The organism is Pseudomonas sp. P4_C3 (assembly GCF_056402075.1).
Window position 1 is genome coordinate 1 of sequence record NZ_JBFUIC010000019.1, and the last position, 43,936, is coordinate 43,936.

General features: G+C 60.1%; 39 protein-coding genes, 1 other RNA gene and 1 pseudogene. 29 read left to right on the top strand and 12 right to left on the bottom strand.

What is annotated here, in order from left to right; translation table 11 throughout:
- The 3 genes and pseudogenes from AC1DVH_RS06130 to zapE all read left to right on the top strand — a co-directional run.
- Positions 1-184, top strand: a pseudogene (locus tag AC1DVH_RS06130) (alpha/beta hydrolase); the annotation flags it as partial.
- A gap of 24 nt (positions 185-208) precedes the next feature.
- Positions 209-1,564 (top strand): tryptophan--tRNA ligase, encoded by a 1,356-nt coding sequence (locus AC1DVH_RS06135; RefSeq protein ID WP_477753042.1) that lies wholly within the window; start codon positions 209-211, stop codon positions 1,562-1,564.
- 90 nt (positions 1,565-1,654) lie between these two features.
- Positions 1,655-2,749 (top strand): cell division protein ZapE, encoded by a 1,095-nt coding sequence (gene zapE / locus AC1DVH_RS06140; protein ID WP_095943473.1) that lies wholly within the window; start codon positions 1,655-1,657, stop codon positions 2,747-2,749.
- Between the two features lie 133 nt (positions 2,750-2,882).
- On the opposite strand, the gene AC1DVH_RS06145 is transcribed toward zapE, so the two are convergent.
- Positions 2,883-3,803 carry a GlxA family transcriptional regulator gene (locus AC1DVH_RS06145; protein ID WP_477753065.1) on the bottom strand — a complete coding sequence of 307 codons (921 nt, stop codon included), beginning with the start codon at positions 3,801-3,803 and terminating at the stop codon, positions 2,883-2,885.
- A gap of 221 nt (positions 3,804-4,024) precedes the next feature.
- Here AC1DVH_RS06145 and AC1DVH_RS06150 point away from each other — a divergent pair, with 221 nt between their 5' ends.
- Positions 4,025-5,161, top strand: coding sequence for an acyl-CoA dehydrogenase family protein (locus tag AC1DVH_RS06150; RefSeq protein WP_477753043.1), 1,137 nt, complete (start codon positions 4,025-4,027; stop codon positions 5,159-5,161).
- A 103-nt stretch (positions 5,162-5,264) separates the two neighbouring features.
- Here the strand turns inward: AC1DVH_RS06150 and AC1DVH_RS06155 are convergent, their stop codons facing one another.
- Positions 5,265-6,305 carry an NADP(H)-dependent aldo-keto reductase gene (locus tag AC1DVH_RS06155; RefSeq protein ID WP_477753044.1) on the bottom strand — a complete coding sequence of 347 codons (1,041 nt, stop codon included), beginning with the start codon at positions 6,303-6,305 and terminating at the stop codon, positions 5,265-5,267.
- 245 nt (positions 6,306-6,550) lie between these two features.
- Between AC1DVH_RS06155 and rplM the strand changes: the two genes are divergently transcribed.
- The 7 genes from rplM to AC1DVH_RS06190 all read left to right on the top strand — a co-directional run bounded on the left by rplM (position 6,551) and on the right by AC1DVH_RS06190 (position 11,438).
- A complete protein-coding gene (gene rplM / locus AC1DVH_RS06160; RefSeq protein WP_007917032.1) occupies positions 6,551-6,979 on the top strand; it encodes a 50S ribosomal protein L13 in 429 nt (142 codons plus the stop codon).
- Positions 6,980-6,993: 14 nt separating this feature from the next.
- On the top strand, positions 6,994-7,386 hold the full coding sequence (gene rpsI, locus AC1DVH_RS06165; RefSeq protein ID WP_003228056.1) for a 30S ribosomal protein S9: 393 nt from the start codon (positions 6,994-6,996) through the stop codon (positions 7,384-7,386).
- Between the two features lie 267 nt (positions 7,387-7,653).
- The gene (gene petA / locus AC1DVH_RS06170) at positions 7,654-8,247 is read left to right on the top strand and encodes a ubiquinol-cytochrome c reductase iron-sulfur subunit (protein WP_477753045.1); all 594 of its coding nucleotides are present in this window, start codon (positions 7,654-7,656) and stop codon (positions 8,245-8,247) included.
- The gene (locus tag AC1DVH_RS06175; protein ID WP_310053977.1) at positions 8,247-9,458 is read left to right on the top strand and encodes a cytochrome b; all 1,212 of its coding nucleotides are present in this window, start codon (positions 8,247-8,249) and stop codon (positions 9,456-9,458) included. Before petA ends, AC1DVH_RS06175 begins: the two co-directional genes overlap by 1 nt.
- On the top strand, positions 9,458-10,240 hold the full coding sequence (locus AC1DVH_RS06180; protein WP_477753046.1) for a cytochrome c1: 783 nt from the start codon (positions 9,458-9,460) through the stop codon (positions 10,238-10,240). Before AC1DVH_RS06175 ends, AC1DVH_RS06180 begins: the two co-directional genes overlap by 1 nt.
- 150 nt (positions 10,241-10,390) lie before the next feature.
- On the top strand, positions 10,391-11,008 hold the full coding sequence (locus AC1DVH_RS06185; protein WP_060539471.1) for a glutathione S-transferase N-terminal domain-containing protein: 618 nt from the start codon (positions 10,391-10,393) through the stop codon (positions 11,006-11,008).
- Positions 11,009-11,024: 16 nt separating this feature from the next.
- On the top strand, positions 11,025-11,438 hold the full coding sequence (locus AC1DVH_RS06190; protein ID WP_007998247.1) for a ClpXP protease specificity-enhancing factor: 414 nt from the start codon (positions 11,025-11,027) through the stop codon (positions 11,436-11,438).
- 164 nt (positions 11,439-11,602) lie between these two features.
- On the opposite strand, the gene AC1DVH_RS06195 is transcribed toward AC1DVH_RS06190, so the two are convergent.
- The 4 genes from AC1DVH_RS06195 to AC1DVH_RS06210 form a co-directional block, all read right to left on the bottom strand.
- Positions 11,603-12,181 (bottom strand): BON domain-containing protein, encoded by a 579-nt coding sequence (locus tag AC1DVH_RS06195; RefSeq protein ID WP_477753047.1) that lies wholly within the window; start codon positions 12,179-12,181, stop codon positions 11,603-11,605.
- Positions 12,178-12,771 (bottom strand): phosphoheptose isomerase, encoded by a 594-nt coding sequence (locus AC1DVH_RS06200; protein ID WP_477753048.1) that lies wholly within the window; start codon positions 12,769-12,771, stop codon positions 12,178-12,180. The genes AC1DVH_RS06195 and AC1DVH_RS06200 overlap by 4 nt, the downstream gene beginning before the upstream one ends.
- 104 nt (positions 12,772-12,875) lie before the next feature.
- Entirely contained in the window at positions 12,876-13,238 is a 363-nt protein-coding gene (locus AC1DVH_RS06205) for a YraN family protein (protein WP_477753049.1), read from the bottom strand.
- Positions 13,238-15,049 (bottom strand): penicillin-binding protein activator, encoded by a 1,812-nt coding sequence (locus AC1DVH_RS06210; protein WP_477753050.1) that lies wholly within the window; start codon positions 15,047-15,049, stop codon positions 13,238-13,240. The genes AC1DVH_RS06205 and AC1DVH_RS06210 overlap by 1 nt, the downstream gene beginning before the upstream one ends.
- Positions 15,050-15,226: 177 nt before the next feature.
- Between AC1DVH_RS06210 and rsmI the strand changes: the two genes are divergently transcribed.
- From rsmI to lpxC, 18 genes are all read left to right on the top strand, one after another.
- Complete coding sequence (gene rsmI / locus AC1DVH_RS06215) at positions 15,227-16,132, top strand: 16S rRNA (cytidine(1402)-2'-O)-methyltransferase (protein WP_162130270.1); 906 nt, start codon at positions 15,227-15,229, stop codon at positions 16,130-16,132.
- Between the two features lie 75 nt (positions 16,133-16,207).
- Positions 16,208-16,561, top strand: an RNA gene (gene rnpB, locus AC1DVH_RS06220) — RNase P RNA component class A.
- Positions 16,562-16,916: 355 nt separating this feature from the next.
- Positions 16,917-17,372 carry a division/cell wall cluster transcriptional repressor MraZ gene (gene mraZ, locus AC1DVH_RS06225; protein WP_221731512.1) on the top strand — a complete coding sequence of 152 codons (456 nt, stop codon included), beginning with the start codon at positions 16,917-16,919 and terminating at the stop codon, positions 17,370-17,372.
- Complete coding sequence (rsmH, locus tag AC1DVH_RS06230; protein WP_477753051.1) at positions 17,369-18,316, top strand: 16S rRNA (cytosine(1402)-N(4))-methyltransferase RsmH; 948 nt, start codon at positions 17,369-17,371, stop codon at positions 18,314-18,316. The genes mraZ and rsmH overlap by 4 nt, the downstream gene beginning before the upstream one ends.
- Positions 18,313-18,606, top strand: coding sequence for a cell division protein FtsL (gene ftsL, locus AC1DVH_RS06235; RefSeq protein WP_007998257.1), 294 nt, complete (start codon positions 18,313-18,315; stop codon positions 18,604-18,606). The genes rsmH and ftsL overlap by 4 nt, the downstream gene beginning before the upstream one ends.
- A complete protein-coding gene (locus tag AC1DVH_RS06240; protein ID WP_223459011.1) occupies positions 18,606-20,345 on the top strand; it encodes a peptidoglycan D,D-transpeptidase FtsI family protein in 1,740 nt (579 codons plus the stop codon). Before ftsL ends, AC1DVH_RS06240 begins: the two co-directional genes overlap by 1 nt.
- Positions 20,345-21,808, top strand: coding sequence for a UDP-N-acetylmuramoyl-L-alanyl-D-glutamate--2,6-diaminopimelate ligase (locus tag AC1DVH_RS06245; RefSeq protein WP_477753052.1), 1,464 nt, complete (start codon positions 20,345-20,347; stop codon positions 21,806-21,808). The genes AC1DVH_RS06240 and AC1DVH_RS06245 overlap by 1 nt, the downstream gene beginning before the upstream one ends.
- Positions 21,801-23,168 (top strand): UDP-N-acetylmuramoyl-tripeptide--D-alanyl-D-alanine ligase, encoded by a 1,368-nt coding sequence (locus AC1DVH_RS06250; protein WP_477753053.1) that lies wholly within the window; start codon positions 21,801-21,803, stop codon positions 23,166-23,168. Before AC1DVH_RS06245 ends, AC1DVH_RS06250 begins: the two co-directional genes overlap by 8 nt.
- A complete protein-coding gene (gene mraY / locus AC1DVH_RS06255) occupies positions 23,168-24,250 on the top strand; it encodes a phospho-N-acetylmuramoyl-pentapeptide-transferase (RefSeq protein ID WP_016773275.1) in 1,083 nt (360 codons plus the stop codon). The genes AC1DVH_RS06250 and mraY overlap by 1 nt, the downstream gene beginning before the upstream one ends.
- Positions 24,251-24,256: 6 nt before the next feature.
- Positions 24,257-25,603 (top strand): UDP-N-acetylmuramoyl-L-alanine--D-glutamate ligase, encoded by a 1,347-nt coding sequence (gene murD / locus AC1DVH_RS06260; protein ID WP_477753054.1) that lies wholly within the window; start codon positions 24,257-24,259, stop codon positions 25,601-25,603.
- Entirely contained in the window at positions 25,600-26,817 is a 1,218-nt protein-coding gene (gene ftsW / locus AC1DVH_RS06265; RefSeq protein ID WP_477753055.1) for a putative lipid II flippase FtsW, read from the top strand. The genes murD and ftsW overlap by 4 nt, the downstream gene beginning before the upstream one ends.
- Positions 26,807-27,877 carry an undecaprenyldiphospho-muramoylpentapeptide beta-N-acetylglucosaminyltransferase gene (gene murG / locus AC1DVH_RS06270; protein ID WP_477753056.1) on the top strand — a complete coding sequence of 357 codons (1,071 nt, stop codon included), beginning with the start codon at positions 26,807-26,809 and terminating at the stop codon, positions 27,875-27,877. Before ftsW ends, murG begins: the two co-directional genes overlap by 11 nt.
- The gene (gene murC, locus AC1DVH_RS06275; protein ID WP_150727953.1) at positions 27,870-29,330 is read left to right on the top strand and encodes a UDP-N-acetylmuramate--L-alanine ligase; all 1,461 of its coding nucleotides are present in this window, start codon (positions 27,870-27,872) and stop codon (positions 29,328-29,330) included. The genes murG and murC overlap by 8 nt, the downstream gene beginning before the upstream one ends.
- A complete protein-coding gene (locus AC1DVH_RS06280; protein WP_477753057.1) occupies positions 29,327-30,310 on the top strand; it encodes a D-alanine--D-alanine ligase in 984 nt (327 codons plus the stop codon). The genes murC and AC1DVH_RS06280 overlap by 4 nt, the downstream gene beginning before the upstream one ends.
- Positions 30,311-30,314: 4 nt before the next feature.
- The gene (locus tag AC1DVH_RS06285) at positions 30,315-31,184 is read left to right on the top strand and encodes a cell division protein FtsQ/DivIB (protein ID WP_477753058.1); all 870 of its coding nucleotides are present in this window, start codon (positions 30,315-30,317) and stop codon (positions 31,182-31,184) included.
- Positions 31,185-31,199: 15 nt separating this feature from the next.
- Positions 31,200-32,459 carry a cell division protein FtsA gene (gene ftsA, locus AC1DVH_RS06290; protein ID WP_007989901.1) on the top strand — a complete coding sequence of 420 codons (1,260 nt, stop codon included), beginning with the start codon at positions 31,200-31,202 and terminating at the stop codon, positions 32,457-32,459.
- A gap of 73 nt (positions 32,460-32,532) precedes the next feature.
- A complete protein-coding gene (gene ftsZ, locus AC1DVH_RS06295) occupies positions 32,533-33,726 on the top strand; it encodes a cell division protein FtsZ (protein ID WP_477753059.1) in 1,194 nt (397 codons plus the stop codon).
- 112 nt (positions 33,727-33,838) lie between these two features.
- Positions 33,839-34,750: a UDP-3-O-acyl-N-acetylglucosamine deacetylase gene (gene lpxC, locus AC1DVH_RS06300; RefSeq protein ID WP_007939852.1), complete on the top strand. Its 912-nt coding sequence runs from the start codon at positions 33,839-33,841 to the stop codon at positions 34,748-34,750.
- 173 nt (positions 34,751-34,923) lie between these two features.
- Here the strand turns inward: lpxC and AC1DVH_RS06305 are convergent, their stop codons facing one another.
- From AC1DVH_RS06305 to AC1DVH_RS06330, 6 genes are all read right to left on the bottom strand, one after another.
- The gene (locus AC1DVH_RS06305; protein WP_477753060.1) at positions 34,924-36,426 is read right to left on the bottom strand and encodes a diguanylate cyclase; all 1,503 of its coding nucleotides are present in this window, start codon (positions 36,424-36,426) and stop codon (positions 34,924-34,926) included.
- A 247-nt stretch (positions 36,427-36,673) separates the two neighbouring features.
- The gene (locus AC1DVH_RS06310) at positions 36,674-36,898 is read right to left on the bottom strand and encodes a hypothetical protein (RefSeq protein WP_477753066.1); all 225 of its coding nucleotides are present in this window, start codon (positions 36,896-36,898) and stop codon (positions 36,674-36,676) included.
- Between the two features lie 248 nt (positions 36,899-37,146).
- Positions 37,147-38,511: a heavy metal sensor histidine kinase gene (locus AC1DVH_RS06315; RefSeq protein WP_477753061.1), complete on the bottom strand. Its 1,365-nt coding sequence runs from the start codon at positions 38,509-38,511 to the stop codon at positions 37,147-37,149.
- Positions 38,501-39,178, bottom strand: coding sequence for a heavy metal response regulator transcription factor (locus tag AC1DVH_RS06320; RefSeq protein WP_477753062.1), 678 nt, complete (start codon positions 39,176-39,178; stop codon positions 38,501-38,503). The genes AC1DVH_RS06315 and AC1DVH_RS06320 overlap by 11 nt, the downstream gene beginning before the upstream one ends.
- A gap of 9 nt (positions 39,179-39,187) precedes the next feature.
- Positions 39,188-42,301: a multidrug efflux RND transporter permease subunit gene (locus AC1DVH_RS06325; protein WP_477753063.1), complete on the bottom strand. Its 3,114-nt coding sequence runs from the start codon at positions 42,299-42,301 to the stop codon at positions 39,188-39,190.
- The gene (locus AC1DVH_RS06330) at positions 42,298-43,458 is read right to left on the bottom strand and encodes an efflux RND transporter periplasmic adaptor subunit (RefSeq protein WP_477753064.1); all 1,161 of its coding nucleotides are present in this window, start codon (positions 43,456-43,458) and stop codon (positions 42,298-42,300) included. Before AC1DVH_RS06330 ends, AC1DVH_RS06325 begins: the two co-directional genes overlap by 4 nt.
- Positions 43,459-43,936 lie beyond the last annotated feature (478 nt).

Here is a 43,936-nt window from a genome sequence, read left to right on the forward strand (position 1 = left end):
GCAGGGCGAACTGACCCTGATCCAGCCGGAAACCGATGAAGTGATCGATCCGCAGCTGGTTTACGAATGGTCCGACAAGCTCGAACGCCCCCATGAGCTGCTGAAAGTGGCAGAATGCGGACACTTTTTTCATGGCAAGCTGACCGATCTCAAGGATCTGATCCTGCCGCGTCTCTCGAATTGATTGCAGTCTGACAAGCGATTACCCATGACGACTCGTACCCGTATCCTCACCGGCATCACCACCACCGGCACGCCGCACCTGGGCAACTACGCTGGCGCCATCCGCCCGGCGATCGTCGCCAGCCGTGACAGCAATGCCGATTCGTTCTACTTCCTGGCCGACTACCACGCCCTGATCAAGTGCGATGACCCGCTGCGCATCCAGCGCTCGCGTCTGGAAATCGCCGCGACCTGGCTGGCCGGTGGCCTGGATGTCGATCGCGTGACCTTCTACCGCCAGTCCGACATCCCGGAAATCCCCGAACTGACCTGGCTGCTGACCTGYGTTGCCGCCAAGGGCCTGCTCAATCGCGCCCACGCCTACAAGGCTTCGGTGGACAAGAACGTCGAGACCGGTGAAGACCCGGACGCCGGCATCACCATGGGCCTGTACAGCTACCCGGTGCTGATGGCCGCGGACATCCTGATGTTCAATGCGCACAAGGTGCCGGTCGGTCGTGACCAGATCCAGCACGTGGAAATGGCGCGGGACATCGGTCAGCGCTTCAACCATCTTTTTGGCCAGGGCAAAGAGTTCTTCACCATGCCCGAGGCGTTGATCGAAGAGAGCGTCGCCACCTTGCCGGGCCTGGATGGCCGCAAGATGTCGAAGAGCTACGACAACACCATTCCGCTGTTCAGCAGCGCCAAAGAAATGAAGGATGCGATTTCACGGATCGTCACCGACTCCCGCGCGCCGGGCGAAGCCAAGGATCCGGACAATTCACACCTGTTCACCTTGTTCCAGGCGTTCGCCACCCCGGCGCAGTCCGACGAGTTCCGCAGCGAACTGTTGCAGGGTCTGGGTTGGGGCGAGGCGAAGAGTCGTCTGTTCCAGCTACTGGACAACGAATTGGGCGAGTCCCGCGAGCGTTATAACCTGTTGATCGAGCGCCCGGCGGATCTGGAAGACATCCTGCAACACGGCGCGAAAAAGGCCCGCGCGGTGGCGACACCCTTCCTCAACGAACTGCGTGAAGCGGTAGGCCTGCGCTCCTTCGTTGCCCAGACTCAAGTGGCTGCGACCACCAAGAAGAAAGTCGTGAAGGCTGCGCGGTTTGTCAGCTTCCGTGAAGACGACGGCAGTTTCCGCTTCCGTCTGCTGGCGGCCGATGGCGAACAACTGCTGCTGTCGCGCAACTTCGCCGACGGTAAAACCGCGGGGCAGGTGACCAAGCAACTGCAAGCGGGCCAGGATCTGGACGTGCGCAGTGAAGATCTGGGCTTCAGCGTCTGGCTCGAAGGTCAATGCGTTGCCGACAGCCCGACCTTCGCCGACAGCGCCGCACGCGACGCGGCTATCGAGGCCTTGCGCATTGCCCTGACGCCGATTCAGGAATAATCAACGGCTCGGCCCGACCAAGGGCCGATTGCCATTCCTGCGGGCCGTCGCTACAGTGTCGGCCCGTTTTTGTTGCCTTGCTAACGAATTATGACGCCCCTAGAACGATATCAAGCTGATCTGAAACGCCCGGAATTCTTCCATGACGCCGCGCAGGAAACCGCCGTGCGTCATTTGCAGCGCCTGTACGACGATCTGGTCGCGGCCGAGCAAAACAAGCCGGGCCTGCTGGGCAAGTTGTTTGGCAAGAAGGATCAGACCCCGGTCAAGGGCCTGTATTTCTGGGGCGGCGTAGGTCGCGGCAAGACTTACCTGGTGGACACCTTCTTCGAAGCGTTGCCCTTCAAGGAAAAGACCCGTACGCACTTCCACCGCTTCATGAAGCGCGTGCACGAAGAGATGAAGACCCTGGGCGGCGAGAAAAACCCGCTGACCATCATTGCCAAGCGCTTCGCCACCGAAGCCCGGGTCATCTGCTTCGATGAATTCTTCGTCTCCGACATCACCGACGCCATGATCCTCGGCACGCTGATGGAAGAACTGTTCAAGAACGGTGTGACCCTGGTCGCCACCTCGAACATCGTGCCGGACGGCCTGTACAAGGACGGCCTGCAGCGCGCGCGCTTCCTGCCGGCCATTGCGCTGATCAAGCAGAACACCGAGATCGTCAACGTCGACAGCGGCGTCGACTATCGTCTGCGTCACCTCGAACAAGCCGAGCTGTTCCACTATCCACTCGACGAAGCTGCCAACGAAAGCCTGCGCAAGAGCTTCCGTGCGCTGACACCGGAATGCACGGCGGCGGTCGAAAATGACGTGCTGATGATCGAGAACCGTGAAATCCGTGCCCTGCGCACCTGCGATGACGTGGCCTGGTTCAACTTCCGCGAACTATGCGACGGCCCACGCAGCCAGAACGACTACATCGAGCTGGGCAAGATCTTCCACGCCGTGTTGCTCAGCGATGTCGAGCAGATGAGCGTCACCACCGACGACATCGCCCGACGCTTCATCAACATGGTCGACGAGTTCTACGACCGCAACGTGAAGCTGATCATTTCTGCCGAGGTCGAGCTTAAGGATCTGTACACCGGCGGTCGCTTGAATTTCGAATTCCAGCGAACCTTGAGTCGTCTGCTGGAAATGCAGTCCCACGAATTCCTGGCCCGGGCGCACAAGCCGTAGGACAGTTTGGAAAATAAAAAGGAGGCCTGCGATTGCAGGCCTTTTTTGTACGCCGAAGATCAAAAGATCGCAGGCTTCGCCAGCTCCTACAGGTACACACCATTCTGTAGGAGCTGGCGAAGCCTGCGATCTTTTAAGCTGCCTGCTGAAACTGCTGCCGATACTGGTTCGGCGACAACTCCGTGTGTTGGCGGAACAGCCGCGCAAAGAAGCTCGCATCGTCGTAGCCGACTTCGTAACTGATGGTCTTGATGCTCTTGCGGCTGCCGGACAGCAAGCCCTTGGCGGTTTCGATGCGCAGGCGTTGCAGGTAATGCAGTGGCTTGTCGCCGGTGGCGGTCTGGAAGCGGCGCATGAAGTTGCGGATGCTCATGCCGTGTTCGCGGGCGACGTCTTCGAAGCGGAACTTGTCGGCGAAGTGTTCTTCGAGCCAGTGCTGGATCTGCAGGATGATCACGTCCTGGTGCAGCTTCTGGCCACCAAACCCGATGCGTCCAGGCGCGTAGCTGCGTTGCACCTCATACAGAATGTCCCGCGCTACGGCCTGGGACACATTGGCGCCGCAGAAGCGCTCGATCAGGTAGATGTACAAATCGCACGCCGAGGTGGTGCCGCCAGCGCAGTACAGGTTATCGGCGTCGGTCAGGTGCTTGTCCTGATTGAGCTGGACCTGGGGGAAGCGTTCGGCGAAGGCATTGAAGAAGCGCCAGTAGGTGGTCGCTTCCTTGCCATTGAGCAGCCCGGCTTCGGCCAGCCAGAAAACACCGGTGGCCTCGCCGCACAGTACGGCACCGCGCGCATGTTGCTGGCGCAACCAGGGCAGGACTTGCGGGTAACGTTTGCAGAGACTGTCGAAATCGTCCCAGAACGCGGGAAGAACGATGATGTCGGCGTTTTCCAGCCCGCCATCCACTGGAATCAGCACATCGCTGAAGGTGTTGACCGGTTTGCCATCGGGGCTGACCAGGCGGGTTTCGAACGCCGGTGTCAGGCCATGGCCCAGCTGTTTGCCGTAGCGCAGGCTGGCGAGGTGGAAGAAATCCTTGGCTTGCATGAGGGTGGAAGCGAAAACCCGGTCAATGGCCAGGATGCTGACGCGCCGCAGGGGCGTGGAGGCTTGGTTAGACATAATTCAACTTTATTTTTATAGGGGGAAGTGGTCACCAGACGGCTGGATCGTCTTATTTTTTGTCGGATGTGTCCAGTGTCCTGTATCGGAAGCGAGGCTTAGGCTCTGACGGTCAATTCCTTCTAATAACAAAGAAAAGGTGTCGCATGATCCCCAGAACCCTGTTCAGTTCCGAGCACGAGCTTTTCCGCGACAGTGTGCGAACGTTCCTCGAAAAAGAGGCGGTGCCGTTCCATGGGCAATGGGAAAAACAGGGCTATATCGACCGCAAACTGTGGAACAAGGCAGGGGAGGCGGGGATGCTGTGCTCACACTTGCCGGAGGAGTACGGCGGTCTGGGGGCGGACTTTCTCTACAGTGCGGTGGTGATCGAAGAAGTGGGGCGACTTGGCCTGACCGGCATCGGTTTTTCCCTGCATTCGGACATCGTGGCGCCGTACATCCTGCATTACGGCAGTGAAGCGCTGAAGCACAAATACCTGCCGAAGCTGGTGTCCGGCGAGATGGTTACCGCGATCGCCATGACTGAACCGGGCGCCGGTTCCGATCTGCAAGGGGTGAAAACCACGGCCGTGCTCGATGGCGATGAGTATGTGATCAACGGCTCCAAGACTTTTATCACCAACGGCTACCTGGCCGATCTGGTGATCGTCGTCGCCAAGACCGATCCGAAGGCCGGCGCGAAGGGCACCAGTTTGTTTCTGGTGGAAGCCAATACGCCAGGCTTCGACAAGGGCAAGCGCCTGGAAAAGGTCGGGATGAAAGCCCAGGACACCTCGGAGCTGTTCTTCCAGGACGTACGTGTACCCAAGGAAAACCTGCTGGGCCAGGCCGGGATGGGCTTTGCCTACCTGATGCAGGAATTGCCCCAAGAGCGCCTGACGGTGGCCATTGGCGGGCTGGCTTCAGCTGAAGCGGCGCTGCAATGGACGCTGGACTACACCCGCGAGCGCAAGGCGTTCGGCMAGTCGATCGCGGATTTCCAGAATACCCGGTTCAAACTGGCGGAAATGGCCACGGAAATCCAGATCGGCCGGGTCTTCGTCGACCGCTGCCTGGAACTGCACCTGCAAGGCAAGCTCGACGTGCCAACGGCAGCGATGGCCAAGTACTGGGGCACCGACCTGCAATGCAAGGTGCTCGACGAGTGTGTGCAGTTGCACGGTGGTTACGGGTTCATGTGGGAGTACCCGATCGCGCGGGCATGGGCGGATGCGCGGGTGCAGCGGATCTATGCCGGGACGAACGAGATCATGAAGGAGATCATCGCCAGGTCATTGTAGGAGCGAGCTTGCTCGCGATGGTCGTCAACGATAACGTTGAAAACCTGACACCCAACGGTGTGCTCAGGTTTTTCGCGAGCAGGCTCGCTCCTACAGGTGGGGGTTATGGAGCAGGATTCGGGTGATCCTTGTGAATCGCCTCAATCCCTTCCATTACCTCCTCCGACAATTTCAGATCAAAACTGGCGATGTTGCTCTCCAGTTGCTCCATCGTGGTCGCGCCGATGATGTTGCTGGTCACGAACGGCTGCTGCGTCACGAATGCCAGGGCCATTTGCGCCGGGTCCAGGCCGTGCTCGCGAGCCAGCGCCACGTAACGGCTGCAGGCTGCTTGCGACTGCGCGTTGAAATAGCGGCTGAAGCGGCTGTAGAGGCTCAGGCGACCTTTTGGCGGGCGGGYGCCACCTTCGTACTTGCCTGAAAGGAAGCCGAACGCCAGCGGCGAATAGGCGAGCAGGCCGCACTGCTCGCGGATGGCGATTTCCGCCAGGCCGACTTCAAAGCAGCGGTTGAGCAGGTTGAACGGGTTCTGGATCGACACGGCACGCGRCCAGCCTCGGGCTTCGGCCAGGGCCAGAAAGCGCATGGTGCCCCATGGCGTCTCGTTGGACAGGCCGATGTGGCGAATCTTGCCGGCGCGGACCTGTTCGTCCAGCGCTTCGAGGGTGTCCTCCAGCGGGGTCAGGTTGGCCTCGATCTTGTGCTTGTAGCCGAGTTGACCGAAGAAGTTGGTGCTGCGCTCCGGCCAGTGCAACTGGTACAGGTCGATGTAGTCGGTTTGCAGGCGCTTGAGGCTGGCATCAACCGCCTCAGTAATGTGTTGGCGATTGTGGCGCAGGTTTTTATCGCGGATGTAGTCGATAGTGTTGCCGGGGCCGGCGATCTTGCTGGCCAGGATCCAGTCGGCGCGGTCGCCGCGGCTCTTGAAGTAATTGCCGATGTAGCGTTCGGTGGTGGCGTAGGTTTCAGCCTTGGGTGGCACCGGGTACATCTCGGCGGTGTCGATGAAGTTGATTCCGGCGCTCTTGGCCCGCTCGATCTGGGCGAAGGCGTCTGCCTCGCTGTTTTGCTCGCCCCAGGTCATGGTTCCGAGGCAGAGGGCACTCACGTTCAGATTGGTTCGGCCTAGCTGGCGATAGTCCATCGGGTGCTCCTTGGGCAAAACAATCATAAAAGCAGGTTGAATTATTTTTCGCAATCTGCATAATTGCGCACCTCTTTCTGCAGTGGAAGTGATGCGCCGCCGCCGAAGAATCTTGCCGTTGAACGGACGCGCCGACCCGAGCCCCCGAAAGCGTCTGTATCCGGCTGCCTTTGACTTGTCAAAGTACGCACTATTCAGTAAGATCCGCCGTCTAATTTACAGGGCGGCCCCTGAGGCTATAAAGAATGAAAACTTTTACTGCTAAACCGGAAACAGTAAAGCGCGACTGGTTTGTCGTCGACGCTGCTGGTCAGACCCTGGGTCGTCTGGCCACCGAAATCGCGAGCCGTCTGCGTGGCAAGCACAAGCCTGAGTACACTCCTCACGTTGACACCGGCGACTACATCGTCGTAATCAACGCTGAGCAGATCCGTGTTACCGGTGCTAAAACCACTGACAAAATGTACTACTCCCACTCCGGTTTCCCGGGCGGCATCAAGTCGATCAACTTTGAAAAGCTGATCGCCAAGGCCCCTGAGCGCGTGATCGAGACCGCGGTCAAAGGCATGCTGCCTAAGAACCCGCTGGGTCGCGACATGTACCGTAAGCTGAAAGTCTATGCGGGCGCTGCACACCCACATACTGCTCAGCAGCCCCAAGAACTGAAGTTTTAACGGAATAGTACATTATGTCGGCGACTCAAAATTACGGCACTGGCCGTCGCAAGACCGCAACCGCACGCGTTTTCCTGCGTCCGGGTACTGGTAACATCTCCATCAACAACCGTTCGCTGGATAATTTCTTCGGCCGCGAAACTGCCCGCATGGTAGTTCGTCAGCCGCTGGAATTGACTGAGACTGTCGAGAAGTTCGACATCTACGTCACCGTGATCGGCGGTGGTGTAAGTGGTCAAGCTGGCGCAATCCGCCACGGCATCACTCGCGCTCTGATGGACTACGACGAGACTCTGCGCAGCGCCCTGCGTAAAGCCGGCTTCGTAACCCGCGATGCTCGTGAAGTTGAACGTAAGAAAGTCGGTCTGCGTAAAGCGCGTAAGCGTCCGCAGTACTCGAAGCGTTAATTCGCTTTCACGTTCAAAAAAGAACGCCCAGTTTCCTCACGGAGCTGGGCGTTTTTTTGTGTCTGCGATTTATCAAAGAATTGCGCTGTGACAACTTGCCACATCCGCAGGCGCCCTATACTACAAGGCTTGGGGATGATGGGCTCCGGTAATTACCTTGTCAGAATTGGGGCTTTTCATTACCATTCGGCAAAATTTTTATAAGTACATAGATTTACTTAGTAGACGCCTGATTTAACAGGCCACAAAGCTGATGGAGAGGACTGAATGAGCAATGACGGCGTGAATGCAGGCCGGCGTCGCTTCTTGGTAGCAGCCACATCCGTGGTGGGTGCTGCAGGAGCGRTGGGGGCTGCGGTCCCGTTCGTGGGGTCATGGTTTCCCAGTGCCAAGGCGAAAGCCGCAGGTGCACCGGTGAAAGTGAATGTCAGCAAAGTCGAGCCAGGCCAGCAGATGATTGCTGAGTGGCGCGGCCAGCCGGTGTTCATCGTCCGCCGTACGCCGGAAATCCTGGGGAATCTGAAGAAGATCGAGGGTCAGCTTGTTGACCCGACCTCCAAGAACTCGACACAACCGACTTACGTTGATCCGGAAACCCGTTCGATCAAACCTGAGGTTCTGCTGCTGATCGGTATCTGCACGCACCTGGGTTGCTCGCCGACCTTCCGTCCCGAAGTGGCACCTGCGGATCTGGGGAAAGACTGGGTAGGCGGTTATTTCTGCCCTTGCCACGGTTCCCACTACGATCTGGCTGGTCGCGTCTACAAGTCGCAACCTGCGCCTTTGAACCTGCCAGTTCCCCCGCATTCCTATGAGACCGACGACATCATTGTCATTGGCGTCGATACGGAGAAGGCGTGATGAGCAAATTCATGGATTGGGTTGATGCACGCTTTCCCGCAACCAAGATGTGGGAAGACCATCTCAGCAAGTATTACGCTCCGAAGAACTTCAACTTCTTCTATTTCTTTGGCTCCCTGGCGCTGCTCGTTCTGGTCAATCAGATCGTTACCGGCGTCTGGCTGACCATGAGCTATAACCCGTCGGCGGAAGAGGCGTTTGCCTCCGTCGAATACATCATGCGCGACGTCGAGTACGGCTCGATCCTGCGTCTGCTGCACTCCACCGGCGCCTCTGCGTTCTTTATCGTGGTCTATCTGCACATGTTCCGTGGCCTGCTCTACGGTTCGTACCAGAAACCGCGTGAGCTGGTGTGGGTCTTCGGCATGCTGATCTATCTGGCGCTGATGGCCGAAGCCTTCATGGGTTACCTGCTGCCGTGGGGGCAGATGTCCTACTGGGGTGCCCAGGTGATCATCTCGCTGTTCGGTGCGATCCCGGTCATCGGTAACGACCTGACCCAGTGGATTCGTGGTGACTACCTGATTTCCGGTATTACCCTGAACCGCTTCTTCGCCTTGCACGTGGTTGCCCTGCCGATCGTTATCCTGGGTCTGGTGGTGCTGCACATCCTGGCGTTGCACGAAGTCGGTTCGAACAACCCGGACGGCGTGGACATCAAGAAACACAAGGACGAAAACGGCATACCGCTGGATGGCATTGCCTTCCACCCGTACTACACCGTGAAAGATATCGTCGGTGTGGTGGTGTTCCTGTTCATCTTCTGCTCGATCGTGTTCTTCTTCCCGGAAATGGGCGGTTACTTCCTCGAAAAGCCGAACTTTGAAGTGGCGAACGCCTTCAAGACCCCAGAGCACATTGCTCCGGTCTGGTACTTCACCCCGTTCTACGCCATCTTGCGCGCGATTCCGGACAAGCTCTTCGGTGTGATCGCCATGGGCGCGGCCATTGCTGTGCTGTTCGTCCTGCCATGGCTCGACCGCAGTCCGGTCAAGTCGATGCGCTACAAAGGCTGGCTGAGCAAGATCTGGCTCTGGGTGTTCTGCATCGCGTTCGTGATCCTGGGTGTGCTGGGCGTATTGGCTCCAACCCCTGAGCGTACGTTGCTGTCGCAGGTATGTACCTTCCTGTACTTCGCCTACTTCATTCTGATGCCGTTCTACACCCGGCTCGAGAAGACCAAACCGGTTCCGGAAAGGGTGACTGGCTGATGAAAAAACTATTTGCTGTATTGATGCTTGCTGCGTTGCCAGTGTTCGCTTTCGCAGCTGAGCACGGTGGCCCCGAGCTGGAAAAAGTCGACGTTGACGTTTCCGATAAAGCAGCCATGCAGGATGGTGCACGTACGTTCGCCAACTACTGCATGGGTTGCCACAGTGCCAAGTTCCAACGCTATGAGCGAGTTGCCGACGACCTGGGCATTCCCCATGAGTTGATGCTGGAGAAGCTGATGTTCACTGGCGCCAAGATCGGCGACCACATGAGCATCGGCATGCAGCCAGCGGACGCCAAGGCCTGGTTTGGCGCCGCTCCGCCGGACCTGACCCTGGTTGCTCGTGTTCGCGGTACCGACTGGCTCTACGGTTACCTGAAGTCGTTCTACGAAGATCCGTCGCGTCCATGGGGTGTGAACAACAAGGTCTTCCCGAACGTGGGCATGCCAAACGTCCTGGCCGGCCTGCAAGGTCGCCAGGTGGTTGGTTGCAAACAGGTTCAGATCGTCGAAGGCGGCAAAAAGCAATTTGATCCGCTGACCGGTACGCCATTGACTCATGAAGCGTGCGATCAACTGACCATCGTGCCGAAAAGCGGTGCTCTGACTGAAGAGCAGTTCGATGAGAAGGTCAAGAATCTGGTAACCTTCCTGGCTTACTCGGCTAACCCGGTTAAGCTGCAACATCAGCGCATCGGTACGTACGTATTGTTGTACCTGGCGTTCTTCTTCGTCTTCGCTTACCTGCTCAAGCGCGAATACTGGAAAGACGTGCACTGATAAAGCTTCAAGCTATTGCTGTTAATCGCGCGCGCCCAAGGGCGCCTCTGAAGATGTAGCGAGCCTGGTTATCCAGTCGTTACGGGAGGCGTCCTCTGGGCGCGCTCGTTTTTCCGCGTTCGATAATTTCTACAAGCGAGGAGGATCGCCATGGGCGTGACCAATCGGTTGGCCTGTTACTCCGACCCCGCCGACCACTATTCCCACCGAGTGCGCATCGTACTGGCAGAGAAGGGTGTCAGCGCCGAGATCATTTACGTGGAAGCTGGGCGTCAGCCACCTAAACTGATTGAGGTGAACCCTTACGGCAGCTTGCCCACCCTGGTCGATCGCGACCTGGCGTTGTGGGAGTCGACTGTGGTGATGGAATATCTGGATGAGCGTTACCCGCACCCGCCCTTGCTGCCGGTTTATCCTGTGGCGCGTGCCAACAGTCGTCTGCTGATTCATCGTATTCAGCGTGACTGGTGTGGCCTGGTGGATCTGATTCTGGATTCGCGGACCAAGGAGGCGGCCCGTGCCGTGGCTCGGAAAGAGTTGCGCGAAAGCCTGACGGGTGTGTCGCCACTGTTTGCCGACAAGCCGTTTTTCCTCAGTGAGGAACAAAGTCTGGTGGACTGCTGCCTACTGCCAATACTCTGGCGATTGCCGATTTTGGGTATAGAACTGCCGCGGCCTGCCAAGCCGCTGCTTGATTACATGGAGCGCTCGTTTGCGCGTGAGGCTTTCCAGGCGAGTCTGTCTGGTGTCGAACGCGATATGCGCTAAGGCTTAAGGAGCCGCTATGAACTCCAGTCGACCTTATCTGGTCCGCGCGCTCTACGAGTGGATTGTGGACAACGATTGCACCCCGCACATGCTGGTCAATTCCGAGTATCCGTCGGTCCAGGTGCCTCAGGGTTTTGCCAGTGACGGACAAATTGTCCTGAATGTGTCGCCACAGGCTGTGCGTCATCTGCACATGGACAACGAGGCGGTCAGTTTCGAGGGGCGCTTTGGTGGCGTGCCGCACACCTTGTACGTGCCAATTGCTTCGATCCTGGGTATCTACGCCCGGGAGAATGGCCAGGGCATGGTGTTCGATCTGGAATCGCCGATGGGCGAGGATGACGAGATCGAGCCCGATGACGATCTTCCACCACCCGACAGCGAGCCGCCGCGTCCAAGCGGTCGACCCAGTTTGAAGGTGGTGAAGTAATAAAAAAGGCGATCCGAWCGGATCGCCTTTTTTATTACTTCACCACCTTCAAACGGGTAGGAGCTGCCGAAGGCTGCGATCTTTTGATTTGGCTTTTTAAGATCAAAAGATMGCAGCCTTCGGCAGCTCCTACACCGCGTGCAGATAGGTAAGCGGTGTGCGGATCAGTCGATGTACTCAAACAGCTTCACAATCTTCTGTACGCCGGAAACGCCTTGCACCAGGTTGGTCGCCTGCGCAGCTTCCTGTTTGGTCAGCAGGCCTAGCATGTAGACAATGCCGTTTTCAGTGACGATCTTGATGCGCGAACCGGGGATGTTGGCGTCGGCGAGCATCTGGGCTTTGATCTTGGAGGTCAGCCAGGTGTCGTTCTGACGGGCCAGGAAGCTGGAGGGTGGCAGGACCTGCAGCTCGTTGTGCACCTGCTTCACGCGCTGGACCGCGGCGGCGGCCTGTTCGGCCTTGGCCTTGAGGTCTGCGCGTGGCGTTTGCCCGGCGAGCAGCACGACGCCGTTGAAGCTGGTGACGACGATGTGCGAGTCCTTATCCAGGGCTGGGTCGGCCTTGGCGACGTTCACGCCAACCTTGGTGTCGATCAGGGAGTCGTCGATCTTGCTGCCCAGTGTGCGGGTGCCACGGTCATCTTCAATCGGTGCTTCACGGCTGGCAGTCACCACCGAGGTGCAGCCACTGATGCCGAGGCACAGGGTCAAGGCCAGAAGGCCCAGGCGATTAGGGGTCATTCTTCACTCCCGAATATTTGGCTGTCGATCAAATCGCAAAGGCAATGGATCGCCAGCAGGTGGACTTCCTGAATGCGTGCAGTGACGTTGGCCGGTACGCGAATCTCGACGTCCTCGGGCAATAGCAGTGACGCCATGCCGCCGCCATCACGACCGGTCAATGCTACGACAATCATTTCGCGATCATGTGCGGCCTGGATCGCTTGAATTATGTTGGCCGAGTTACCGCTGGTGGAGATAGCCAGCAACACATCGCCCGGTTGGCCGAGTGCGCGGATCTGCTTGGAGAAGATTTCGTTGTAGCTGTAGTCATTGGCGATCGAGGTGATCGTCGAGCTGTCGGTCGTCAAGGCGATGGCTGGCAGGCTCGGGCGCTCGCGCTCAAAGCGATTGAGCAGCTCGGACGAGAAGTGCTGGGCGTCGCCGGCAGAGCCGCCGTTACCACAGGAAAGCATTTTTCCTTCGTTGAGCAGGGCGTTGACCATGACCTGGCTGGCTTGCTCGATGTGCGGTGCAAGTACTTCCATCGCCTGTTGCTTGGTGTCGATACTGGCCTGAAAAAGCTGGCGAATTCGGGATTGCATGTCCATCTGTGTGACCTTAAGTGGCGCGGCTGTTCGGCACATGAATGTGCAGCCCGCAAAGCAAAGAGCAAAAGTGTTCGGTGATAGTGTCCGGTTCGCACTGCCGGCGATCAGCCGTCGAAGGCATTCTGTAGCCAGTTCAACTGATCGAGGTTGCTGTCGATGGCAATCACGTCGAAGCGGCAAGGGAAATTGGCCCAGCGCGACTCGCGCTGAAGAAAATATTGCGCGGCGAAAATCAGTTTTTGCCGTTTGCGCTCATCGATGCTGTCGAGCGCGCCACCCCATTGAGTGTTTTTTCTGTAGCGGACTTCAACGAATACTACTGTATCGCCATCTAGCATGACCAGATCAAGCTCGCCGCGTTTACACAACCAGTTCTGCGCCAGCAGGCGCAGACCCTGTTGTTGAAGATGCTCGAGCGCATGGCGCTCGGCATCCTTGCCGCTTTGCTGGCGTGACCTGTCGGGCATCAGCGAGCGGTGTCCGGCAGGCGCTGGACCTGGCCATTGGCGAACTGGGCCCATGGCAACTGGCGCACGACCCGCTGGCTCTGAGACATGCCAAGGCTGCCCGATTCACCGTCGATGCGGCTGTCTGGCAGTGACTTGAGCTGGCCCAGGCGTGGCGCCAGGCGATAAGCGTCCACACCCATGGCATACAGGCGCCCCAGGCTGCCGGCGGCTTGTGGCCACTGGGCGGTGACCTGGCGGCGCAGTGGATCATTGGCGTCCAGCAACCATGGCGTCTCGCAGAAGCGAATGCCATTCATGTCGTTGTACTGGTTGACGTCACCGCTGGCGCTGAACACGTGGGAGGTGGCGTAGACCGGAACATCGCCTGCGTACTGGAAGTTCAGGGTCGGTTTGATCTGCTGGGCCTGTTGCGGTGTTGCGGCGAGGAAAATGAACTCGATGTCCTGGCGGCGCGATGGCTGGGCAGCTACTTGCGAGCCAACGGTGCTTTGCAGGCTCTTGGCGCGACCTTCGCTCTGACGCAGCTGGAACATGTCGGCAATCTGCTGGGCCAACTGGACCGGTTGATCGACGCGTTCGGTGGCGACGATGGTGCCGCCATTGGCTTGCCAATCCTGGCTGAATGCCTTGAGCACGCGGTCGCCCCATTCACCTTTCGGCACCATGATGGCTGCGCGATGCAGGCCGTCGGCGCGAGCGCGGCGCGACACTTCGCGGGCTTCGTCTTCAGCGGCAAGACCGAACTGGAACAACTGCGCCGGACCCTGATCGCCTTCGCTATAGTTCAGCGCGAGTGTGGTGATTGGCAATTGCGGGCGAGCGCTCAGCTGTTTGACCAGCGGCTTCTCCAACGGGCCGACGACCAGTTGCACGCCATCGGCCTGGGCCTTGCGGTAGAACTCGTCCATGGAGGTCAGGCGCGAGCTGTCATAGAACTCGATGGCGGGTGGTTTCTGCCCGGCCTGTTGGGCCTGGTAGTGAGCAGCCATGAAGCCGTCGCGCAGTGCTTTGCCGACCGAGGCCAGCGGGCCGTCCTGAGGCAGCAGCAGGGCGATCTTGCTCAGGGGCTGGCTGGCCAGTTCCTTGAGTTGGGTCAGTGGCTGCGGCAATTGAATGGCTGCCGGGTGTTTCGGGTTCTGCGCGCGCCATTTGTCGATGGCGGCTTGTTGCTGCTCCAGGGTGCCGGCGGATTTCACGGCCAGCGCGAGGGCCATCCAGCCGCCGAGATCGTCGGTGGTGTTCGGTTGCAATTGCTCGGTCGGCAGCGAAGCGATCAGGGTCCAGATGGCTTCGTGGTTTTTGCTCGCGGCCTCACCTTTTAGCATCGGGGCGATGAAAATGCGCTCGCGAGCGGCGGCGAGGGTCTGGCCATCGGCTTCAAGTGCACGGGCGTGAACGGTGCCGGTGCGGACCTGTTGTTCGATGGGCAGTTCGCTCAAGCGTTGCATGCTCGGATGGCTCAAGGCCGTCAGCGCGGCCTTGGGCTGGTTGCGGGTCATGGCCAGTTCAGCCGCCAGGGTGCTGGCGAAAACCTGTGGGCCCGGCTTGAGCTGTTCGATCGGAACCTGTTGCAGGATTTGCGCGGACTGGCCGGCATTGCCCTGGCGATAGGCCAGGTCGGCAGCGCTCAGGCGCAGCAGGGCGGCATCTTCCGGTGATTTGCTTTGGGAGGCCTTCTCAAGCAGTTGCTCGATACTGGCATCCGGTGTCCGTGGAAGTTCGCCAAGGCTGGAGGAGGGCGAGCTGGCGCAAGCCGCCAGCAAGGCAGCGAGGCAGAGGGCAGATAACAGCCGCAGGCAAGCGATCATGTAAGCGTTCCTGATACTCGATCAAATTAGCGTGGAATTGTACCCAAGCACTGGCCGGGGCGCGATGTTACTGGTGTGAATCGATCAATTTAGCTGGTGTAAATGTTGCGCCAGCGCACAAACAGTCGCCGAGACCTCCATTGGTTGCGCGTATCGTGAACCTCGCTACGCGCTACAATGGCGACTTTTACCGATCATGAGGTGTGCGCTTTGACTGCTCCAGGTGCTTTGAATTCCGCTGCTGGCTCGCTTTATGTGGTGGCGACGCCCATCGGCAACCTGGATGACATCAGTGCGCGGGCGCTGAAGATTCTCCGTGAAGTGGCCTTGATCGCCGCGGAAGACACCCGTCATTCCCAGCGTTTGATGCAGCACTTCGGCATCTCGACGCCATTGGCGGCCTGCCATGAGCACAACGAGCGGGATGAAGGTAGCCGCTTTATCACTCGCCTGCTTGCCGGTGACAACGTGGCGTTGATCTCGGATGCCGGGACGCCGCTGATTTCCGATCCGGGTTATCACCTGGTGCGGCAGGCCCGGGCGGCGGGCATCAATGTGGTGCCGGTTCCGGGTGCCTGCGCGTTGATTGCCGCRCTGTCGGCAGCAGGGCTGCCTTCCGATCGATTCATTTTCGAAGGTTTTCTGCCGGCCAAGGCGGTGGGGCGGCGTGCGCGTCTCGAACAGGTAAAGGAAGAACCTCGCACCTTGATCTTCTATGAGGCCCCACATCGCATCCTGGAGTGCCTGCAAGACATGGAACTGGTGTTCGGTCCCGAGCGCCCGGCGCTGCTTGCCCGTGAGCTGACCAAGACGTTTGAGACTCTCAAGGGGCTGCCGCTGGCTGAGCTGCGCGAGTTTGTCGAGTCGGACAGCAATCAGCAGCGCGGCGAGTGCGTGGTGCTGGTGGCGGGCTGGTCTGCGCCCGAGGAGGAGGGCGCCGTCAGCAGTGAGGCGATGCGCATCCTCAACCTGTTGCTCGAAGAAATGCCGCTCAAGCGAGCGGCGGCTTTGGCGGCGCAAATCACCGGCGAACGAAAGAATGTGCTGTACCAGATCGCGCTGGATCAGCAGAAGGGCGAGTAAAACCCGACGCACAGGCGTGCTCAATGGCGCTTGGCGCTTGTTCTTCGGGCGCTGTGCCGGTAACCTTCGCGGCGGAGAGTCGATCGGACAGTCGCTGCCCTCTATGAAAATTAGGGGGGGGAGGAAAGTCCGGGCTCCATAGGGCGAAGTGCCAGGTAATGCCTGGGAGGCGTGAGCCTACGGAAAGTGCCACAGAAAATAACCGCCTAAGCGCTTCGGCGCCGGTAAGGGTGAAAAGGTGCGGTAAGAGCGCACCGCACGTCTGGCAACAGTTCGTGGCTAGGTAAACCCCACTTGGAGCAAGACCAAATAGGGTCCCAAGGCGTGGCCCGCGCTGGGACCGGGTAGGTTGCTAAAGATGTCCAGTGATGGCCATCGTAGACGAATGACTGTTCAAGACAGAACCCGGCTTACAGATCGACTCTCCACCTTTTTCTTTCCTCTGCTTGAATCATTGAGCAGGGGGCAAGTGATAGCAATTTCCCTCCTTACACAATCATCAGCAGAACCTCTTTTGTAATACCAAAAAAATCTTACTCTTAATAAATCACTTTAACTTTCGAACGCAGCCTTCTGTGCTGGTTCAAGTTATCGATCAGTTTCATCTGCCGGATTCTCGTTGCCTCTCCGTTAATGCTCCTAAATCTCAGTTCTGTAAGGGTTTTCCTTTGCTCCGCGCCTTGACGGTGTGGTGGGCGCATTCCTATAGTGTGCGCAAGTGGCGGAAAGTGGCATGAAGTGGGTTTTTTGAACTCAAAACGCTAGAATTTGGAGAAACGCTGACGTGTTTCGCGGAGCCAACGCTATCAGTCTCGATGCAAAGGGCCGTCTCGCAATGCCGAGCCGGTACCGTGACGAGCTCGAATCGCGCAGTTCCGGTCAATTGATCGTGACAATTGATGCCGTTGATCCTTGTTTGTGTGTTTACCCCCTCGATGAGTGGGAAATTATTGAAACCAAACTGCGCGCACTGCCTTCGCTTCGCGAAGAGAACCGCCGCCTGCAACGTTTATTGATTGGTAATGCCGTCGACCTCGAGCTTGATGGCAGTGGTCGTTTTCTGGTTCCGCCGCGTCTTCGTGAATATGCCAAGTTGGATAAGCGCGCGATGTTGGTAGGCCAACTGAACAAGTTCCAATTGTGGGACGAGGATGCCTGGAACGCGGTTTCTGCCGCTGACCTGGCTGCCATTCAACAACCGGGCGCGATGCCTGATGAACTGCGTGATTTGATCCTGTGACTATTGATAGCGGCTTTAACCACATCACCGTACTGCTTGACGAAGCCGTCGAGGCTCTCGCCGTACGTCCTGATGGCTGCTATCTGGACGGCACGTTCGGGCGCGGCGGACACAGCCGGTTGATCCTCAGCCAGCTCGGTCCCGATGGTCAGTTGCTCGGATTCGATAAAGATCCACAAGCGATTGCCACCGGGCAGACGCTAGCGGCCGAAGACGGCCGCTTTGTCGTTGTGCAGCGCAGCTTTGCCGAGCTCGGTTCGGAAGTCGCCGAACGCGGGATGAACGGCAAGGTCAGCGGCGTATTGCTGGATCTGGGCGTGTCTTCGCCACAGCTCGACGACCCTGAGCGCGGCTTCAGCTTCCTCAACGACGGCCCGCTGGACATGCGCATGGATCCGTCCCGTGGCATCAGCGCCGCCGAATTCGTCAACACCGCGCCCGTGGAAGAAATCGCACGGGTGTTCAAGGAATACGGCGAAGAGCGTTTCTCCGGCCGCATGGCCCGTGCCGTGGCCGAGCGCCGAGACATCAAGCCATTCGAGCGCACCGGTGACCTGGCAGAAGTCCTGAAGGTCGCCAACCCAGCGTGGGAAAAGGGCAAAAACCCTGCAACCCGTGCGTTCCAGGGTTTGCGCATTCACGTAAACAACGAACTGGGTGATCTGCAGACCGGCCTCGAAGCCGCGCTGGAATGCCTGGAAGTGGGCGGTCGCCTGGTGGTGATCAGCTTCCATTCGCTGGAAGACCGTATCGTCAAACTGTTCATGCGCAAGCTGGTGAAAGGCGAAGCCGACAACCTGCCGCGCAACCTGCCGGTTCGGCATGTCGCCTTCGAACCGAAAATCAAAGTCCATGGCAAAGCGCAGACGGCCTCCGACGCCGAACTCAAAGCCAACCCACGTTCCCGTAGTGCTGTCATGCGTGTGGCGGAGAAGCTGCGGTGAGCAAGCTTTTCGCCAAGCCATTGCCCGGCGGAAGCTTCTTCATGCTGCTGTTGTTTGTCGGCGTGCTCGTGTCGGCCATCGGCGTGTCCTACAGCGCGCACTGGAACCGTCAGCTATTGAATTCGCTGTACAACGAATTGAGCGTGCGCGACAAGGCGCAAGCCGAGTGGGGCCGGTTGATTCTGGAGCAGAGCACCTGGACCGCCCACAGCCGTATCGAAGTGCTGGCCACCGAACAATTGAAAATGCACATCCCCGGTGCCGCTGACGTGAAGATGGTGGCGCCATGATGAAACTCGAAGGTGCACTCTTTCCTTGGCGGTTCCGCGTGGTGCTGGGTTTGCTTGGCGTCATGGTGGCCGCGATTGCCTGGCGCATCATTGACCTGCAAGTGGTCGATCGTGCCTTCCTTAAAGGTCAGGGCGATGCGCGCAGCGTTCGTCATATTCCGATTCCGGCTCACCGTGGTCTGATAACCGACCGTAACGGCGAGCCTTTGGCCGTCAGTACCCCGGTGACCACACTGTGGGCCAACGCCAAGGAAATGCAGCTGGAAAAAGACAAGTGGCCAGCACTGGCCGCAGCGCTGGGACAAGATCCCAAAGCCCTGACTGAGCGTCTTGAAGCCCAGGCCAACAAAGAATTCATTTACCTGGTGCGCGGGCTGACGCCTGAGCAGGGTCAGGCCGTGCTCGACCTGAAGGTGCCGGGTGTCTATGGCATCGAAGAGTTTCGGCGGTTTTATCCTGCCGGCGAAGTCACTGCTCATATGGTCGGGTTTACCGACATCGACGATCACGGTCGTGAAGGCGTCGAACTGGCCTACGACGAATGGCTGGCCGGGGTCCCTGGCAAGCGTCAGGTGATCAAGGACCGGCGCGGCCGGCTGATCAAGGATGTCCAGGTCACCAAAAACGCCAAGGCCGGCAAGCCCTTGGCGTTGTCCATTGACCTGCGCCTGCAATACCTGGCCAACCGCGAATTGCGCAACGCGATCATCGAGAACGGCGCCAAGGCCGGCAGCCTGGTGATCATGGACGTGAAGACCGGCGAGATTCTCGCGATGGTCAACCAGCCGACCTACAACCCGAACAACCGTCGCAACCTGCAACCGGCGATGATGCGTAACCGCGCGATGATCGACGTGTTCGAGCCGGGTTCGACCATGAAAGCGATTTCGATGAGCGCTGCGATCGAAACCGGCCGCTGGAAACCGAGCGACACCGTCGAGGTGTATCCGGGATCCTTGCAGATTGGTAAGTACACCATCAAGGACGTATCCAAGACCGAAGGCCCGGTACTCGACCTGACCGGCATCCTGATCAACTCCAGTAACGTCGGCATGAGCAAGGTTGCCTTCGACATTGGCGGCGAAACCATTTTCCGTCTCGCGCAGAAAGTCGGCCTCGGCCAGGACACCGGCCTGGGCTTCCCGGGCGAGCGCGTCGGCAACCTGCCGAATTACCGCGAATGGCGCAAGGCAGAAACCGCCACGCTGTCCTACGGCTACGGTATCTCCGTGACCGCAATCCAGCTTGTCCACGCTTTCTCGGCCCTGGCCAACAACGGTCGCCTCGCACCGCTGACCCTGATCAAGACCGACAAGGCACCGCAAACCACCCAGGTGTTGCCGGAGGCCGTCGCGAAAACCATGCAAGGCATGCTGCAACAAGTGATCGAGGCCCCGCGCGGTGTGTTCCGTGCGCAGGTGCCGGCGTATCACGTGGGCGGCAAGTCGGGTACTGCGCGTAAAACCTCGGTTGGCACCAAGGGCTACGCCGAGAACTCCTACCGTTCGCTGTTCGCCGGCTTCGGCCCGATGAGCGATCCGCGTTACGCCATCGTGGTGGTGATCGACGAGCCGACCAAGGCCGGTTACTTCGGTGGCCTGGTTTCCGCGCCGGTGTTCAGCCGTGTGATGTCGGGCACTCTGCGCCTGATGAACATTACGCCGGACAACCTGCCACCTACTCAACAAGCGAACGCAACACCGGTCGTTCCGCTGAAAGCCAATGGAGGGCGCGGCTGATGTCTCTGAGCCTGAACAAGATTTTCCCTCACGCCGGCCACGATCTGCTGATTCGCGAACTCGCCCTGGACAGCCGCAATGTGCGCGCGGGTGATCTGTTCCTCGCCGTGCCGGGCGGGAAATTCGATGGGCGCGCGCATATTGCCGACGCCTTGCAGCGCGGTGCTGCTGCGGTGGCCTATGAAGTAGAAGGCGCCACGATCCTGCCGATCACTGAAGTGCCGCTGATTCCGGTCAAGGGCCTGGCGGCTCAACTGTCGGACATCGCCGGGCGTTTTTATGGCGAGCCGAGTCATCACCTGAACCTGGTGGGCGTAACCGGCACCAACGGCAAGACCAGCGTGACGCAATTGGTCGCCCAGGCACTGGACCTGCTCGGCCAGCACTGCGGCCTGGTCGGCACACTCGGTTGCGGTTTCTACGGCGCGCTGGAAAGCGGCCTGCACACCACACCAAACCCGATTGCCGTGCAAGCGACCTTGGCGGACCTGAAAAAGGCCGGGGCCAAAGCCGTGGCGATGGAGGTTTCCTCCCATGGCCTGGACCAGGGCCGCGTGACCGCATTGGCCTTCGATGTGGCGGTGATGACCAACCTGTCCCGCGATCACCTGGACTACCACGGCACCATGCAGGCTTACGGCGAAGCCAAGTCCAGGCTGTTTGCCTGGAATGACTTGAAATGCCGCGTGGTCAACCTCGACGACGAGTTCGGCCGGCAACTGGCTGCCGACAAGTGCGAATCGCGGCTGATCACCTATAGCCTGGAAAATTCCAGCGCTTACCTGTATTGCCGCCAGGCGCAATTCGACGACGAAGGCGTGCGCGCCACACTGGTCACGCCGCAGGGCGAGCACCTCTTGCGCAGCACCTTGCTCGGTCGCTTCAACCTGAGCAATGTCCTGGCGGCGGTCGGCGCGTTGCTCGGTCTTGATTACGCCCTGGACGAAATCCTCAAGGTGCTGCCGCAGCTTGAAGGCCCTGCCGGTCGCATGCAGCGTTTGGGCGGTGGTTCGCAGCCGCTGGTGGTGGTCGATTACGCCCACACCCCGGATGCCCTGGAAAAAGTATTGCTGGCCTTGCGTCCACACGCCAAGGGTCGGTTGCTGTGCCTGTTCGGCTGTGGCGGCGACCGCGATCGCGGCAAGCGCCCGTTGATGGCCGAAGTGGTCGAGCGCTTGGCTGATGGCGTGCTGGTGACCGATGACAACCCGCGTACTGAAGACCCGGCAGTGATTTTCGATGACATCCGCGCCGGTTTCACGGCTGTGGATAAAGTGGAGTTCGTTGCCGGTCGTGGCCAGGCGATTGCCCAACTGATCGCCAGCGCTTCGGTGGATGACGTGATTGTCCTGGCCGGTAAAGGTCACGAGGACTATCAGGAAATCAACGGCGAGCGTCATGCCTTTTCCGATCTGGTCGAGGCCGATCATGCCTTGACCGCGTGGGAGGTGGCCCATGCTTAAGGCCTTGAAACTGAGCGAACTGACCGGTGCGCTGAATGCTCGCCTGGTGTCCTCCGATGCCAGTTTCGACGGTGTCAGCATCGACAGCCGCRCAATCAAGCCTGGTCAACTGTTTATCGCGCTGGCCGGTCCGCGCTTCGATGGTCATGATTATCTGAATGAAGTCGCCGCCAAGGGTGCCGTGGCCGCGCTGGTCGAGCGTGAAGTCGCCGACAGCACGCTGCCACAATTGCTGGTCAGCGACACTCGCCAGGCCCTGGGCCAGTTGGGCGCGCTGAATCGCGCCGCCTACACCCATCCGGTCGCGGCCATCACCGGTTCCAGCGGCAAGACCACGGTCAAGGAAATGCTTGCGAGCATCCTGCGCACCCGTGGTCCGGTGCTGGCCACCCGTGGCAACCTGAACAACGACCTCGGCGTGCCGCTGACCTTGCTTGAACTGGCGCCGGAACACGCTGCCGCAGTGATCGAGCTGGGTGCCTCGCGCCTGGGCGAAATTGCCTACACCGTGAGCATGACCAAGCCGCACGTGGCCATTCTCAATAACGCCGGGACCGCCCACGTCGGCGAGTTCGGCGGTCCGGAAAAAATCGTCGAAGCCAAGGGCGAGATTATCGAAGGGCTGGATGCCGATGGCGTCGCCGTTCTCAATCTCGACGACAAGGCATTCGGTATCTGGAAGGCGCGCGCCGGTGACCGCAAAGTGCTGACGTTTGCGTTGAGCAACGCCAGCGCCGATTTCCATGCCAGTGACCTGGCCACCGATGCTCGCGGCTGCCCGGCGTTCAACCTGCACGGCCCTGAAGGTGTGGCGCGCGTTCAACTGAACCTGCTCGGCACCCACAACGTCACCAATGCCATGGCCGCCGCCGCTGCCGCCCATGCCCTGGGTGTGTCGCTGTCCGGTATCGCCGCTGGCCTTGGCGCGGTGCAACCGGTCAAGGGTCGCACCGTTGCGCAATTGGCCAGCAATGGCATGCGCGTGATCGATGACACTTACAACGCCAATCCCACCTCCATGTGCGCTGCCGTTGATATACTGGCCGGCTTTTCCGGTCGCACCGTCCTGGTGCTCGGGGATATCGGCGAGTTGGGCGAATGGGCGGAGCAGGGGCACCGCGATGTGGGCGAGTACGCCCGTGGCAAGGTTTCTGCGCTGTACGCCGTCGGGCCAATGATGGCTCACGCCGTGAACGCATTCGGTCCACAGGCTTTTCACTTCAGCACACAGGCTGAGCTGATCAAGGCCCTGGACGCCGAACAAGACACAAACACCACCATTTTGATCAAGGGGTCGCGCAGCGCTGCGATGGAAAACGTCGTCGCCGCCTTGTGCGGGTCCAGTCTGGAGAAACATTAATGCTGCTGCTGCTAGCGGAGTATCTGCAACAGTTCTACAAAGGCTTCGCGGTCTTCCAGTACCTGACCCTGCGCGGGATTCTCGGTGTACTGACCGCGCTGGTTTTGTCGCTGTGCTATGGCCCGTGGATGATCCGCACCCTGCAGAACCGTCAGATCGGTCAGTCCGTTCGCAATGACGGCCCGCAGTCGCACCTGTCCAAATCGGGTACACCGACCATGGGCGGCGCACTGATTCTGTCGTCCATCGGTGTCAGCACCCTGCTTTGGGCTGACCTGAGCAACCGTTACGTCTGGGTCGTACTGTTGGTGACCCTGCTGTTCGGCGCCATCGGCTGGGTCGACGACTACCGCAAGGTCATCGAGAAAAACTCCCGTGGCTTGCCGAGCCGCTGGAAATATTTCTGGCAATCGGTGTTCGGCCTGGGCGCGGCGATCTTCCTGTATATGACCGCCGCCACGCCGGTGGAAACCACACTGATCCTGCCGATGCTCAAGGACTACAGCATTCCACTGGGTGCCGGCTTCATCGTCCTGACCTACTTCGTGATTGTCGGTTCGAGCAACGCGGTCAACCTGACCGACGGCCTCGACGGCCTGGCGATCATGCCGACGGTGATGGTGGGCGGCGGCCTGGGCATTTTCTGCTACCTGTCGGGTAACGTGAAATTCGCCGAATACCTGCTGATTCCTTATGTGCCGGGCGCAGGCGAGCTGATCGTGTTCTGTGGCGCGTTGATCGGAGCAGGCCTGGGCTTTCTGTGGTTCAACACCTATCCGGCACAAGTCTTCATGGGCGACGTCGGCGCACTGGCGCTGGGCGCGGCCCTGGGCACCATCGCAGTGATCGTCCGTCAGGAAATCGTCCTGTTCATCATGGGCGGCGTGTTCGTGATGGAAACCCTGTCCGTGGTCATTCAGGTTGCCTCTTTCAAACTGACCGGTCGCCGCGTATTCCGCATGGCGCCGATCCACCACCACTTTGAACTCAAGGGCTGGCCCGAGCCGCGTGTGATCGTCCGTTTCTGGATCATCACCGTGATTCTCGTGCTGGTCGGCCTTGCCACCCTGAAGCTGAGGTAGAAACTCGTGTCTCTGATCGCTTCTGACCACTTCCGCATCGTTGTCGGCCTCGGCAAGAGCGGCATGTCCCTGGTTCGCTTCCTGGCGAACCGGGGCGTGGCGTTTGCCGTGGCCGATACGCGGGAAAATCCACCGGAACTGGCCACGCTCAAGCGTGACTATCCGCACGTGGAAGTGCGTTGTGGCGAGCTGGACGTCGAATTCCTGTGCCGTGCCGACGAGCTCTACGTCAGCCCCGGTCTGGCGCTGGCGACCCCGGCCCTGCAGGCCGCCGCCGCCCGTGGCGTGAAATTGTCCGGTGACATCGAACTGTTCGCGCGTAACGCGAAGGCGCCGATCGTGGCCATCAGCGGCTCCAACGCGAAAAGCACCGTCACCACGCTGGTCGGCGAAATGGCGGCGGCGGCGGGCAAGCGTGTTGCCGTCGGTGGCAACCTCGGTACCCCGGCGTTGGACTTGCTCAGCGACGACATCGAGTTGTACGTGATGGAACTGTCGAGTTTCCAGCTGGAAACCACCGACCAACTCAACGCCGAAGTGGCGACCGTGCTCAACATCAGCGAAGACCACATGGACCGTTACAGCGGTCTGCCAGCCTATCACCTGGCCAAGCACCGGATCTTCCGCGGTGCCAGACAGTTCGTGGTCAACCGTCAGGATGCCCTGAGTCGTCCGTTGATGGGCGAAGGGCAGCCATGCTGGACCTTCGGCCTGAGCAAACCCGATTTCAAGGCGTTTGGTATCCGTGAAGAAGACGGCGAGAAATACCTGGCCTTCGAATTCCAGAACCTGATGCCGGTGCGCGAATTGAAGATTCGTGGCGCCCACAATCAGTCCAACGCCCTGGCAGCCCTGGCCCTGGGTCATGCGGTTGGCCTGCCGTTCGATGCCATGCTGTCGAGCCTGCGCACCTTCGCCGGTCTCGAACATCGCTGCCAGTGGGTCCGTGACCTCGACGGCGTGGGCTATTACAACGATTCCAAGGCCACCAACGTCGGCGCCGCACTGGCGGCCATCGAAGGTTTGGGCGCAGACATCGACGGCAAAGTCGTGTTGATCGCCGGTGGCGATGGCAAAGGTGCCGAGTTCAAGGACCTGCACGATCCGGTGGCGGCCAACTGCCGCGCCGTGGTGCTGATGGGGCGCGACTCCGACAGGATCGGCGAGGCTATCGGCGACGCCGTACCGCTGATCCGCGCCGGCTCCCTGGCCGAGGCCGTCGAGCAATGCCGCGCCGCCGCCCAGCCGGGCGACGTGGTGCTGCTGTCGCCAGCCTGCGCCAGTTTCGACATGTTCAAGAACTACGAAGACCGTGGTCACCAGTTCGTCCAAGCCGTGGAGGATCTGGCATGAGCCTGAGAGACATCATCAAGCCATACCCTTCGCCGATCATCACCGGGCGCGGTATCGACCTCGACTTCCCGATGCTCGCCGGTTGCCTGACGTTGCTCGGCCTGGGGTTGATCATGATTGCCTCGGCATCGACCGAAGTGGCGGCCGTGCAGTCGGGCAGCGCCCTGTATTACATGATTCGCCACCTTATTTACGTGGTGCTGGGCCTGGGTGCCTGCATCGTCACCATGATGATCCCGATCGCTACTTGGCAACGGCTGGGCTGGCTGATGCTGCTCGGTGCGTTCGGCTTGCTGGTGATGGTGATCATTCCGGGGATCGGCCGTGAGGTTAACGGCTCGATGCGCTGGATCGGCTTCAGTTTCTTCAACGTTCAGCCTTCCGAGATCGCCAAGGTGTTCGTGGTGATCTACCTCGCCGGTTATCTGGTGCGCCGCCAGAAAGAAGTGCGCGAAAGCTGGATGGGCTTCTTCAAGCCGTTCATCGTGCTGCTGCCAATGGCGGGCCTGCTGCTGATGGAACCGGACTTCGGTGCCACCGTCGTGATGATGGGGGCGGCGGCGGCGATGCTGTTCCTTGGCGGCGTCGGGCTGTTCCGCTTTTCCCTGATGGTGGTGCTGGCTGTCGGTGCGGTGGTGCTGTTGATTCAAATGCAGCCGTATCGAATGGCGCGCCTGACCAACTTTGCCGACCCATGGGCCGACCAGTTCGGCGCCGGCTATCAGTTGTCCCAGGCGTTGATCGCCTTCGGTCGCGGTGAATGGCTGGGCGTCGGCCTGGGCAACAGCGTGCAGAAACAGTTCTACCTGCCGGAAGCCCACACTGACTTCGTGTTCTCGGTCCTGGCCGAAGAGCTGGGGGCGGTGGGTTCGTTGTGCACCGTGGCACTGTTCGTCTTCGTGTGCATTCGTGGCATGTACATCGGTTTGTGGGCTGAAAAGGCCAAGCAGTTTTTCGCGGCTTACGTGGCCTACGGTCTGTCGTTCCTGTGGATTGGTCAGTTCCTGATCAACATTGGTGTAAACGTCGGTCTGCTGCCGACCAAGGGTCTGACCTTGCCGTTCCTCAGTTATGGCGGTAGTTCGTTGGTGATCTGCTGTGCCTGTCTCGGCTTGTTGCTGCGCATCGAGTGGGAAAGTCGAACCCACCTGGGCAGTGAAGAGATGGAGTTCCATGAGAGCGACTTCGCCGAGGAGCCGAACCATGGGCGCTAACGTCATGATCATGGCTGGCGGCACCGGTGGCCACGTGTTCCCGGCACTGGCCTGTGCCCGCGAATTCCAGGCACGCGGCTATACCGTGCACTGGCTCGGCACTCCGCGTGGCATCGAGAACGATCTGGTGCCGGCGGCCGGAATCGAGTTGCACCGGATCAATGCCAGCGGTCTGCGCGGCAAGGGCAAGCTGTCCCTGTTCAAGGCGCCGTTCATGTTGCTCAAGTCGGTCTGGCAGGCGCGGGCGATCATTCGTCGGCTGCGGCCGGTCTGCGTGGTTGGCTTTGGTGGTTATGTGACCGGTCCTGGTGGCGTTGCCGCCAAACTGGCCGGCGTGCCGGTGATCGTTCACGAACAGAACGCCGTGGCCGGTACCGCCAATCGGTTGCTGGTGCCGTTGGCCGCCCGAGTCTGTGAAGCGTTCCCCGACACCTTTACCCTGTCGGACAGCCGCCGGACCACCGGTAATCCGGTGCGCACCGAGCTGTTCCTCGAGACATCGCGACCTGCCCTGGCCGGTCGCAAGGCGCGTTTGCTGATCCTGGGCGGAAGCCTGGGCGCAGAACCGTTGAACAAGTTGCTGCCTGAAGCCCTGTCGCAAGTCGCTGCCGATTTGCGTCCGGAAGTGTTCCATCAGGCCGGCAAAAACCACGATGAAGTGACTGCAGAGCGCTATCGCGCGGCTGGCGTCGAGGCGCAGGTGCAGCCCTTCATCAAAGACATGGCCCAAGCCTACAGCTGGGCCGACCTGGTGGTTTGTCGCGCAGGCGCGCTGACCATCAGTGAACTGGCCGCCGCCGGTCTGCCCTCGATGCTGGTGCCTTTGCCTCATGCCATCGACGATCACCAGACCCGCAACGCCGAATATTTGGCCCGTGAAGGCGCAGCCTTCCTGATGCCGCAAAGAACGACTGGTGCAGCGGATCTTGCCGCTCGCCTGACAGAGGTCCTGATGCAACCACAACGACTCAACGAAATGGCTACTGCGGCACGCCGCCTGGCCAAACCCGATGCCACCCGTAACGTGGTCGATAGCTGCCTGGAGGTGGCCCATGGTTGAGAATCAGAAAGCCATGCCGCAACCGGAAATGCGCCGCATCCGTCGCATCCACTTCGTTGGTATCGGCGGTGTGGGCATGTGCGGGATTGCTGAAGTGTTGTTGAACCTGGGCTATGAAGTGTCCGGTTCCGACCTGAAGGCTTCGCCGGTCACCGAGCGCCTGGAGTCCTTCGGCGCGCAGATCTTCATCGGCCACCGTGCCGAGAACGCCGCTGCCGCCGACGTGCTGGTGGTGTCGAGTGCCGTGAACACGTCCAACCCGGAAGTCGCTACCGCGCTGGAACGTCGTATTCCGGTGGTGCCGCGTGCAGAGATGCTGGCTGAGCTGATGCGCTATCGCCACGGCATCGCCGTTGCCGGTACCCACGGCAAAACCACGACCACCAGCCTGATCGCGTCGGTGTTCGCCGCCGGTGGCCTGGACCCGACGTTCGTAATCGGTGGCCGTCTGAATGCCGCGGGTACCAATGCCCAGCTCGGCACCAGCCGTTACCTGATTGCCGAAGCCGACGAAAGCGACGCCAGCTTCCTGCACTTGCAGCCGCTGGTGGCCGTGGTCACCAACATCGACGCCGATCACATGGCGACCTACGACGGTGACTTCAACAAGCTGAAGAAAACCTTCGTCGAATTCCTCCACAACCTGCCGTTCTACGGTCTGGCGGTGGTGTGCCTGGACGATCCGGTAGTGCGTGAAATCCTCCCGCAGGTCAAACGTCCGACGGTCACCTATGGCTTCGGCGAAGACTGCGACGTACGTGCGATCAACGTGCGCCAGCAAGGCATGCAGACCTTCTTCACCGTACTGCGTCCCGACCGCGAGCCACTGGATGTTTCGGTGAACATGCCGGGCAACCACAACGTATTGAACGCCCTTGCGACTATCTGCATCGCCACCGACGAAGGCGTCAGCGATGAAGCCATCGTCCAGGGCCTGTCCGGGTTCCAGGGTGTCGGCCGACGCTTCCAGGTCTACGGCGAACTGCCGGTAGACGGCGGCAATGTAATGCTGGTCGATGACTACGGTCACCACCCGACGGAAGTCGCGGCAGTGATCAAGGCCGTACGCGGTGGCTGGCCGGAGCGCCGCCTGGTGATGGTCTACCAGCCGCACCGCTACAGCCGCACCCGCGACCTGTACGACGATTTCGTCAATGTACTGGCCGACGCCAACGTACTGCTGCTGATGGAAGTCTATCCGGCCGGCGAAGAGCCGATCCCGGGCGCTGACAGCCGCAAGCTGTGCAACAGCATCCGTCAGCGTGGCCAGCTCGACCCGATCTACATCGAGCGTGGTGTCGACCTTGCGCCAGTGGTCAAGCCGCTGCTGCGCGCCGGCGACATCCTGCTGTGCCAGGGCGCCGGCGATATCGGCGGTCTCGCACCAAAACTGTTGAAAAGCGAGTTGTTCGCCGGTGCCGTTGCCGCGCCGGAGAAGGGGAAGTTGAAATGACTGCTGCCTACGCCAACCTGGTCTCCACGATCGCGCCGAAAGACTTCGGCCGCGTCGCCGTGCTGTTCGGCGGCAAGAGTGCCGAGCGTGAAGTGTCCCTGAAGTCGGGTAACGCCGTTCTGGACGCACTGCAAAGCGCCGGTGTGGACGCGTTCGGCCTCGACGTGGGCGATGACCTGCTGCAGCGACTGCTCAACGAAAAGATCGACCGCGCCTTCATCATCCTCCACGGCCGTGGCGGTGAAGACGGCAGCATGCAGGGCCTGCTCGAATGCCTGGGCATTCCGTACACCGGCAGCGGCATCCTGGCTTCGGCCCTGGCCATGGACAAGCTGCGCACCAAGCAGGTCTGGCACAGCCTGGGCATTCCGACCCCACGTCACGCGGTACTCAGCAGCGAGGCCGATTGTATTTCGGCGGCGACGGAACTGGGCTTCCCTTTGATCGTCAAACCGGCCCATGAAGGTTCAAGTATCGGTATGGCCAAAGTGAGTTCCGCGTCCGAATTGATCGACGCATGGAAAGCGGCCAGTACCTACGATTCGCAAGTGCTGGTCGAGCAATGGATTCACGGTCCGGAGTTCACCATCGCCACCCTGCGTGACCAGGTGTTGCCACCGATTGCCCTGGGCACGACGCACAGCTTCTACGACTACGACGCCAAGTACATCGCCAACGATACCCAGTACCGCATTCCGTGCGGTCTGGACAGCGCCAAGGAAAAGGAACTCATGGACCTCACGGCGAAAGCCTGTGAAGCGCTGGGTATCGCCGGTTGGGGCAGGGCAGACGTGATGCAGGACGCCGACGGGCAGTTCTGGTTCCTGGAAGTCAACACCGCACCGGGCATGACCGATCACAGCCTGGTGCCGATGGCGGCCCGTGCTGCCGGTCTGAATTTCCAGCAACTGGTTCTGGCCATTCTGGCCGAGAGCGTTGCCGGCAACACTGCCGGTAACCAAGAGTCGACGAGAGGTTAAGGCCATGCAAGGCGCTCAGCTCAGACATCAGCCCCCCGCATCGCCCGGCCGCAAGCCGGTGCCGCGGGGTGCCAGCCGAATGGTGGCCAAAGAGCCGATGTCCGCGCGCCTGCCGAAAGCCAACTTCGGTTTTCTCAAAGCGTTGTTCTGGCCGGTAGTGCTGGTGGCTTTGGGGTTCGGTACTTACGAAGGCGCGACACGGCTGTTGCCGTATGCCGACCGGCCGATCACCAGGATCAACGTGCAGGGCGACTTGAGTTACATCAGCCAGCAAGCGGTGCAGCAGCGGATCGCCCCGTACGTGGCGTCGAGCTTCTTCACCATCGACCTGGCGAGCATGCGCACCGAGCTGGAAACGATGCCATGGATTGCCCACGCCGAAGTGCGCCGGGTGTGGCCGGATCAAGTGGTGATCCGCCTGGAAGAACAACTGCCGGTGGCCCGATGGGGTGACGAGTCGCTGTTGAACAACCAGGGCCAGGCCTTCACCCCGCGCGAGCTGGCGAACTACGAACACTTGCCTCAGCTGTTTGGCCCGCAGCGGGCTCAACAGCAAGTGATGCAGCAATACCAGGTGCTGAGCCAGATGCTCAGGCCGCTGGGCTTCTCGATTGCACGCCTGGAACTGCGTGATCGTGGCAGCTGGTTCCTGACCACCGGCCCCGGCAGCGCGGGTCCCGGGATCGAACTGCTGCTGGGACGCGGCAACCAGGTGGAAAAGATGCGCCGTTTCATCGCCATCTATGACAAGACGCTCAAAGAACAGATTACGAACATTGCGCGCATCGATCTGCGCTACGCCAACGGCCTCGCTGTTGGCTGGCGGGAACCTGTAGCGCCCACGGCAGCCCAACCCGCTGTCGCGAAGAATTAAGAAGAGGCAGGACCCATGGCAAACGTGCAAAGCGGCAAAATGATCGTCGGTCTCGATATCGGCACCTCCAAGGTGGTGGCGCTGGTGGGCGAGGTCGCGGACGACGGCACGCTGGAAATCGTCGGGATCGGTACCCATCCATCCCGTGGCCTGAAAAAAGGCGTGGTGGTGAACATCGAATCCACCGTGCAATCGATCCAGCGCGCCATCGAAGAAGCGCAGCTGATGGCGGGTTGCCGCATTCACTCGGCGTTCGTCGGTGTGGCCGGCAATCACATCCGCAGCCTGAACTCCCACGGCATCGTGGCGATTCGTGATCGCGAAGTCAGCTCGGCGGACCTTGAGCGTGTACTCGACGCGGCCCAGGCCGTGGCGATCCCGGCTGACCAGCGCGTGCTGCACACCCTGCCGCAGGATTACGTGATCGATAACCAGGAAGGCGTCCGCGAGCCACTGGGCATGTCCGGCGTGCGTCTGGAAGCCAAGGTCCACGTGGTCACCTGCGCCGTCAATGCCGCACAGAACATTGAAAAATGCGTGCGTCGTTGTGGCCTGGAAATCGACGACATCATTCTCGAGCAACTGGCTTCCGCGTACTCGGTACTGACCGATGACGAGAAAGAGCTGGGCGTGTGCCTGGTGGACATCGGCGGCGGCACCACCGACATCGCGATCTTCACCGAAGGCGCGATCCGTCACACCGCAGTGATCCCGATTGCCGGTGACCAGGTGACCAACGACATCGCCATGGCGTTGCGCACTCCGACCCAGTACGCCGAAGAAATCAAGATTCGCTACGCCTGCGCCCTGGCCAAACTGGCCGGTGCCGGTGAAACCATCAAGGTGCCAAGCGTTGGCGACCGTCCACCACGCGAGCTGTCCCGCCAGGCCCTGGCCGAAGTGGTCGAGCCGCGCTACGACGAACTGTTCACGCTGATCCAGGCCGAACTGCGCCGCAGCGGCTACGAAGACCTGATCCCGGCCGGCATCGTGCTGACCGGCGGTACGTCGAAGATGGAAGGCGCTACTGAACTGGCCGAGGAAATCTTCCACATGCCGGTGCGCCTGGGCGTGCCTCACGGCGTGAAAGGTCTGGATGACGTGGTGCGCAACCCGATCTATTCCACCGGCGTCGGCCTGTTGATGTACGGCCTGCAGAAGCAGTCCGACGGCATCTCGTTCTCGGGCATCGGCAGCCGCGACAGCTACAGCAACGAAGAGCCACAGGCTCCGCTGCTGGACCGCCTGAAGAAGTGGGTCCAGGGCAATTTCTGAAGATTTACCGCGACACCGTTACACCGAAGCACGCAGTAGGCGAAAAAACTAGAGAATGTAAAGGAGAGGGAAAATGTTCGAACTCGTAGACAACATCCCCGCAAGCCCGGTAATCAAAGTTATCGGTGTCGGCGGTGGCGGCGGCAACGCTGTCAACCACATGGTCAAGAGCAACATTGAAGGCGTTGAATTCATCTGCGCCAACACTGATGCCCAAGCGCTGAAAAGCATCGGCGCGCGGACCATCCTGCAACTGGGCACCGGCGTGACCAAAGGTCTCGGCGCTGGCGCCAACCCTGAAGTAGGTCGTCAGGCCGCTCTGGAAGATCGTGAGCGCATTGCCGAAGTCCTGCAGGGCACCAATATGGTGTTCATCACCACGGGCATGGGCGGTGGTACCGGTACCGGTGCTGCGCCAATCATTGCTGAAGTGGCCAAGGAAATGGGCATTCTCACCGTTGCGGTGGTGACTCGTCCGTTCCCGTTCGAAGGTCGCAAGCGCATGCAGATCGCCGACGAAGGCATCCGTCTGCTGTCTGAAAGCGTGGACTCGTTGATCACCATTCCCAACGAGAAGCTGCTGACCATCCTCGGTAAAGACGCAAGCCTCTTGTCGGCTTTCGCCAAGGCCGACGATGTACTGGCCGGTGCTGTTCGCGGTATCTCCGACATCATCAAGCGTCCGGGCATGATCAACGTCGACTTCGCCGACGTGCGTACCGTGATGAGCGAAATGGGCATGGCTATGATGGGCACTGGCTGCGCCAGCGGTCCGAACCGTGCACGTGAGGCCACCGAAGCGGCCATTCGCAACCCGTTGCTCGAAGACGTGAACCTGCAAGGCGCTCGCGGCATCCTGGTGAACATTACTGCCGGTCCGGATCTGTCCCTGGGTGAATACTCCGACGTGGGCAGCATCATCGAGGCGTTCGCTTCCGAGCACGCCATGGTCAAGGTCGGTACCGTTATCGATCCGGACATGCGCGACGAGCTGCACGTGACTGTCGTTGCCACAGGTTTAGGCGCTAAAATCGAGAAGCCGGTGAAGATCATCGACAATACCGTGCACACGTCGATGGCTTCCCAGCCGCAACAACAGACCTCTGCTCGTCAGGAAGCTCCAGCGGTGAACTACCGTGACCTGGACCGTCCGACCGTCATGCGCAACCAGGCCCAGGCCGGTGCTGCGACTGCCGCGAAGATGAATCCGCAAGATGACCTGGACTACCTGGACATCCCGGCATTCCTGCGTCGTCAGGCCGATTGATGAAATGTATCAGGGGTATTAGGGTGATTGGTGTTCAGCAAAGGTCTGGTCTGCTATCATCGCCAGCCTTTGTTGATACCAGTTCGCAATTTGCGCTGAAGCGGCCCATGCCATGATTAAACAACGCACCCTGAAGAATATTATCCGTGCCACAGGTGTCGGCCTGCACTCCGGGGAGAAGGTCTACCTGACCCTCAAGCCAGCGCCCGTCGACACCGGCATTGTGTTTTGTCGCGCCGACCTCGACCCCGTGGTGCAGATTCCTGCCCGCGCGGAAAACGTTGGTGAAACCACTATGTCGACCACGCTCGTTAACGGTGACGTCAAAGTGGACACGGTAGAGCACTTGCTCTCGGCCATGGCAGGCCTGGGCATCGATAACGCCTACGTCGAGCTCTCCGCGTCCGAAGTCCCGATCATGGATGGTAGCGCTGGACCTTTCGTATTCCTGATTCAATCGGCTGGCCTGGAAGAACAGGACGCTGCCAAGAAGTTCATCCGTATCCTGCGTGAAGTGACAGTGGAAGACGGCGACAAGCGCGCCACTTTCGTCCCTTTCGAAGGGTTCAAGGTGAGCTTTGAGATCGATTTCGATCACCCGGTTTTCCGTGACCGCACCCAAAGTGCAAGCGTGGATTTTTCCAGCACTTCGTTTGTAAAAGAAGTCAGCCGCGCCCGTACCTTTGGTTTCATGAGTGACATCGAGTACCTGCGCAAGCACAACCTCGCACTCGGCGGCAGTGTTGAAAACGCTATTGTGGTCGACGCCGATGGCGTACTGAACGAAGACGGCCTTCGCTATGAAGACGAATTCGTGAAGCACAAGATTCTCGATGCAATTGGTGACCTCTACCTGCTGGGCAATAGCCTGATTGGTGAGTTCAAGGGCTTCAAGTCCGGCCACGCACTGAACAACCAGCTGCTGCGCAAGTTGATTGAGCAGACAGATGCCTGGGAAGTCGTGACGTTCGAAGACGCCAGCACTGCACCGATCTCTTACATGCGTCCGGTTGCGGCCGTGTAAGCAAAAAACCTCTCTAGTTTTTTAAGGGCTGCCTTCGGGTGGCCTTTTTTTATGTCCGAAGTTTGTAGTGCCTGGGCTGGCCTCATCGCGAGCAAGCTCGCTCCCACAGTGGATTGCATTCCCTTCTAGGAGCGAGCCTGCTCGCGATGACGTCCGTCCACTCAACAAAAAAATCAGCCGGCGCACACCACCCGGTTACGCCCCCCTTCCTTGGCCTGATACAACGCCTTGTCCGCACTGAACAGCAATTGCTCCAGGTTGATATCGCTGCCCGCCGTCCAGGTGGCAATACCGATACTCACGCTCATCGGTCGCTCTCCGGCGTCCACCAGTGGCAGTTTTTGCACCGCCTCGCGGATATGCTCGGCGATCTGCTGCGCGCCTTCACTGCCAGTTTCGGCCAGGACCACTGAAAACTCTTCGCCACCATAGCGAGCCACCAGGTCTGCCGGGCGATGGACATTGGCGCGGATAACCTCGGCCAATGCCCGTAAGGCATCGTCGCCGGCCTGATGCCCGTGCCGATCATTGAAGGCCTTGAAGTGATCGGCATCAATCATCAGCAACGACAACGGCTTGCCGCTGCGCTGCGCACGAAACCATTCATGGCGCAGGGTCTGATCGAGGGATCGACGGTTGGCCACGCCGGTCAAGGCATCGGTGGCCGCCAACTGCGCCAATTCCTGCTCGACATGTTGGCGCAGGCGCAGCTCGCGGCAGAGCAGCCAGGTCAGCCATAACAAACCGATGCACAAAACCCCGGTAGCACCGCTGATCACATAGGCAGTGCGGTTCCAGGTGGCGAACACTTCATCGATGGAAAGGGCCACGATGACGGTCAGCGGCAGGTTGCCGACCCGGGAAAAGGTGTACAGGCGCTGTTGATGGTCGACACTCGACACGCTTTCGAAGGTACCACTGCGCTCCTGCAGCATGCGTACGACGTTGGGGCGGTTGGAGAAGCTTTTGCCGATGGCGTTTTTTTCCCGGTACGGTTTCTGCGCCAGGAGAATCCCGTCATCGTTGATGATGCCCAGCGTACTGCCGGTGCCGATGTCGAGGCTGCTGAACAGCTGGTCGAAATAGCTCATGCGCATCGACGCCACCGCGACCCCCAGAAACTCTCCCGTGGGAGAGGAAATGCGCCGGCTGAAACTGATGCGCCATTCGTCGTTGTCATCGCAGTCGCAGTGCGGTTTGAACGGTCGGCTGATAAACATGCCGGTGCCGCGATTGAAGACATGGGCCAGGAAATAATCGCGGTCAGCGAAGTTGCCCGGTTTCGGCTCGATCAATGATGAGTCGGCCAGCACGTCGCCGTGCTTGTCCAGCAGCAGGATGTCGCCCTTGTAGCGCGCGGTGGTGGAGCGCTCGAACAGCACCAGATGACGGATCTGCGGCGAAACCTGTTTCAGGTCGTCCCGTTGGGCGGCGGCGATCAGACCCTGCAAGGTCAAATCATAGAGCTCGACCGTACGCAGGACATCGGCATCGATCAGTTGCGCAATGGTAGTCGCGCTGCGTGTGGCGGTCTGCTGGGCGTAGGCGTGTTCGCGGATCAGCAGGTAAGTGACGATGCACAGGATCGAGATGACAGTCAGGGTGCTGCCGAGGATCACCATGATCTCGGGTCGCCCGGGCGGGCCTTGAAAATGCGGGGTGCGGCTTGCGGTCATAGGGCTGACGTCTGCTAGAGGGACGTTGTAAGCGTAGTTGCATAAACGTAGCAGCCGAGTGAATCGTTCCTGTTGCTCGAACGATTGATCGATGGCGTGGGCGTCAGTGAGTTTCGTTGCAAAAATTGCAATGAAGGTTGAGTCGCCACTATAAAAAAAGCCGCTGACAGCAGCGGCCTTGAAGACAACTTTTCAAAGGGAAGAGCCGAAGAAAAGTGTCGAGGGAAACGGGAGTGATCGGTGCAGATCAGCTGTCTTTCTCGGCCTGTGGCTGCGCCTGAGTGCTGGATGCTTGCGGGGCCTGGGCGTCTTGCGCAGCCTTGGCGGTCATTTCGATCTGATGCTCTCCGAACGTCGCAGCGCGTGCAGCGTTATGCRCGACGAAAGTCTGCGATTCTTCCGCCATCGCCAAGGGCGACAGGAACAAAGAGGACAAAACGAAAGCGCTGGCAATACCCATACTGTTGGACATCTTTAAAACCTTCTTGCTTGGCAAGTGCTGTTTGGTGCGGGCAAAGATAAGGATATGAGGCGAGGGGAAAAAGAGCGGATTCATGAAAGGACTGTTGCGGTACTAGCAATAGTGGGTTGAGCACACATTTAAGTGCACCTGAATCCAATGTGGGAGCGAGCTTGCTCGCGATAGCATCACCTCGGTTCCGAAGTTGCACCGAGTCGCCTGTATCGCGAGCAAGCTCGCTCCCACAAGGGAATGGGGTTTCAGACGGGCAGATGAATCCCGAAGGTATTCATCCCATGGTCACTGCGCACGAACACATCGCCGCCGTGCATCAACGCTATCGCCTTGACGATGGCCAGCCCCAATCCGTGATTGTGGCCGCTGTTGCTGCGCGAGGCATCGACCCGGTAGAAGCGCTCGAACAGCCGTGGCAGGTGTTCACGGGCAATCGGCGAACCGGGGTTGGCGACGCCGATGCTGACTTGATGCTCCTGGGCTTCGATCCGCACTAGAATCACCTGCCCGGGCGCGGTGTGCTGCACCGCGTTGTTCAGCAGATTGATCAACGCCCGGCGCAGATGAGCGATCTCGATCCGCACTTGTGCGTCACCACTGACCTCAACCCGGACCTGAGCGTCCTCGAGAATGAAATCCAGATACTCCAGGGTCGTGGCCACCTCATCGGCCAGCGAGGTTGAGGTGAGTTTGGTCGCCTTGCTGCCCTGATCGGCGCTGGCGAGGAACAGCATGTCGTTGATGATCGAACGCAGTCGCTCAAGCTCTTCGAGGTTCGATTGCAGCACTTCGAAATAATGCTCGGCAGAGCGTCCGCGGGTCAATGCGACCTGGGTCTGGCCGATCAGGTTGGTCAGTGGCGAGCGCAGTTCGTGGGCGACGTCGGCGTTGAACGATTCAAGGCGCGAGTAGGCTTGCTCGACCCGTTCCAGGGTCGAGTTGAACGAGCTGACGAATTGATCGAGTTCCGGCGGCAACGGTGACAATCGCAAGCGCCCTGAGCGCAACGGTGGGGCCAGGCGCTGGGCTTCCTGGGACAGTTTGATCAGCGGCTTGAGGCCGATCCGCGCCACCCAGTAACCCAATGCCGAGGCCAGCAGCACGCCGACAATCGCCAGGCTGATCAACGCGATCAGCAGTTGATGCTGGGTATGGAAAAACGTTTCGGTGTCGATGGCGATCATGAAGCGCAGTGGTGGGCGCTGGTCCTTGGCCGGGAATTCGCTGACCAGCACTTTCAGCGGATAGGGGCGATCCGGCAAATGCATGTCGCGGGTGCCCAGCGGCCCTTGGGCAAAGGCGCGGATCTGCGGTGTCAGGTTGCCGTATTCGTAGTGTGGATCACCGCTGATGATCCAGAATCTGATGCGCTTGTCTTCTTCGCTCAGCAGATTGAGCTTGTTGTTGATCTTCACCCAATGCTCGGGCGTGCCGTAACGGCCGACCGTGGATTCGAGCACGCTGTAGCGCGCATCCAGTTCGGCTTCCGGCAACAGGCCCAGGCCTTTGTCGACCTGTTGGTACAAAGCCCAGCCGATCAACAGAAAGACCAGAAGCGCCACCAGCGTAAACATCCCGCTTAAACGCAGCGCGATCGAGTTACCGGACACCACGGCTCTCCAGCACATAACCCATGCCACGAATGGTGTGCAGCAGTTTCTCTTCGAACGGCCCGTCGAGCTTGGCCCGCAGGCGTTTGATCGCGACTTCGACGACGTTGGCATCGCTGTCGAAATTGATGTCCCAGACCATTTCGGCGATGGCGGTTTTCGAGAGGATTTCACCCTGCCGGCGGGCCAGAACGCTGAGCAGCGAAAACTCCTTGGCGGTCAGGTCCAGCCGTGCACCGCCACGTGTCGCCTTGCGGCTGATCAAATCTATCCACAGGTCGGCGATGCTCACTTGCACTGGTTCATGGCCACCGCTGCGCCGGGTCAGCGCTTGCAGGCGTGCCACCAGTTCAAGGAAGGAAAACGGTTTGCCCAGGTAATCATCGGCGCCGTCACGCAGGCCTTTGATGCGATCTTCCACGCGCTCGCGGGCGGTGAGCATGATCACTGGTGTTTGCTTGCGCGCACGCAGAGCGCGTAGGACACCGAAGCCGTCCAGGCCCGGCAACATCACGTCGAGGACGATCACCGCATAGTCACTTTCCAGCGCCAGGTGCAGGCCTTCCACACCATCGCGCGCCAGGTCCACGGTGTAACCCTGTTCCGTCAGACCGCGGTGCAGATAATCCGCGGTTTTTTCCTCGTCTTCGATAATCAGAACGCGCATGACCCCGCCTCAGTCTGTGGTCGCCAGCGCCGTATCCGGTGCTGACGCTGGTGGGAGTGTGTGCCGATGGAATAGCCGCTCCAGCCACAAGTATATGACCGGCGTGGTGAACAGCGTCAGCGCCTGGCTCACCAGCAAACCGCCGACCACCGCGATCCCCAGGGGTTGGCGCAATTCGGCGCCGGTGCCGTAACCGAGCATCAGCGGCAGGGCGCCGAGCAGGGCGGCGAGGGTGGTCATGATGATCGGCCGGAACCGTGTGATACAGGCCTTGAAAATCGCTTCTTCCGGCGACAGTCCGCCATTGCGCTGCGCTTCGAGGGCGAAGTCGATCATCAGGATGCCGTTTTTCTTGACGATACCGATCAGCAGCACCAGGCCGATCAAGGCCATGATTGAAAAGTCCTGGCCGCAAATCCACAGCATGATCACCGCGCCGAGGCCCGCCGAAGGCAAAGTCGAAATGATCGTCAGCGGGTGCACGAAGCTCTCGTAGAGCACGCCGAGAATGATGTACACCGCCACCAGTGCCGCCAGAATCAGCCACGGCTGGCTGGCCAGCGAACTCTGGAACGCCTGGGCCGCGCCCTGGAAGTTGCCGCTGATGGCGGTCGGCATGCCGATGTCGGCCTTGGCCTGGTTGAGCATGATCACCGCATCGCCCAACGCCACGCCGGGGGCCAGGTTGAACGACAGGTTGGCCGCCGGGAACATCCCGTCATGAGCGATGGACAGCGGGCCGATGGTCGGCGCATCGAACCTGGCCAGGGCCGACAGCGGCACCATTTCCCCGCTCAGGGGCGAGCGCAGGTAGAAGTAATTGAGGCTCTCGGCCTTGCCGCGTTGCTTGGTGTCCAGCTCCAGGATCACGTTGTACTGGTTGACCTGGGTCTGGAATTCATTGATCTGGCGCTGGCCGAAGGCATCGTACAGGGCTTCGTCGACGTCGCTGGCGGTGAGGCCGAAACGTGCGGCGGCGCTGCGGTCGATGCTGATGTGGGTGATGCTGCCGCCCAGTTGCAGGTCGTTGGAAATGTCGCGGAAGGCCGGGTTGGCGCGCAGTTTTTCCGTCAGGCGCTGGGTCCAGGTGCTCAGGGTCGGGCCATCGTTGCTCTTGAGCACATATTGATACTGGGCGCGGCTCGGGCCGGAGCTGAGGTTGATGTCCTGGCCGGCGCGCAGGTACAGGACGATACCCGGCACTTTCATCAGTTGCGGACGAATCCGGTCGATGAACTGGCTGGCGGAGACATCGCGGTCGCTGCGTTTTTTCAGGGTGATCCAGAAGCGGCCGTTGGCGATGGTCTGGTTGCTGCCCGAGACACCGACGGAATGTGAAAACGTTTCGACTGCGGGATTGGCAGCGACGATTTCGGCCATCGCCAGGTGTTTTTTCACCATGTCGCCGTAGGAAATGTCAGCAGCGGCTTCGGTGGTGCCGAGGACGAAACCGGTGTCCTGGATCGGGAAGAAACCTTTAGGAATGAAGATGTAACCGGCGACGGCCAGACCCAGCGACAAAGCGAACACGCCGATCATCGTTTTCTGATGGGCGAGGGCGTGGCGCAGGCCTTTTTCGTACCAGGCCAACAGACGCTCACCAAAGCCCGGTTTGTCGTGGGCATGATGCACCGGCGCGCGCATGAACAGCGCGGCCAGGGTCGGCGCCAAGGTCAGCGACACCACCACCGAAATCATGATGGTCGAGGTGGCGGTCAGGGCGAATTCCTTGAACAACCGCCCGACCACGCCGCCCATGAACAGCAGCGGAATGAACGCTGCCACCAGCGAGAAGCTGATCGAAATCACGGTAAATCCGATCTCGCCAGCGCCTTTGATCGCGGCCTCGCGCATGCCTTCGCCGGCCTCGAGATGGCGGTGAATGTTCTCCACCACCACGATCGCATCATCGACCACGAACCCCACGGCGACCACAATCGCTACCAGCGTGAGGTTGTTCAGGCTGAAGCCCATCACATACATCAGCGCAAAACTGGCGATCAGTGACACGCCGAGCACTGCCGACACGATCAGTGTGGCCGACAGTTGGCGCAGGAACAGTGCCATTACCGCCACCACCAACATGATTGCAATCAGCAGGGTGATTTCCACTTCATGCAGCGAGGCACGGATGGTCTGGGTGCGGTCGATCAGCGTCTTGACCTGCACCGAGGCGGGGAGCATCGCTTCCAGTGCCGGCAAGGCGGCCTGGATGCGGTCCACGGTCTCGACGATGTTGGCGCCAGGCTGGCGGAAGATCACCAGGTTGACCCCCGGTTGCGAGCCCGCCCAAGCCTGGATGTAGGCATCTTCCGAACCGTTGACGACTTTGGCGACATCGCGCAGATGAACCGGTGCACCGTCCTTGTAGGAAACAATCAGCTGGCTGTAGTCCTCCGGGTGAAACAACTGGTCGTTGGTGGACAGGGTCGAGATGCTCGACTCCCCGTACAGCGCACCCTTGGCCAGATTGAGGCTGGTCTGCTGGATCGCCAGGCGGATGTCGGCGAGGGTCAGGCCGATGGCCGCGAGCTTGTCCGCCGAAACCTGGACGCGGATCGCCGGACGCTGCTGACCGGTGATGACGACCTGGCCTACACCGTCGACCTGACTGAGCTGACGGGACAACAGGGTTTCCGTCAGGTCACTGAGCTCCGGGCCGGGCATCAGCGAGGAGTTGACGCTGAGTATCAGCACCGGGCTGTCCGCGGGGTTGACCTTGCRCCAGGTCGGCAGGTTCGGCATGTCCTTGGGCAGCTTGCCCGCGGCAGTATTGATCGCCGCCTGCACTTCCTGGGCGGCGGTGTCGATGCTTTTGTYSARGGTGAATTGCAGGGTCAGSWTGGWCGAGCCCAGKGCRCTGCTSGAGGTCATCTGGGTTACGCCGGGAATGGCACTGAATTGCACYTCMAGRGGCGTGGCCACSGARGAAGCCATGGTTTCCGGGCTGGCGCCGGGAAGTTGCGCGGCCACCTGGATGGTCGGGAATTCTGCCTCCGGCAACGGCGCTACCGGCAGGCGCGGAAACGCTATGACACCCAGCAGCACCAGGGCGAACGTCAGCAGGACCGTGGCCACCGGGTGGTCGATGCACCAGGCTGAAACCGAACCATGGCCCTTCATTGCGCCGCCTCCGATCGCACCACTTGCGGCGGCTCGGTCAGCACTTGCACGGTAGCGCCGGGCTTGAGCCGCGACTGACCATCGCTGACCAGTACATCACCCGGTTTCACACCCTTGATGATGTCCTGGCCGCTGCCTTGATAGACCATCTGCACCTGCACGGCTTCGACCTTGTCGCCATTGACCCGGTACACGAAGTGCTGGTCGAGGCCGCGTTGTACGACTGTCGGCGGCACCACCAGCGCATCTTTATCCAGGGCTGTCTGAATCTTTATCGTCACCAGCAGGCCCGGCCAGAGCTTCTGTGCGTCGTTGTCGAATTCGGCCTTGGCGCGGATGGTGCCGGTGTTGGCGTTGATCTGGTTGTCGATCAGGGTCAGGTGACCTTCGCCGAGCAGGTTGCCGGTTTCGCCGTCGGTGTCGGCACCGATGTAGGCCTTTACCTGAGTGTGTTGCGGGTCGTTGATCAGGCCTTGCAGGGTCGGCAGCATTTGCTGCGGCAGGGAGAACTCCACGGCGATCGGGTCGATCTGGGTCACAGTGAACAGGCCCTTGGTGTCGGTCATGCGCAGGAAGTTGCCTTCGTCCACCGTGCGAATACCGACACGGCCGCTGACCGGTGAGCGAATTTGTGTGTAGGAAAGCTGTACCTCGGCGGAATCAATCGAGGCCTGGTTGCCTTGGGCGGTGGCCTTGAGTTGGTTGACCAGGGCTTGTTGCTGGTCGTAGGTCTGCTTGGACACGCCGTCGTCGACACTCAGCAGCTTGTAGCGCTTGAGGTTGACTTGCGCCACTTGCAGTTGCGCCTGGCTTTCGCCCAGTTGTGCCCGGGCCTGGTCGAGACTGGCGCGGATCGACCGGTCGTCGATGGTGGCCAGCAGGTCGTTTTTTTTCACCAGTTGGCCTTCCTTGACCATGATTTTGGTGAGAATGCCGTCGATTTGCGGGCGGACTACGACGCTGTGCAGGGACAGCACAGAGCCGATGCCGCTGACGTAGCGCGGCACGTCTTTTTCGGCTACGGCGACCACGCGCACGGGGATGGCGGTGGGGGTGGCGAGTTTGGCCTTGGCCGGTTTGTTGGCGTACCACAGGCCCAGCGCTGCCAGGACGATCAGAAGGGCGACGAGCAGGGCGGATTTTTTCTGGATTCGCATGCGAGTGGGGCGCCGGGGCTGGGTAGACGGTTGGTATTTTCCTTTATAAACCTGTTTGCCGGTCAGGAGGGTGACGGCTAACTGACGGCGCTGTCAGTTTGGGGTTTGGCCTGGTCTTGGCGGCCTCTGGGCCGACCATGTTGTGGGTGACCGTGTACATATCCGTTTCTTCGGTAATGGCGGCTATCGGTTCCGCCCTTACGGCGGGTCACTTGGAAAAGCCCCAAGTAACCAAGGGCTCTTGCCCCTGACGTTCGGTGCCTCGCCTAGGCTCGGCATGCCCTCGCTCCGGTCTTGCTCCGTGGGCCCGCCGCCATCGGCCATCCATGGCCCAGAGTGTGTAAAAACTGGTTCAAACATCGTCGACACTAGCGCCGACGATGTTTGGCTGGCTAACTACACCTAAAGCGCTCTTCGTAGCTCCAGCCCGCTTTTAATGCCACCAGTAACGCTTCTCAGCTCGTCCATCGGGCAAAAC

Coding starts and splice junctions, on each gene's coding strand:
- zapE (WP_095943473.1), top strand. CDS start 1,655: ATGACGCCCCTAGAACGATATCAAGCTGATCTGAAACGCCCGGAATTC.
- AC1DVH_RS06145 (WP_477753065.1), bottom strand. CDS start 3,803: ATGCAAGCCAAGGATTTCTTCCACCTCGCCAGCCTGCGCTACGGCAAA.
- rplM (WP_007917032.1), top strand. CDS start 6,551: ATGAAAACTTTTACTGCTAAACCGGAAACAGTAAAGCGCGACTGGTTT.
- rpsI (WP_003228056.1), top strand. CDS start 6,994: ATGTCGGCGACTCAAAATTACGGCACTGGCCGTCGCAAGACCGCAACC.
- AC1DVH_RS06175 (WP_310053977.1), top strand. CDS start 8,247: ATGAGCAAATTCATGGATTGGGTTGATGCACGCTTTCCCGCAACCAAG.
- AC1DVH_RS06180 (WP_477753046.1), top strand. CDS start 9,458: ATGAAAAAACTATTTGCTGTATTGATGCTTGCTGCGTTGCCAGTGTTC.
- AC1DVH_RS06185 (WP_060539471.1), top strand. CDS start 10,391: ATGGGCGTGACCAATCGGTTGGCCTGTTACTCCGACCCCGCCGACCAC.
- AC1DVH_RS06190 (WP_007998247.1), top strand. CDS start 11,025: ATGAACTCCAGTCGACCTTATCTGGTCCGCGCGCTCTACGAGTGGATT.
- AC1DVH_RS06195 (WP_477753047.1), bottom strand. CDS start 12,181: ATGACCCCTAATCGCCTGGGCCTTCTGGCCTTGACCCTGTGCCTCGGC.
- AC1DVH_RS06200 (WP_477753048.1), bottom strand. CDS start 12,771: ATGGACATGCAATCCCGAATTCGCCAGCTTTTTCAGGCCAGTATCGAC.
- AC1DVH_RS06205 (WP_477753049.1), bottom strand. CDS start 13,238: ATGCCCGACAGGTCACGCCAGCAAAGCGGCAAGGATGCCGAGCGCCAT.
- AC1DVH_RS06210 (WP_477753050.1), bottom strand. CDS start 15,049: ATGATCGCTTGCCTGCGGCTGTTATCTGCCCTCTGCCTCGCTGCCTTG.
- AC1DVH_RS06240 (WP_223459011.1), top strand. CDS start 18,606: ATGAAACTCGAAGGTGCACTCTTTCCTTGGCGGTTCCGCGTGGTGCTG.
- AC1DVH_RS06245 (WP_477753052.1), top strand. CDS start 20,345: ATGTCTCTGAGCCTGAACAAGATTTTCCCTCACGCCGGCCACGATCTG.
- mraY (WP_016773275.1), top strand. CDS start 23,168: ATGCTGCTGCTGCTAGCGGAGTATCTGCAACAGTTCTACAAAGGCTTC.
- ftsW (WP_477753055.1), top strand. CDS start 25,600: ATGAGCCTGAGAGACATCATCAAGCCATACCCTTCGCCGATCATCACC.
- murG (WP_477753056.1), top strand. CDS start 26,807: ATGGGCGCTAACGTCATGATCATGGCTGGCGGCACCGGTGGCCACGTG.
- murC (WP_150727953.1), top strand. CDS start 27,870: ATGGTTGAGAATCAGAAAGCCATGCCGCAACCGGAAATGCGCCGCATC.
- AC1DVH_RS06280 (WP_477753057.1), top strand. CDS start 29,327: ATGACTGCTGCCTACGCCAACCTGGTCTCCACGATCGCGCCGAAAGAC.
- AC1DVH_RS06285 (WP_477753058.1), top strand. CDS start 30,315: ATGCAAGGCGCTCAGCTCAGACATCAGCCCCCCGCATCGCCCGGCCGC.
- ftsA (WP_007989901.1), top strand. CDS start 31,200: ATGGCAAACGTGCAAAGCGGCAAAATGATCGTCGGTCTCGATATCGGC.
- ftsZ (WP_477753059.1), top strand. CDS start 32,533: ATGTTCGAACTCGTAGACAACATCCCCGCAAGCCCGGTAATCAAAGTT.
- lpxC (WP_007939852.1), top strand. CDS start 33,839: ATGATTAAACAACGCACCCTGAAGAATATTATCCGTGCCACAGGTGTC.
- AC1DVH_RS06305 (WP_477753060.1), bottom strand. CDS start 36,426: ATGACCGCAAGCCGCACCCCGCATTTTCAAGGCCCGCCCGGGCGACCC.
- AC1DVH_RS06320 (WP_477753062.1), bottom strand. CDS start 39,178: ATGCGCGTTCTGATTATCGAAGACGAGGAAAAAACCGCGGATTATCTG.
- AC1DVH_RS06330 (WP_477753064.1), bottom strand. CDS start 43,458: ATGCGAATCCAGAAAAAATCCGCCCTGCTCGTCGCCCTTCTGATCGTC.